Source organism: Endoryza foliicola, from assembly GCF_050589245.1.
GTDB classification, from domain to species: Bacteria; Bacteroidota; Bacteroidia; order Chitinophagales; family Chitinophagaceae; genus Endoryza; species Endoryza foliicola.
In genome coordinates this window covers 631,855-687,174 of sequence record NZ_JBOBEW010000002.1, presented here as the reverse complement: position 1 = coordinate 687,174, position 55,320 = coordinate 631,855, and the positions used below count along the sequence as shown (strand labels likewise).

The following is a 55,320-nucleotide window of genomic DNA, read 5'->3' as shown; positions in this document are numbered from 1 at the left end:
AAGCAGCGCTTCTTTTTGCCTGCTTCCACTTGTGGTTAAACCAATTTTTATTTGGTACTCATTTTTAAGTTCTGCCAGCCTGCTCAAAACTTCCATGTTATCCAGCACCCCGCTTTCCAGTGTGGCAGAGTGTATTTGATAAACCGACAGATAGGGCAATAGTTTTTTTGAATGTTCCCACTGTGCATTAAGTTTTTTAAGGCTGTGCTCCTTTATTTCATGAACTTTTGCATTCGGGTCAAACCCCGCTACATAGGTATAGCCCCATTTTGTTGCTACAGTAATATCGGAAATCTGTTTGCCAGACAACCAGTCTGTCAACATTTCCTCTGCAATACCATAACCGGCAGCTGTATCAAAATAACGAATGCCGGATTGGTAAGCAGTTTCAAGCAATGCAATGCCTTGCTGCTTGAATTGGCTTAACTGAAATGGCTCATCTTCTGCACCGGTTTTTTGTTTAATATTAATGTATTGCGGACGGCCTATTGCTGCTGTACCTAATCCTATTGTTGTCATCTATAAAGTGATATTATATTCTTTTAGTTTATCTCTGTTAATATTAGAACTGAACTTTTTTGCCAGTAGCTGTAATTTTGGATAGATGCTTGTTTGGCAAAAAGGTTTCCGGGGGTCGCTATAATAATAATCCTGGTAATCGTCAGTATTTGGTTTGTACGCTGCAAACCTTAAAACTGTTGTTATAAGCGATTCGTCAAAACTATATTGGAGTGTTTTAATAAGGGGCGAACATTGATGAAACTGCTCTTCCGTAAATGTATATACTGCCGACCTGTATTTCTTCCGCATGGAGTGGTTGGAAGTGCTGGAATGTGTGTGCAGGTGAATTTCAATCAGGTTTTGAAGCGACACAAGAGATTCATCAAAATGAACGATTACTGCTTCGGAGAAATAAGCATTCTCGTTTTCAGAGGCTATCCATCCCTGCTCCACTTTTTGTACGCCAATTACTGAAGCAAAAATGCCTTCGGTACACCAGTGACAGCTGCCACCAAATCCTATTTTTGAGAAAGCTGTCATTCATTAATCTCCTGTTTTTATTAAAAAAATGTTTTAAGACATTATTAGATTTTTCTGTATTGCAAAAAATACGAATCTTATAACTGTAAACTATTGGGAAACCCTTACACCTCTCCAAAATGCCACATGGTCTTTAATTTCTTTGGCGGCATCTGTAGGGTTTTTATAAAACCAGCCTGCGTTGTCGCATATCTCCCCCTTTACTTCAATGGTATAGTAAGAAGCAACCCCTTTCCACGGGCAGGTGGTGTGATGATTGGTTTCTTTAAAATACTCCTTTTTCAGGCTGTCAGGAGGGAAGTAGGTATTCCCTTCCAGGCTTATGGTATTATCGCTTTCTGCGATTACTGTTTTATTGAATATCGCTTTCATGATTAATAAATATTTTTTATAACAAAATTATTGTTGTTGATAGTACAGGTATCGCCGGTTTTTTTCCCTTTCATACATTGATATAATGGCGCTTCAGGAGAAATGGATAATATATCCTTACCATCAAACTGAAAAGCTGATTCTGCTACGGCTACCACTATATACCTGTCATTTACCTGCACCAGGGCGCCGGGTTCTACTACTGCACTTGGTGAAAAATCAATGGCTTCAATTGCTTCAATATGGTCTTCATGAACATGCAAATGTTTATGCCCGATATTACTATCTGTTGTAGCCTGGTGATGATGTGAGTGGTCGTCATTATCACGGGTTTCATGATAGTCAATATGTGTATTATTGATAAAATCAGTTAGATTAACCTTGAACGATTTTACTTTGTTTCGTTCATTCTCAAGTAGTTTATTTTTCAATAAAAGTTTATCCATATCAAAAGTGTTTATTTGGAGGCATTAAGCTATTATGCCTCTATATTTCGCTTTTTAGTATTTTAATCCCGATATTACAAATATATCTCCTTATGATAATAGCTAATTAACAAAAGAACACTCCAATTTGTAAATTCTTCCCAGCCCTACTTATTCTTTAATTTTTTTTAGTGAAACGGCATTTATACAATATCTGAGGCCGGAGGGGGCAGGTCCATCCTGAAATACATGACCCAAATGTGCATCACAGGTATTGCAAAGCGCTTCTATGCGGATCATTCCATAGCTGCCGTCTTTATGATATGCCACTGCGTTTTCCTTTAATGGTTGTGTAAACGAAGGCCAGCCCGTTCCGCTTTGAAATTTCTCCCCACTGTCAAAAAGTTCTGTGTCACAGCAAATACAAGCATACTTGCCGGGCTCAAACAGGTTGCACATTTCTGAACTGTGCGGCCGCTCTGTTCCCTTATTCCTTGTTACAAAAAATTGTTCTTCTGTTAAGAGTTCTTTCCATTCTTCTTCTGTTTTTTCTACCCTTTTATCGGGAGCAGGGTTGCCGTTGTTGGCAATCTTTAATACATCATTCCATTTAAGCATAATATTTATTTATTTAGATTATATAAAATCCCGAAAGGTCGTACTCGGTTGATACTACAGTTCTGAGTTTTTTTTGTTTGCCCGTTTTCATCAAAATCGTATTCCATAACTACATCAAAATTTTGCAAAAAATAGCTCTCCTCTGTGGCAGAGCAATACAGGCAATCATCCTGAAGTGTAAGGTCTACAGCGTATCCTTCTGATGAAACTTTTTTAATGAGTTCTTCTTTTGTCATAATTTGTTATTGTAATAGTTCTTTAATTTTTAATTCAAGTCTAAGTAAAGCATTATTAGGGTCAGAGCCAAATATAGAATAAACGGGGTTTAACTCTTTGTCTGTAAGTATCCAGTGCGGAGTTCCTCCTGCTTCATAATTGATAAAGGTTGTATTGAAATTAAAATCTCTGTAATAAGGAAACCTGATATAATAAGTTTCCTTTGCCTTTATTAATTCCTCATCGGAGTAGTCAAGCCCCTCAAAATTTGTGTGTATGCCGCAAACATTTACCAAATTACCATAATCAACTACTATACTATTGGCAAAAGGCAGGGCCCTTCCTTTACATCCAGGGCACCCCAGGTTAAAAAATAAAATCAGCAGCGGCTTTCCGGCAAATGCGGTTATATCAGGTATATCAGTACCGGTAATCGTTTTCAGCTTCCAACCCTTAATAAGCTCTGCTTTTGTTAATCCTGTCATAGATATATTTCCTGTAATAAAACCCGGTTATTTTTCTAACACTGTTTGAATTGGCTGAATATCCCATTCTCCATTTAGCAGGCGGTGTATATAGCAGTTATCAGCCTGCTTTAAAAGTTCGGCTCTTTGTTCTTCGGTAATATCACCCTCAATTTTTAAATTTACCTTCACCACGGTACGTGTTCCACTGCTGTCTCTTTTTACTTCCTGCTCCAGTGTGGCTTCCACATTGCCTATTTCCCAGTTGTTTTTTCTTGCAATGTACCTAACCGTTCCAACCTTGCACATGGCCAGGCCACTTAATACTAATTCACTTGGACTGAGGCCCAAATCTGTGCCTTTGCTGTTTACGGGTTCATCGCCAACGATGCTGTGCCTGCCATTGGTAATAATGGATTGATAACCCTCGGGTATGTTTTTAATATTTACTGTTGTTGCCATATTCTATATAAAAAAAGGAGGAATAAAAGGTTCTTGCTCTGGTTTAGTATGCCTTTCAAAGACTTTGCCCACCATTACATCATAAAAATCAAATACTTCAAGCTTGCCTCTTTCTTTTGCTTTTTTATGCGCCGGATGTTTGTCCCAGGCTTCAAAGGATACATCATCTTCAAACTCCACTACTACTACAGCTTCACCATCATCTGCTTTATACATTTTGTGGCCTTTATAACCATCTATTCTGGCAATGTGGTTGCTCATTTCAGCATACAGTCTCTTAAACTCATCAGCAAAATCAGGGTTTACCCTGCTTTTAAATACTCCTACAATCATTGTTTTGTGTTTTTAATCTGTTCTACTTGTATTTTCTGAATTTTTATTAAGTCGTGCCCATAAAAGATTAAATAACCCAAGGCAGCAAAGAGGCAGGCCGTTGCAGCAATTAACACAACTTCAGAAACACCCCTGCTGCTCATAAAAGCGCCTGACAAGCCGGAAAAAACATATAAAGCGCTGGAGATATAAAATAATACCGTAGCTCTTGCCAGCTTTTTTAACTGGTTATTTTTTTTATCAAAAATCCGCATTTGCTCCATACAACTCTTATTGGATATCATCTGTGCAATATCTATATTCAAAGCAATAATCTGGTTGGTTGTTGAAACAATCAGTACACCAACTCCTGGAATTATTGTTATAGGAAGATACCAGTCCATTATTTGTTAAATCCTACTTTGCTAAGCCTTTTATCTTTAATGATGCTTGTAACTAACCATACATATTGATTGGTGTCTTTATCAAATCCCAGCATGCTAAAGGAATTTCCAAAGGGGCATGGTGGAAAATCAGGATAACCCAAACGTAATTCATAGCGGTGAGGATTTTCATCAAATTTCGTTTTATATACTTTGGGCAGACCATATTTCTGTTCGGCTTTATTATCGTCAAACACATAGGTTTCAAATTGCACATTAAGTTTTTGAGTAATGTCAGCATCCTCTAATTCCTGATAAATATCAAGTGCATCAATCAGCAAACCTTTGGTTTTTCCATCGGTTGATGAAATTGCAAATAAATATTGTGTATCCAGCTCTGATTCTGCACCCTCAAACTTATAGGCTGCATCAATGGAAAAATCTTTTGGTTGTAACTCAATACCCGATTGGGTAGCTGCCAGTTTATTTTCTTTAATCCTGAAATCATCAGAATAGCCCTTTCCAATTAATTCTTTTACTGCTCCAACCAAGTTGTTTTCTGTTAATTTCATTTTGTGTTATTGTTGTTTTATTGATGATAAAAATATTTCAGTTGTTTCATTTAAAAAGGCGGGGGCGGCCGCTAAAAATTCTTCCATAGTTTCAAACCTGTCCATTGGTAAAATGGCGCCACCCCAATTTTCGGTTTCCCAAATAGTGTTTTTAGCCTGTTTGAAATTAATGGGAATAATTTTTTTTCCGTTTACAAAAAAACTATTGTAAAAATAAGGTTTATCGTATGCTTCCTTATCTGCCTGGGCATAACCTGCATATTGGTCTGTTCCATTTGCGAATTGACAATAAATACCTGTATCAAAATTATTTTCCCATACCCGTATCTCACTTTGTAATCCACTCTGCAAAAGATACTCCTGCAAAATACGGTTTGCTTCGCTGCGTATTGTTTCAAACTGGTGCAGGCTGGGTTTATCAGGTAAAAATAATTTTCCATTATCATCCAGCAATTCAAGATGCCTGAACCTGAGGTTCGGCAAAAATTTATTTGCGTCCAAAGCAAGGTCATTGAGGATTTTTACAAATTTCTGTTTTACAAATTCAATAGAATTATTCTTAACCAGCACCATCTTTTTGTTATCTTTTTCATCATTCACATATACATGAAAATGTAAATGAGCAGGATGATAACTTACCCAAACCGTATCACCTCCGGGTAAAGTAAAACTTCTTGTTTCTAAGTGGTGATTTATTTCGCACCAGCGGAGATTTGTATGGCTATAGTCTGAAACGGGATTAATATACGCCTTGCCAATAGCTCCAAGAATCCGTGCCATATTATGAACACTATGTTCAGATTTAATGAATTTTTCTATTTCCATTACTCAGAAGCAAGAGTTGTAAATAATTATTACCGTAAGATATAAAAAATTAGCTATTGAACATCATAACCTGCTAACACACACAAATCGTATACACCAGGTTTGCCTAAGGCTGATTTTGTTATATCTAATACTTTTTCATCATGAAATTTGAGGCTGCCATCGGCTGCAATCATAAAATGCTTGATGGAGTAACTGTTTAAAGCCCCAATGCAATACAGCATTTTATTATCTGGTGCAACGTACACATCTTTTAAGTCATTCACAGGGTTATCCTTTTTCACCCCTTCATACGGCAATGTTTTCACCACCTTGTTGTTTTCAATTTTAAAAGGTGTAATTACGTTTGAATAAAAACTCACTACGTACAGCATGCTTTTATCAGCATTCATAGCTGTCCAGCAGGCTTCATCTACATCGCCTGTGGCACCGGTAGTATGATTGCTTTGTTTGATGAGTTTTTTATTATCATCCCGCAATACGACCAACCCGTGGTCTGTTTTTGTATCTATCAGATTAAAGTAAGACACAAATAATGTGCTGTTATCATTTCCCCAATTAAAACCAACTGCGCCTATTACACCGTCTTCTTCAAAATAACGGGGATTAATAGCCTTGCCATCTACAAAATCATACACATATACACGGCTGGGTTGTGTTTCTTTCAAAATAGGGTGCTCGGTTAAGAAATGAGGAATGCCCCAAAGTGTAACAGCTATTTTTTTTCCATCGGGGCTAAATGCCACCTGCACCGGGCCACCCCATTTTCTTGTGTATTTATCTACCAGGCCACTGTAAGTGACAGTGCCGGTTTTTGTATCAAACTTATACAGCTGAACGTTACGCACTTCATCGGAAGCATCCGGCTTAGCCAGGTCTTGTTTGAAAAACGCATCATTTGGCAACCTTACAAATTTTTCACCTTCATATAAAGCCGTAGGAATGCCCCACTGGTTGGCAACAGTAACCCAGTATTCCGTTTCGCTACCGGCTACTTTTGTATAGCCAATACTTACCGGCCGCTGGCCCTTACTGTCAAAATTTGATTTCCATTTTAAGCTGCCATCTTTTTTATTCAAATCAAAAACCGATACTGTATTACCGCCTGTATTTACTGTAAGCAGGTAGTTATCTATTATTTGTATTGACCCCTGGTAATCGTAATCGCCAAATACAGGGTCGGTACTTTTTGAACCGCCATTGCTTTGTGTGCCATACACTTTTTCATTACCTAAATTGCCATCAGCATATCGTTCAAAACCTACCACCTGGTTTTCGCCTTCACCATTTGTAGTAGTATAAATATACCCAACAGGTGCTTGGCTGCTGCTGTCTGGTTGATGTGCTGAATGGTTAGTGGCCTTTTCATTACTACCAGAGTTATTACAGGCAGTGAACATTAAGAAAGTTACTGCCAAAAGAGGTAGGGATGATTTAAAACTTAACTGTATCATTTTTAATTTATTTAAGCGTTTGATGTAATTATTGACTATTCAGGTTTCATAAAAGGATACTTGTAATCTATAGGTGGTATAAAGTTTTCTTTAATTGTTCTGGCAGAAACCCAGCGCATCAGATTTATCTTAGAGCCTGCTTTATCATTTGTTCCGCTACCCCTGGCGCCACCAAATGGCTGCTGGCCCACCACTGCTCCTGTAGGCTTATCATTGATATAAAAATTACCGGCCGATTGATTTAGTTTTTTAGTTGCATAATTAATAATATCACGGTCATCTGCAAAAAAAGAACCTGTGAGTGCATAGATGGAAGTGGAATCCACTAAATCCAAAATAGCTTCAAATTCATTATCCCCGTAAACATATAATGTAAGAACAGGGCCAAACAGTTCTTCACACATGGTTATGTATTTTGGATTGTTTGTTTTGATTATAGTGGGTTTAATAAAATAGCCAACATCCTTGCTGTTGTCGCCCCCGGTTAGTAATTCCACATCAGGGTCTGCTTTGGCTGCATTAATATATCCATTTAGTTTATCAAAACTTTTTTCATCAATAACAGCTCCCATAAAATTACCCAAATCTTCCGGCGAGCCTATTTTAATATCGTTTACCTGCTGGGTTAGTTTTTCTTTTACCTGTGGCCACAAACTGGCTGGTACATATGCTCTTGATGCTGCTGAACATTTCTGGCCCTGGTACTCAAAAGCCCCCCTGATTATTGCTGTAACCAATGCATCCACATTGGCGCTGCTGTGTGCCATAATAAAGTCTTTACCACCTGTTTCGCCAACAATTCGGGGGTATGCCTTGTACTTGTGAATATTGTTACCGATTTTTTGCCAAATATTTTGAAATACACCTGTACTGCCGGTAAAGTGGATGCCTGCAAAATCAGGATGCTCAAAAACAACTTCTGCAGCATCAGGCCCGGAGGGATATATTAAGTTGATAACCCCTTCAGGTAATCCTGCTTCCATATAAATTTCCATAAGAACTATGGCGCTGTAAATCTGGTTATTGCTGGGCTTCCACACTACCACATTACCCATCATGGCACAGCTTGTAGGCAGGTTACAGGCTATTGAGGTAAAATTGAATGGGGTAAGAGCAAAAATAAAACCTTCCAAAGGACGGTATTCCATCCTGTTCCAAACCCCATCCGGGGATTCGGGTTGGTCTTTATAGATTTCGGACATGTAATCTACATTAAACCTTAAAAAATCGGCCGATTCACAAATGCTGTCAATTTCTGATTGGTGAATGGTTTTGCCTTGCCCCAATATGGATGCAGCATTAAGCTTTGCCCGGTACTTGCCGGTCATGAGGTCGGCCGCTTTTAAAAAAACAGAGGCTCTTTGTTCCCAAGGCATATCAGCCCACTTTTTACGGGCTGCCAAAGCAGCATCAATAGCCATTGTAACATGCTTCTTTTCGCCCATGTAATAATGGCCAAGCAATTGGCTATGATTGTGTGGAGAATAGATATTGACTTTTTCGCTGCTTTTTACTTCCTGGTTATTGATGTACATGGGAATTTCAACAACCGATGCTTTTAGTTTTTGCAGCGCTGCTTTTAGGTCTTCTCTTTCTTTACTGCCCGGCAGGTAATCTTTTACCGGCTCGTTAACAGGCTTTTTGGGGTTAAATATTGCGTTTGGCATTTAGATTATTTTTGCATACAAAAAACATAAACTTTAAAGGTTTTATATTATAAAACGGAAGTTAAATAATAATTCGCAAGTTGCAGATAATATAGTAAACGTTTTGTTCAAAATGCACCTTGTTATTTGTAAATATTGCCTGTTAATATTTTTGCTGATTACAAAATCATGTTTATTGTGTATCATTTTAGAACAACCAAATGAGAGTAACTTCAAGCACTGTTAAGAACAAACTACCTGACAAACCAAATGAAGACAATATTTGGGTTGATATTGGAGAAAATGTTTTCCTTGTAGTTGATGGCGTTTCAAGAGACAGAGAAGATGGTGTTTATCCTAATCCAAGCCCTTCTGTTGCATTGACAGAAGCCTTTGTTAATTTTTGTAAGCTGCGCTACGACAGCAAAAGCAATCTCAAAACTTTATTTCAAAAAGCTAACAAGGAAATAGAACAAATAAACAAAGGCTATACCGGTTATTTTAAGCCTGGCTTAGTTGCCCTAATAATCCGTATTCAGAAAAGCAGGGCAGAGTGGGTTTCAGTAGGCGACTGCTTTGGCTTATTGTTTAGAAAAACCCATGTGAAAATTTTCAATAACAAGCAGACAGAGCGGCTACGAAAATCCAACCAAAAATTTGACAGTAAAACAATCAGAACAGAGATATGTAACAACCCCAATCATCCGTTAGCATATGGAGTATTAAATGGCAATGCAAACGCTGACTTTTTTATGGAAAGTGGTGAATTTGATATTGAAAGTAACGACACTATTTGCATTTTTTCAGATGGATTAGAAATGTTTGTAAACCCTAAATTATCAAATTACATTTTAGAAAATACAGTTGAAAATATAATACTGTTAGCCGAACAACTTGAAATTGAACAAGGCATTAGAACCGACGATAAGACCATAATTAAAATTCAAATTTGACAAATGAAACGAACGTCCATCACGGCGTTTGCGTAAAATAAGTGTGACGGAATGTTGCTAAAAAATCAGGGAAGGATACATCGGCAGCGGTAGTTTCTAAATTATATCGGGTGTACAATTTGACAATGCACCGTTTCTCTACGTCTTCATTACATTATAGATTCATATCAGGGTTTTCCATATCGCCGGTAAATGAATCTTTTTTGTGCGGCAACGGTGCGGTAATTTTTTTGTAATCCATCTTTTTAATATTCATTAATAATTCCACGGTGTTATCCAGCATTTCCCGGCTGCTTCGTTTTACATATTCGTTCTTTTTAAACTGTAATACGTTTTTGTCCATATCCTCAGCCGTCCACCCACGGCTCCATCCTACAAAACTAAAAGGCGGAATAACAAAACCGAGACTTGTAAAGAAGCTCATCATTTGACCCGACACCTGTTGAATATTATCCTGCCCGCCAGTAATAATAAATGAGGCCACTTTGTTTTTAATAAGGATTTTATCTTTAATGGTTATTTGATTTTGTACTGTATTTAACCGTTCACACATTTTATAATATAGGGAGGAGGCCTGCCCCCACCGGATAGGTGTAGCCAGCAATACAATATCGGCCCACAATACCATGTCGGTATAAATTTGTGTCATTCCATCGGCAGGTTCTGCCTCGGTAATACTGCACGGCCAGTTACATGCCTGGGCATGTTGTGAATAGTAGCCCTCGCAATGCCTGAAATTCAAATTTCTCAATTTCAAAGTCTTTGTAGCGGCATTATGTTTCTCTTTTGCATATTCCAATACATCTTCTAAAGCAGCTTCTGATGTGGAATAACGGGGCAATCCATTATTCATATTGGTAGCAGAAATGCCCAATATGTTCAATGAATCCGGTGTGGTTTGATACTTAAGCTTTACCAAATCTTCCAGTAAGGGAGAATCATGATTGGCTTTTTTAGCAGCAACAAGTTCTTTATCGTTTAGTAAAATATCATTGCCTTCTACTTTTACTTCAAAAACAGATTGTTGGTCGTGGTAGCCCGGCGGAGCAGCCCCAGATTCAATATTATATTCCCAGCCATGCCAGGGGCATGTTACATAGTAGCCATCGTTTTTTTTTCTACACAACCCAGCCCCAATGGGCCGCCACGATGAAGGCAGGCGTTACCAAGTGCTGTAATTTTACCATTGTAATTAAACAGGGCAACTTTTTTATTACCCAACTTTACCACTTTTGATGTGCCGGCCGGCAGCTCACTTAATTCTAATACCTTTTGAAAAGCCATAATAGTTGTTTGCCATTGAATGATTATACGGATGCTATAAATAGCTGCTTAATCTCCGGTGAAAGACAACACCCCATGCCCAAAATAGGCCTGGTATTGTTTACAATAAACTACTACAATATTATTTTTTGCAAGGTCAAGAGTAAGAGGCACAGTAAACTCGTTTACAGCTTTAGAATACTCATATCTTCCAATATCAGTATTCTTAATATCAATCTTCCCTAATGGGTTTGGGCTAAGGGCAACCGTTACATCGGGTGCGCCGGTTTCCACCCAGAAGCCTTTTGCAAACCTTAACAGTAAGCTATTATTATTGCGAATTAATTCTGCGGTGCCTTTAGCTTCAGGCCCATCAATTTTGGCAGTTGCGATAATTTTCAATTTAGCAAGTATTTAGGTTTAGAATGAAGTGGATAACCTGCAATATTCAATACCAACTACACCATTTAAAATAACAGCAAAATAATAAAACCAAGTGCAATAAGAACTCCTGCGAATTTTGGAGTACCATGTGTTGCTTCAGGAATAAGCGTTTCTGCAACCATTGCAATTAAAGCTCCTGCACCAAATAATTCTAAAACTGCAATAAATTCGTGCGATAATTGCTCGGCCAGTAAAAATCCTAAAACAGTTAATACAATAGTACCTACTGACACTAAACCCCAAACTGTATAAATCCATTTTTCACTACGGCCGGCTTCCTTCATGCCAGAAGAGCTTGAAATGGCTTCGGGCAAATTGCCCAATGCAATAGCAAGCAGTAAGGCATAATCAACTCCCTGAGACCATAAGGAAAGGCCAAGCACCAGCGCTTCGGGAATAGCATCCATAGCAGTGCCTACCATTATTGCAAGACCACTGCCCGGCTGCGCCTGTTCTGTTGGTTGTTCCACACATACACCACATCGTTTCCTGTTTTTAGCGCCAAGGTTAGCAATAATTGAATTTACATAACTAAATGCAAATGCACCGGTAAATAAAGCAACTAACCCATAGTACAGGTTAATATTTTTGATTGCATTATGAAATAACTCAACTGTTGCTGTAGCCACCAGTAAACCTGAAGCTACGGCAACAATTTTTGAAATAACAGAGTGCTGAAGGTTTAGTTTTATACCGATTACTGACCCTATTATTATTCCGGTAACAGAGATGAACCCCCAAAAGGCAACTTCAGATAATGACATGATATTAATGTTTATTCCAAGGCAAATGTTAACTGCCCAATAAAAAATATAAAAAGATATTCCCGGGAAGTTACAATTTCTCTGCAATTTTATCCGCATCAATTGAATGATGAGAGCTGTGGTAAACCACTTCTTTATTTTTTAATACAATTACCTGGGGCGATTGGTGTGTTACTTTTAGTGCAGAAGCAATTAAATTAGAAATGCTCCTGTACCGTAACAGGTTCAGATAATTAAAATCTGCTTTGGCCACTATCTGGTGGCTGCCATCTTCCAGTTTTTCTTTTGCAAAAGCACTGATGCCGCAACTAACACTATGCTTAAAAATTACCTGCGGCCTGGTTTCCGAGGCGGCAATAATCTCCTGTACATCTTTTTCAGATGTTATTTCTTTCCATTCTTTCATACTACAATTATTTATTTAAATAGGAATTGAACATCCAAACACTTTTTTCATGTTCGGTAATGTATCCGCTCATTAAAGCATTGGTGCCTTCGTCATTAATTTCTCCGCTTAGCTGCAGCAGTTCTCTTTCTATTTTCAAAATAATAATAAAGCCATCCAGTATATATTGTAAGCCTGCGGCCCCGTTAGCTTCGTTGCTCACCTCCTTGATAGAAGCAATTTTCAGATAATCTGAAAAACTGTTCTTTGGGGCATTGCCAAGCGTCAAAATACGTTCCGCAACTTCATCTATTTTAACCTGCAGGTCGTTATATATTTCTTCAAACTTTAAATGAAGTTCAAAAAAATCTTTTCCCTTTACATTCCAGTGAAAGCCTCTTGTATTTGTGTACAGTAACTGGTAGTTTGCTAAAAGAATATTTAGCCTGCCTGCTATTTCGTCTGCTTTTTTTGTGTCTAATCCAATTTTATTCATAGCGATATTTAAAATTATTGTGGGTTATAGAAAAAAGTTTCCCTTGTAATCTTTCCATCTTTCCATTCCTGTACGGCTATTTCGGTAAGCTTTATTACTTCCCAACCGGGCAGGTTATTTTTAAAATCTAATTCCCACTCTATGGCCGACACATTTTCGCCAACAGACACAAGTTTACCTTTGTAGGTGTTTACCTCGGTCATGTTATCCAGAAATATTTTATAGTTTTCCAGTAACTTTTTTTTGCCACCTTCACTTGGCTTTCCGGTTACCCCTTCCTGAGTTACAATGTTGTCATCGGAATATTTGTCAATAGCTTCCAGTATTTTTCCATTGTGGGCCATACTGATAAGCCCGTTTGCAGCAGTCTTGATTTCTTCGTGTGTCATGATTTTTTGTTTTTATTGTTTAAAGATATATGAATCAGCCTAATAATACTTGTACCAGTAAAAGAAAATTACGAGCTGCAACTTAACTGAGAGCAACCAACTTTATGTTTCGCCCAATCTGGTCTTTTAGCAAACCATTTTTCATTTTCGGGCTGCTCATCATAAGGCTTTTTCAGTAATTGAAATAATTCATCCACCACACTGTAGTCTCCGTTGTCAGCCGCATCAATTGCTAACTGTGCCATATAGTTTCTCAATACATACTTCGGATTTACACTGTTCATCATCTCTTTTCTGTTACTGTTATCTTCTTTGGAAATATATAAGGAGTACATGGTAAACCATTTTTTCCAATCCTTTTCAAACCTGGAAAAATCATCTGCGTAGCTCATTACTGCCAGGGATTTGATATATGCATCTGAAACTATTCCATCGTAAGAGGAAAGGTTTCTGAAAAACAACGTCATATCCATTTCACTCTTATGTAACAGCCTTTCCAATTCCTGAATAAAGCTTTCTGCCTTTTCAATACCAGCGCTTAACCCAAGTTTTGCCAGCTTCATACTCAATCTCATTTCTTCATATCGCACCTCGGCTGCTAACAGTAATTGTTCCATTGCATCTACATCATTTATCAGGGGCACCAAAGCATTTGCAAACTGGTATAAATTCCATAAAGCTATTTGCCCCTGGTTACCAAACCGGTAACGGCCACGGCCAGCATCAGTTGTATTTGGTGTCCAGTTGGGGTCATAATCTTCCAACCAACCGTACGGACCATAGTCAATTGTAAGACCAAGCACGGACATATTATCTGTATTCATCACACCATGTACAAAGCCTACTCTCTCCCAATCTAAAACCATATCCATTGTTCTTTCTGCTACTTCCTTTAGAAATTTCAGGTACGTCTTTTTACCTGGTGAGCCCAAGTGAGGTAAGAACTGCGTTATGGTATAATCCGTTAATTTTTTCAGGTTTTCTAACTCTTTATGTGCGGCTAATATTTGAAAATTTCCAAAACGGATGAAGCTGGGAGCCACCCTGCATACTATTGCCCCTTTTTCGTAAGCCGCATTTCCGTTATACAAAACATCTCTTAACACTTCATCGCCTGAGAGTATTATTGAGAGAGCCCTTGTAGTAGGTACCCCTAAATGGTGCATGGCTTCGCTACATAAGTACTCCCTGATAGAAGACCTTAATACTGCTAATCCATCAGCTGAACGGGAATAGGGAGTTTTGCCTGCGCCCTTTATTTGAAATGCCCATTGCTGGTTGTTATTGTTAACTTCAAAAAGATTAATTGCACGGCCATCGCCCAACTGTCCTGCCCATGAACCAAACTGGTGCCCGCCATAACGCATAGCATAAGGCTGTGTATTTGGGTAGATGGAATTGCCTGAAAAAACTTTTACAAATTCTTCAGAAGCCGCATTCTCCCTGGTGATGCCAGCTTCTTCCAGCATTTCGTCAGACACATGAATTAATGAAGGGCTGGATGAGGCTGTAGGCTTTACGTAAGAAAAGCATGCATCATTTACCTGCCGTACTTTATTATCTGTATTTGTGTCGGCAGGTAATTGCTTGCTGAAAGTGTCGTTTATATTAAGCTTCATTTTTTTCTTCCTCCTGAATAAATATTGACCTGTACTCAGGGTTTCTCATTGCAACCATATTAATATAGCTGCACGAAATTCCTGCTTTCAGGTTATTATCCTGCAGGTATTTAAATGTGTTTGTAACTAAGTTCCTGCCGATTCCCTTCCCTCTTTCACTCATCGGCACCTCACTATGCCAGAGTACATATTTGTTGTTTTTAATGTAATAACTTACAAAGGATGTTACACCATCCTGTGTCCATTCAAACTTTTTTTCTTTTTCATTAATGCGGAACATTTTATTTCTCCTTTTCTAAAATTCATTATACAATATTTTAAACAGCAATTTGCATTTATTTTAACCTGCTTCTCTATTAACATTACTTGAAATAGTTACAATGATTCTGCAATCCTCAACAGGTTTTTTGCCCTGTTTTCTTTTCCTTCCTGGTGAATTGCGTAGATGACATTATTTAATACCCGTTTTATTATGGTGATGTTTGAAGCAGGCAATGCTTTCTTATAAATGTCATAGAACTCCACAGATTTCAGCATTTTTATAAAATCAGCTTCACTATAGGTGGTACCCTGGTGAAAGGGGTCAACAAAAAAGCCAATTTTATCCATTTCGTTGCCGGTAATATCAGCAACATCTTCCTTATCATTAATAAACGCCAGCACAAAATGCCTTGGCGAGTTAATGCCTATTAAAGGAATATTGAGGCGCCTTGCCACTAATAAATATAAAACACACAACATAATAGGGTTGCCCATTTTATTTTCAATCACCTTATTGATATAAGAGTTTTGCACCCCGGAATAGTCTTCTGTATTTCCCGAAAAGCCATACTTATGCAAAATCACTTCATTCATAGCTTCCACTGCTTCGGCGCCGGATTTGTTTTTTATCATTTCTGCCACCTCTTTTTCCATCTTGCTGATAAAATGTTTTACAGCATCAACATCCAGGCCTGGGTAAGCATACCTGGCTATTATTAAAATACCCTCAAGCAGGTCATCTGATTTCAAGTTTTTCCAGCCATCTATTTCCTTTTTGAGTTTTCTTAACCTTACGCTATTGATAAGAGCCTTAAGGCGATGTTTCTGCAGGTCATTGTTACTTTCATCGTATGCTGTTTGCAGCAGGGGCATAATTTCGGCACCTGCTTTTTTCAAATTATCTTTCACTTGTTCATATATAGCTTCACTTGGGTCATCAAGCAAACTAATCATTGCTTTTGCTTCAGCTTCATTTATCTTTTTCATTTATTTATTCCTTTCTTTTTTAAGTTTTTTATTAAAGCCCTTACTGGTGTTTTTTCAGTTTATCTTTAAACACTTTTTCAAATTTTTCCAGCTTGGGTTGTATCACCATCTGGCAATAAGCCTGGTTTTTGTTATTTGCATAATAGTCCTGGTGATAGTCTTCGGCCTTATAGAAAGCAACAAATGGTTCTACGACTGTAACTATTTTGCCATCATACACTTCTTTGTTCAGGGCAGATACTATATCATCAGCCGCCTTTTTTTGTTCTGGTGTACGGTAAAAAATAACACTTCTGTATTGCGTACCTGCATCAGCTCCCTGCCTGTTTAAAGTAGTAGGGTTATGCGTTGCAAAAAAAACTTTCAGTATTTCTTCTAATGATACTTTTGTATTGTCATAAACAATTTGAGCCACTTCAGCATGGCCAGTTTCTCCACTGCTTACATCATGATAGGATGGGTTAGAAACCTTGCCACCGCTATACCCGCTTTCAACGGAAATAACACCTTTCAATTCTTCATAAACAGCTTCTGTACACCAAAAACAACCGCCTCCTAAGGTGACAGTATCAATGTTTGACACTTTTTCTGCTGCTGTTCCGGCAGCTTTATTTACCGGTGCAAATTCAAGAGAGAGGGAATTAACACAGTATCGCTGACCCGTGGCAGTAGGGCCATCATCAAACAAATGCCCCAAATGACCGCCGCATTTTGCACACATTATCTCTGTACGATGCATACCCAGGCTGTTGTCATCTTTCTTTATTATTTTACCTCCGGCAATTTCTTTGTCAAAACTGGGCCAGCCACACTCGCTATTAAACTTCATATCGTCTGTAAAAAGTTCATTACCACAAGCGGCACATTTATACACTCCCTTTTCTTTATTTAAAAGGAGCTTACCCGTAAATGGCCTCTCGGTGCCTTTTTGCCTCAATACATAATATTGCTCTGGCGAAAGTTGCTTCTTCCATTCTGAATCTGTTTTAGCAAAGCTGAAAATATTTTTTACTTCTTCTGCCTTACTTTGTTGCTGTGCATTGTTTTGACCACAGGAGGCCAATGTGCTGGCAAGCAGCACAACGGCAACTACCTGGTTTTTCAATATTATTCTTTTCACAATTAATTTATTTAATAGTTTGTAAATACTCAATTGCCTTTTCAGTGTTTAAATGAAAATCATTAAACACCACATTGTTTTCCTCATCAATAAAAATGAACCATGGCGTACCGCCTGTACGGTAGTTATACATGATGTTGGAAATGTTACGGGTACTTGCATCGCCATTATCCTGGCCGAACGGGATATGCAGATTGTATTTCTTCTGCACTTCCAGCATTTTTTCAAAAGTGTTAGCCTCCTTGCCTTCAAACACAGTTTGCACAGCAAGGAATACAATTTTGTCATTTCCTTCAAGCGCTTTTACCATTTGTTGCAGCGATGGCAGACCAACGCTATGGCAGCCGGGGCACCAGCTTTGAAAGCAATACACCACTTTAAACTTTCCGTCATAATCTGAAAGTTTTATGGGGTTAATTTTTTCACCTTCTCCATTTACCCATAATGGTACATTCCATTCAGGCGCTTTGGCGCCACCAATTCCGTAAGTATTTTTTGTAGATGTCATTGTATCTCCTTTTATTTTTTTTTGTTTTTGTGTACATGCTTCAGTAACAAAAAAGCTAAGAGCAAGCAACACAGCAAAGATTTTTTTATGCTTAATGTGCATGTTCTTTTAATTTTTCCGGAAACATCTTTTTTAATTTGGCTACTTTAGGGTTAATAACCGCATAACAATACCCGGTATAAGGGTTTCGGTTATAATAATCCTGGTGATACATTTCCGCCGCATAAAAAGTATCTAACGGGCTAAGTTCCGTTACTACTTTCTTATTAAGATGAGTTTGAAACCCGTCTATTACAGCTTCCGCAATTTGCTTTTGCTCATCGTTGTGGTAATAAATAACCGAACGGTATTGTGTACCTGCATCAGCACCTTGTTTGTTTAAGGATGTGGGGTCGTGGCTGCTCATAAAAACTATAACCAGGTCTTCGTAACTGATTACGTCCTTATCAAAACTTACCTGTACTACTTCTGCATGGCCAGTATTGCCATTGCATACTGAGCGATAATCGGGATTAGGCATACTGCCGCCGGAATAGCCAGAAACTACTTTCTCTACGCCTTCCAAACGCTGTAAAACAGCTTCAACGCACCAAAAACACCCGCCGCCAAATGTAGCCATTTCAATATTTTTCATTGTTTTAAATTTTTATTCTTGTACTCTGCAGTTACCGTAATAATCCTGATGGTATTCTTCTGCTTTATAAAATGTTTCTAAAGGTTCAACCTCAGTTGTAATTGTTTTGTTTTTTTGTTCTTTTATTTTGCTGTAAACATCTTTCACTGCATCATACTGTTCATCGTTTCTATATAAAATAATTGAGCGGTACTGGGATTTGGGATAGATTTTATTGTCATTTCCAGTTGTCCCATATTTTTTTAAGAAAAGCTCTACCAGTTCTCTATATGAAATTTTCTCTGCATTAAACTCTACATTCACCACTTCTGCATGCCCGGTTTTTCCTCCGCATACATCATGGTAAGTAGGATTTACAGATGTGCCGCCTGCATAACCAGACACAGCATCTATCACCCCGGGGATAGCTTGAAAATAATTTTCAACTCCCCAGAAACATCCTCCACCAAATGTTGCTAATTGTGTATTCATTTCTTTTTTTGTTTTTTAATTAACGGGCCACTGTCAATAGCACTAATGATAATCTTCTGCTTTGTAAAAGGTATCTAATGCAGTGACCTCTGTAGTAATATCAATACCTGCCTGTTCCATTTTTTCTTTAACCTTATTTCTTACCACCAGTTCTTGTTGTTCGTTTCTGAATAAAATAATTGACCGGGTTGGTGATTTTGGATTCCAGTTATTGCTGCTATCTGTAGTACCATACTCTCTTAAAAACATATCTACCAACGTTGCAAAAGATATAACCTCCGGGTCAAACTCTACGTTTACCACCTCTGCATGCCCGGACCTTCCACTGCAGACATCATCATAATCCGGATTAATCCAAATGCCCCCGGCAAAACCAGTTATTACTTTAATAACACCTGGAATTTGAATAAAGTATTCTTTAACCTCACTGTAACACCCTTTGCCAAAAGTTGCAAACTCCGTTTTCAATTATTCAATTTTTTTTATTGTGTAAAGTTCGTTTACCGTAGTGCTCAACGGGTAATTCATAGCACACTACTATTTGTAAATTATTCCTTACCGGTAACTTCCTTATCTAAAGAGAGTGAGTTAATACAATACCGCAGGCCACTTGGCGCAGGGCCATCAGGAAACACATGCCCAAGATGTGAATCACATACATTACACTGCACTTCAATCCGTGTCATGCCCCATGATTTATCTTTGATGTATTTAATAGCATTTTCTTTTGCAGGCTGTGTAAAGCTGGGCCAGCCGGTACCCGAATCAAACTTTTCACCACTATCAAACAGCAGGGTATCGCAACATACACAGTGATACTTTCCGGGGGAGTGACTTTCGCAATACTCTCCTGAAAAGCTGGGTTCTGTGCCGTGTTTACGGGTAATACGGAATTGCCCTGGGGTTAGAAGTTCCTTCCATTCTTCTTCTGTTTTTTCCACCCTTTTATCTGGTACAGGGTTAGCTTTAGAGCTAAAGTTGAGTACATCATTCCAGTTAAGCATAATATCTCCTTTTTTGTTTGCAAAGATATTTTACAGCAGCTACGGAATGATAGCACATAGGTCACGGTTATTTGTAAATTATTCCTGACGCCGGGTAAACACTACTTAATTGAAGGCTCACTTAATTTTACAAGGCAGCAGAAACTCATTTGCGTTTGGAGCGGAATTTGAGTGGGCTTTGTTTTGTGCTTTTCTTAAAGAAATTACTAAACGCCTGTATATCGGTAAACCCAAGGTCGTCTGCAATAGTGCTTACAGGCTCATCTGTATAAAGCAATTGCCTTTTTGCTTCAATAAGCCTTCTGTCATTAATTATCTGAAGTGGCGTTTTATCAATATATTTTGCAAAAATGTTTGAGATGGTTTTAGGGGATTTAAACAACAGCCTGGCGTAATCAGAAACCTTTGTGTACTTTTTATAATGTTGCTCAACAAGATAGCTATATTCCCTGATTATAGCTATACCTGCATCATCTTGTCTTATATTGAAATTTTTTTGCCGGTAAATCCGTGCACACAGAATAAGAAACCTTTTTAAAAGGGCGCCAAGCATTTCCATTTTGTAACTGTCATTTTCTTCCATTTCCATCATCAGTATTTGCCATAGCATAGAAAAATGTTCAATTTTCTTTTGCGGTATGATGATTTTGGGTATAGAGGATGCTCCAAAAAACAGAAGACCTTTACAACCTAAGTCGTTATCGTTTTGTTCAATACAATAAAAATCCCGGTTAAATTGTATAATGTTTAGTTCATCAAAGTTGTATTCTTTTACCTTATGAAATTCGGTAAGGAATAAGATACAATTTTTGCCCAGGCTTATCTTTTGATTATCTATAACAAAATCTGCATTTTTCTTTGTATTCCAGATTACGCTGAGGCTGGTCTTTAATTCTTCCCTAAACATATAAGCCCTTTCGGGTACAATGGACCCAATAAACAGTATTTGATTTTGATTCCCTATATATCGCATTTACACACGAAAATATGGCTTAATTTAATACAACACCTCCGTAAGCAGTCTTAATCCATCCCTAAATAATCCTCAATCGCTCCTTAATTATTTCTCAATCGTAAGACTACTATTTTTAGCTAAACTTATTCACATTTTGAGATTTATTTTAAAAAAATGCAGAATTTATTTTTATGTTTGTCGCCCAACAAAAGAAAGGAACTATGATACAGACGATTAATCCAAACATGATTTTATTAGCCAGGGAAGCCAGAGGCTTCAGCCAATCGGTGCTGGCTGAGAAGCTGAACAGTTACAAGGCCAATATCTCCAGGCTGGAGCATGGCGATACTGCTGTTGATGAGGAAGTATTGGCAGCACTTTCAGAAGCCACCAACTATCCCCCGCATTTCTTTTTGCAAAAAGGCGAGATTATGCCGGTGAACCTGAGCTACCGCAAGCGGAAAAATGTACCCGCCAAACTTATAACACCCATTGAAGCACAAATGAACATCATCCGCCGCCATGTGCAAACGGTAACCCGTGCTATGGAGCAATTAGTTCCTGAACTGCCTTTGTATAAAGTGGATGAAACCAATACCCCGGAGAAAATAGCGGCTCTGGTAAGAAAGAAATGGAATATACCTGCCGGTGCCGTTGAGAACCTTAGTAAAATATTGGAAGAAAAAGGAATCATCATCAGCAGTTTTGATTTTGGAACAGACAGGGTGGACAGCCGCAGTATGCTTACAGATGATAATTACCCTATCATCTTCCTCAACAAAAACCTGCTGGGTGACAGGCAGCGGTTTTCACTGGCTTTTGAATTGGGGCATTTAATCATGCACACCTTTTGTACCGTGCCGCATGACCGGGATATAAGCCATGAAGCCAACCTGTTTGCTGCTGAGTTCTTAATGCCTGCAAAGGATATTCTGAAAGACTTTAAAGACGGTGTTACCCTTTCGCTCTTAGGCGAACTGAAACGCAAATGGAAAGTGAGCATGATTGCATTATTATACCGGGCTGATGATTTAGGGTTGCTTACCACGAATCAAAAAAGATACCTGGTGCAACAGTTTAACGACCAGAAAATAAGAAGAAGGGAACCGCAACAATTAGACGTACCCAAAGAAAATCCGCAACTGATGCAAAGGCTACTGGCTGATTTTATGAGTAAAACAAAGTTGGGCGTAATACAATTGTGTACGGTACTTGCTATTGAACATGAAGATTATTTAGCTTACTACGGCTAAGAAAGGAAATAAACTACTGACCCGGATTTATTAACAGACAAAACGAACCACGATGAGTATTACAGAAAACACAATTGAAGTAAAGCCCTACAGCCTGACAGAACTGGCAAACATTTATGGCATAACCAATCGTACTATGAAAAGCTGGATTGTCAGGCATAATGAGGCAATAGGTGAAAAGGTAGGCAGGTTGTATAATGCCAAACAAGTAGCAATTATCTTTGACAGGTTGGGACTGCCAGGGAAAGCAGTGGAATATTAAAATAATTTTGAGTTATGACAAAAAAAGAAATTGACTTAAAAGGCGGTGTACTTATTATTGGTTCATTGCTGTGGCAAGACTATTTGGATAAACCAGGTGATGATATACGCAAAAATTGGAGAGCAAATTCGTTGTCAATTACTAATAAAATTCAGGTCAGAATACCAATCAGGTATGGCAGGTTTTCAGAAAAGAGCCAGATTTATACAATGGTATTTTCAAATGCTTGCAAACGAAAGTCGGGTACAGCTTTCGTAGTACCTTTTTTATCCCAAATACAAAGTAATAAACAACTAATTAACGAAGCGGAAAAATTATCAGAAGCCGAAGGAATGAAAAAGAAATTCGTAGCAGGCGATGATGTGTGGAGTGTATTAGGCATCTTGATAAACCCAAAACATAATGGGGCAAAAGTTAAAAGAAATCTTGTTGCACTTTGGAATAATTCATTGAATAAAGCATTTGATGAGAAACTTTTTAGGATTGGTAAAGAAAAGCCTTGTTTAAAGAGTAATGGTGTTTTAGATATTCCCTGGCCTTCTACTATTGACCCTCGCAAAAGTGAAGAATTAAGTAGTTATGATTTTATTATTGCTACTGCTACCAAGCCTACAAAGTATCCATTAATAAAAGAATTATCTGGCTGCGTAAAAAATGATACCGGCAGATACTATTTCGTTGAAAATTATAAATCAGGTATTGTTACATTTCAGGATTTACAGGTAATGAGTTCGTAAAGCAACATAGTTTAATCTTTGAAGTAATTAATCACCGCTTTTACAAAGCGGCTTTTTTTTATACCCGTTCCACGCAAAACTTTCATTAGACAGAATCGGACAAAATCATCCGAAACTTACAAATACTTACAACTTCTTTCAACAACTTGCTGAAACTTGCTCAAAGTGGAAAGTGACCCCTTTGCCCCATAGTATGTTTGTGTTGTCAATCGGAATTAACAAACTAAAAAATAAAAAAGATGAGACAACAGGCACTACGAAAAGAAAGAACAACAAGACCCACGATGAGGGTTGTAAAAGGGCTGAAAGACACACAAACCGAATTAGCTCCACTCGTAAACACAGCATGGAATTTTGCTTACAGCAGCCTCTGGAACTGTACCCAATTCTCTCAAAAGGAAATTGATACTGCCAAAGAAAAAATTGAAGAATACCTGCGGCTGGCAAAGCATCCTGAAAAAGCATTTTCCATTTTCTGCCAGCGGGTACTGCTTACCCGGTATTATATCAGTAAGAACAGCAGCCGCTATGTTCCCCTGCCATCCGTATGGCTTGACCGCACAAACGAAAACGGTTTTGCCGGTACAAAAGCCTGGTATGATGAAATCAAATCTGTAAGGGAATCATTGCCCAATTACAAAAACGAATTGAAAGCAATGGCTGAAGCCGTGCTGGAGTTCAGCGAAGAACCAACGATTCAGAATTATCAATACTGGAGAAAATATTTTATAGACAAGCAAACGCCGGGACTTTTGAACCTGTTCCAGGTAGTAGCTATTCAGCAACTGTGCAACAACTAAGCAATGACCCGTACCCCAAAACCATATTACGATGAGCAGGGCCATTTGATAATCCGTCCCTACCGCATGAAGGATTTAGCAGCTATTTACTGTGTAAGTACCAAAACCATGAAGCGGTGGATTGATAGCAAAGCCCCTGCTTACAGTAACAAAACAAAAATGTTCTTTACCATAGAACAGGTAACGGGCATATTCACAGCACTTGGCGTACCACAAAAAATTGCACTTGTAGTACCACTAAAAGAATTAAAACAAGCAGTTTAAAATATTTCCTATGGAAACTAAAACAACAAGCGAAACCACATCCAGCAGCATACTGCTCACGGGGATAGTGTTCTTAGCCAACCTTGACTTTGTAGGGCTATTGGACTATGCCTTAAAAGCTGGAATTGGCGGAGCCATCTGGCTGGGATTTAAACTTACCGCTGATTATTTAGAAAGAAAAAGAAAGAGCAAGTAATGAGTGCTGCTGCAAAAATATTAACCGGCACACTCGTAGGCGCAGGTGTAGTAGCTGTGTATGGCTATGTAAAGAAGCTAAAGAAAACACAGGCTGAACTGGAAATCATTCCTACTGCTAACCTGTACCAGCTAACCTGGAACGCCATCGTTGTCCGTGTTGATGTCCTGTTGAAAAACCCGACAAAGGGGACTTTCTCTATAAAGTTCCCCTTTGTTAAACTTATCAGCAATGGTACAACGGTAGGCAGCAGCCAGGCAGTGAACAAGGATATAAAAATTCCCCCTTATGGTGAAGTGGTTATCAGTAAACTACTGGTAACAATACCGGTCAGCAGTTTCTTTTCCGTGGCAAGTGATGTATTGAAAAACCTGCAGAACAAAAAGCCGGTGAAGCTGACCATCAAAGTGATGACAACGGTAAACCTGGGATGGACAGAACTTCCTTATGAGAGCAATAATGAAGTAACTATTAAAAAGTAAAGTGTGGAAGCAACTAAAAAAAGACATATCAAAAGCGGAAAGGAATATGACCACCTGTTTCCCATAGCAGAGGGCAGCAATTCCACCATCCGCAAAAATGCGAATGTCTATCATACGGTTGATTTTATACCGAGAGTGGTGAACGAAACACTTTATCAAACCAAATCATTAGCTGAACAACTAAAAACAAACAATACCTATGAAACCTGTAAAAATATCTGGCACTTCGTATATGAACACATTAACTACAAAAAAGATGCACCGGGTTATGAGCAAATAAGAAACCCGGCAAGAGCCTGGCACGACCGTTTTAGTGGGGTAGATTGTGACTGTTACTCGGTTTTCATATCCAGTATCCTTTCCAATCTCGGCATAGCCCATACGTTGCGTATTACCAAATATCACCGTGACTACTTTCAGCACATCTACCCCATCGTGCCTTTTCAAAATGGTTATATCACCATTGATTGTGTGACTGACCGCTTTAATTATGAAGTACCATTTAGTGAAAAAAAAGATTATCCTATGGATTTACAATATCTCAGTGGCTTTGATGATGGTTTTGAAATAAATGGTGCCGGTGATGGCATGGCCGAGCTGGGCAAACTTATCCAGCGTAAAATGGGTGGTGGTAAAAAGCCCTCACCATTGAAAGCCAAATCACCAGTACCGGTTAAAAAGTCAATGCCGTTTATGAAAAAGAAAGCGGCGCTGCTTACCAAAGGGAGCAACCTCAATCCTGTGGAAACTCCAACTCCCGTAACTGCCGGAAATCCAAAACCCAAGAAGAAAAAGTTCCTGGGCAAGATGCTGAATGTGGTGAATAAGGCTAACCCTGCTACGGTGCTGCTGCGTAATGGCATTCTTGCCAGCATGAAACTGAATATCCGCAATGCAGCAGGCCGTCTTCGCTGGAGTTACCTTTCACCACAGCAGGCATCGGCAAAAAGTATTGACCCGGTAAAATTTCAAAAGCTGATTGCAGCAAGACAGAAATTAGAAAAGATATTTTTCGGTGCAGGCGGCAATCCGAAAAATCTAAAGAAAGCCATCCTCGGTGGAAAGGGCAACAAAGACAAAGCAGTGAATGGGCTGGATGGATTTGGCATGATTGAACTGGAAGGTGTGGAATACATGAATGCTTACACACCCATAAGCGAACTGTTAGGTACTGAGATTTACTATAATGAAAATGTAAATGGCATGGAAGGATTTGGTGAACTCGGTGAACCCATTACCATGAGCACCATAGCGGCGGCAGCGGGTGTGATAGCAGGTATTGTTGCCATGCTGAAAGATGTGGGCAATATTTTTCAGAAGAAAACAAAAGGATCTGAAGATTTTGACGAAACAAAAAATGAACAGGCAGATAAAGAAAATCCAGTGCCAGTTCCAACCACTGCCACACCGGGAATAGTACCAACGGTTACAGTAAAAGAAAATTCAGAAACTCCGGGAGTAATTGTGAAAACAGCAACACCAGGGTCCGAATCCGGTAATACTGAAGTTGTAAAGTTTAACACTGAGCAACAAATGGTGGAGACTAAATCAGAAACAGTCCCTGTCAATACATCTGAGGCTAATGTAACAACAAACCAAAACACGGATAATCCTGGCAACAACAATGACAATCCTGGTTTTTGGGAAAAGAATAAGAAATGGCTGAAGCCGGTTGCTATTGGTGTGGGAGGCTTAACCATTATCGGGATTGGCTATGCCATGATGAAAGGCGGTAAAACACAAAACAAATCCTCACCACAAGGTGGTGGTTTATCAGGCGCACCCAATTACAAAAAACGAAAGAACCACAAACGAAATAAATCCAAACAACAAAAGAAAAAATCAGTAGCCCTGCTCTGATTCAATCCGTACACTTTTAAAACAAAATTCAATATGGCTAAAGCGAAAAACTCATACAAGAAAAATGCCCGGAAGAAAAATTTCCTGAAAGGCATGAATGAAGAATTGCCTACCAAAGGCAATGTAAAAAACACGGTACTGGAAACCGGCAAGGATTTACTGGTAGCCGTACTCGGCGGCGGGCTGATAGGCTCTGCTATCGGAAGGCCATCACTGGCCATTGGTTTGGTAACAACCGGAACCGGTCACTACACGCAAAACCGTTTGCTCACCTTGCTGGGCATAGGAATGATGGCAGCCAATGGTTTTCAGAAAAGCAAAGCCGTTAATGGCCTGGAAGGTTTGGATGGCGTAAAAGAAAGGCTGATGGCTTACAAAGAAAACTTTTCTGAAAAGCTCTACTTAGACAAAATCATCAAACAAAAATCAGCCGCAGCAGCAACCAACGGTATAGGTGAACTGCAATACTTCAATTACAACAATGACCTGAGTGGTGGATTGAATGCTTTGGAGAGCATAGAGAACCAGCTTATAGAAAGCGGTATGCAGTTTCAGCAAATGACAGGCGCAGCACTTCCTGAAATGGAGGAAGATGACCAGTGGGAAGAAAGGTTGTATTAACCCCGCCCCTAAAGAGGGGTAAAACAAAAACACTTAAACAAACAATTATTTAATAATCACGCCTAACTCCCCTTCAGGGGTTAGGGGGTAAACTCAAATTTTATGTTAGGACTCTTAGAAGGTATTGAAGAATACAATAACCAGGGCGCATTACTCGGACTGGAAGGTGTAGATGACGGCGAACTGCTCGGCGCATTGCGTAAGATGAACCCTGTGCAGCGTTTGCGTATGGTTTCCAAATTATCCAACACCGGCTCGCCCAGCAAAGGCTCAAGGGCGGAAATGGAAAAATTCTTCGGCGAACTGCCGGTGCATATCAAAGAAGCATTGGTAAAAGGCGACCTGCGTTTAGCGGATAGTATAATCTATTCCATCAAGCCGGTTACTTCCAAAACAATCAAGCTGTTTGAAACGCAGGATGATAAAGAAATCGGTTTGCGTAATATCAGCAATTCCAAATTGCCCAAGAACCAGGCATTCCTGGCAAGCGGCATTATCCTGCTGGCCGGTACATCTGCCGATGCAAGCAAAGACAAAGTGATTGCCACTAATTACAAAGGGCTGGAAGAATTTCCTGCCATTGCAAATGGTGAGTTCAACCTGAAAAGCAACAAGAAACAAATTGTACCGGAAACCAGCAATGCTGTTTTTAAAACAGGCAGCAACCGCAATGTACCGCTGGGTTATTACAAACTGGCCAATCCACGCCTCATCCACGATGATGTGCTGATTGAAATGACAGTGGAACTCGGCACAATGGAGGGCATACCGCAGAACACCTATATCTATGCGGCCATGCACGGAACGATTACCACTCCGTAAAAGTAATTAAGAGTTTCAGTTACTACTAACTTGAGGCGAAAGCTGAAAGTTAAAACGGCGGAGAGGGATGGGTAATAACTCTCCGCCGGTAGTAGCTGATTTTTAAAAAAGGAATCTGAATAATCCGTACTAATCCGTACCCTATGCAAACTGTAAAGAAACGATTTGACATTGCTGTAACCGAAGCTGGTAAAACATTCAGCAAAACATTTGAACTGGATAAAAACATTACAGCCGTAAAAGGCATATTGTTTACATCTGATAAAGATGATTTGCTGTACTACAGGGGTTCACAAAAGGTAGAAATCAACAAAGAGGAGATTTTCCCTGAGAACTATGAGAGCAAGTTGCTTTTGTCCGGTATCAATGTTTCACCCAACAACCGCTACTATGATTTAGGCAATCAGCCAGCAGGCAACGGTGCTATCAAAGTAGAATACAAAGACAGCAATGATAGCCGTGCCCTGTTTACTCCTTACCGTGTTTCACTGTATGTAGAATGTGTGTTGCAATGATGAAGGAGCAGGTTATCATACAACCAATAAGTATCAGCAAGAGAGGTCAGCAAAACTTCTTCCAGGTAAAACTGCCCAGGGATACGCATAGAATCATTGGTATTGAAACAGGCTTGTACCTGCTGAATGTACCGGGTTATGTTATACCGGCATCCGAGCAATCAATGCTGATGCGAAGAAATAACCTGATGGGTGTGGTTAAACTTCGGGCAAACGGAAAACCAGATGTATTTTATTCAAAGGAGGTGTTTGAAAGGGACATTAATATCAGTGCTGGTGAAATGAAAATTGTTCCTCCACCGGTAGTTTCAGAAGAAAGAACCCCCTTAAGAAAACTGGATGAGCAACCAGATGGCAACAGCTTTGATTATTTCACTCACTGGACACACGGAGCAAAACGGGAAGAAGACCCTTTGAACATTTGTGGCTGTGCTTTTATCAACGGGCAATATAAAGATGCCATTGGTGAATATTTTTATATGGATGTCAGCTATAAAATAATGCTCTATATCTGGATTGAAAGAAAGACAAATCAGCAGCAATGACAATTAACCTGGCACTGGAATATATAGCAAGGCGGATGAGGGAGCTTGGTTACGGGGATGATTACAGCATCCAGTTCAGGCATTTTGTATTGTCTTCAAAAGCAAAGCTGAAAATACATGCCGGAAGCCAGTTGTTTATCCTGATTGAACCATCAGAGAGCATTGCTGTAAGAAGTGATAGCGGCGTATTTGATGTTACAACCGAAAATGTAAATGAACTGCATTATGAACACCGGGGAGAGATACGGATAAGAAACTATACCGTCATTACCCAACATGCAAGATTTATTCAGGTAATACCAAACGAAAACAAACCATGCCCATAACACACGATAATTACGACCAACTGAAAATTGATAAGCTGCGGCATTACCTGGAAGACATGACAGCAAAAGGACATGCCAAACCTTACGAAGTTTTTGTGGACAGCCTGAAAGTTGTTCCCAAAACGGAAGACCCGAAAGATTTTGAAAACTATGAGTATTACATGAATGATGATACGGAAAAAATCCGAATTGTTATTTATAACTCTAACCTATCACCACGCAATGACCAGTATTGTTTTTATGTAAAACAGCATAAACAGGACAAAGGATTGAACGGCCTCGGTGATATAGAAAACATCATCCAGGAAAAACTGACTGCAAGGGATAAAGAACATGAAGTGAAACGGATGCAGGAGGAACTGACGGAGACCAAACAAAAGCTGGAAGAAGCGGAAGAATATATTGATGAACTGGAAGAAAAATTGGAGTTGTCTGCTAACGATAAGCACAAATTAAAAAATATTGACCTGGTAGAACTCGGTTCTGCCGTGCTGGGCAGGTTGGCTGAAAAGAATGCTGATGTGTTAAGCGGTTTAGGTTTATCAGGTATCGGTAATAAGGAACAAAAACAATTAGATACTCCGCAACCACAAGGTGAAGTCAGTTTTCAAAAGAAAACTGATACCGCAGCAGTAACAGAAGAAGAACAGCAATACATTGCCACCTTAAAGCAACTACAGAACTGCTTTGATGAACCACAAATGGTTGCGGTGATTGGCATACTCAATCAACTGATGGTCGACCCGTCACAGGTGGAGCCTGTGGCGGATTTACTTAACGCAAAAACTTAATAACTATGAAAAAATATCAGTACGACATTTCCATTGAAGCCAAAACAGAAGCAGAGGCCGATGCAAAGATGACAGCACTCATAACATTGGCTTCAAAACTCAGTCAGAAAGAATTGACTAAGCTGGCACATACCATTATGAATGACCCGATAAAAACAGCTTTGGCAAAAAAGTATCTCGGCGTTTAAGCCCCCTAACCCCCTAAAGGGGGAATAAGAAATCCAATATCCTATGAACCAGGAAACTCCCATCCACCAACAGGACGAATTTACCCTTGAGGAAAAAATCAAGTATGGCATACTCGGCGTGATTGTGCTGGGTGGGAGTTTCTTTATTGGCAGAAAGCTGGTACGCCGGGCTAAGTCCTATTCGGAAGAAAAGAAAACTTATGAGGAAGGTAATGAAGCGACTTATGCCAAACAACTGAAAATGGCTTTTGACAATGATATGTGGTTTGGCTGGGGAACTGACGAAGAAGCTATTCGCAAAGTGTTAAGGGCAATACCAAGCAAGGAGTATTTCAGAAAAGTTATTAATTCCTATCAAAAACTGTATGCAAGAAGTCTGATGAAGGACATGCAGGATGAACTGACATCCGCTGAGTACAATGAGATGCTGGCTATCCTTTCGGTAAAACCGGAAAGAGGAAAAACATTGCAGCAGCCCAAACTGACCAGTGAACAGATACTATCCTGGGCAAAAAGGTTAAGGTCGGCGTTTAATGAGAACACCTGGGGATTTTTGCCGTATGGAACGGATGAAGATGCAATAAAAGCAGTGTTCCAGGAAATACCTACACAGTCGGCATTTGCACAAGTGGCGGCAGCATACAAAAAGGAGTATAATGATGACCTGATGGCCGACTTAAAAGATGAACTCACTGTGTTTGAGTATGCTGATATGATGGGCATCCTTACCAAAAAACCGAAGATGTAAACTATGAAAACGAATCAACACAATAAAAAGCAGAAAAGGAAGCGGATTGTGATTACGACCCTGGCGGTGGGAGCAGCAGGTATCCTGGGTTATTTTGGCTGGCAGTATTACAAAAAGAAAAAAGGGAAGAACAGCGATGAGCCCGATGTATCATTCAAAAAGAAAGAACCGGAGGATATTAAACCGGTTTATGTTGATACACCTGCTTATACCCCGGCGATAAAACCCAAAATTAAACCAAGACCAAAGCCGCAAGTAATTTATGATAACCCTTTCCTGGAAGTACCACCGGTGAGCAAGGACGGTTTTCCACTCAAGCGGGGAAGCAAGGGTGAAAAGGTAAGGGCATTACAGGAAGTATTGATTGCAAAACATGGTAAACAAATATTGCCCCGCTATGGCGCTGACGGTGATTTTGGACCAGAAATGTCCGCTGCACTAAAGAAACTGAAACTTCCTGCAACGATTGAACAGAGCACCTACAATGTACTGATGCAGGGACAGAAAATAAGCAGTGGAAATGGAAGCGGCAGTCTCGCTCAACAATTTATTGCAGCAGCAACCAAAAAAGATTTTAACCAGACCATTCAGTTACTCAAGCGGCTTAAATCAAAAGATGATTATAAAGAAGTAAGCGGTGAATTTAAAAACTACCGTATTGGCGGCGGAGTTCGGCAGACACTTGTTAATGCACTGCTCAATACATTCAGCAAAGAAGACCAGAAGCAGACTATCCGTTTTGAGTTCCTGCGGATGGGGCTGCAGTTTGATGGCAAGAAATGGAGTTTAGACGGATTTGACGGGGTGAGTATCGTAACCATTGAACCCGCAACTGTTTGGGTGAATGCTAACCAGGCAATAAAAGTTCCCGCTAAAATGGTACTCGGCAATGAAGTAACCAAACGGCTTGACTACACTCTCTTTGAAAACAACGGCAAGCATTTTTTAGTGCAAACAAAATCAGTAACACAACTATAAAACTCAATTTATGAAAAGACATATCCGCTACATCGTTGTACACAGTACCGCAACATTTGACCCAAAGGTTTCCCAGTTCTATGGCCACTATCATTATGTGGTGGAAAGAACCGGCGAAATAAAAAAAGTACATGGCGATACCGCTATCATAAAGAATGTGGAGAAGGTGGATAATGAAGCCATCCATATCGCCTATGCAGGCGGCAGAAATAAAACCGGTACACTTGGCGACACCAAAACACCCAACCAGGAAGAAGCCCTCTTTAATAAAATTGTGGCACTCTCCATTAAATATCCAGGTGCTGCTATTGTGGGGCATGATGAACTGGAACCGGGTTCCATCTCACCTGGCTTCAGTGTGAAGGAATGGATAAAAAATTATGAGCCAGACCTTAACCTTTCCAAAGCCAGTTAACCAATTAATCCATTTTAAATCCAACCCTATGTTACAATCTATATTAAAAACCATGACTGAAAGAGGCTATAAAATTTACAGCCGCCCTTTTGAACTCAATATTGTGGGCATTCGTGCCAACAGCACCGTGCCTAATAGTTTTGACGACACCCTCAATATCTTTTATAAAAACTCATCCGGTGACTGGCAGCACCACCGCTGCCCGGCAACAACTGACCCTGGCACGTTCTGGCTGCGTAACCTGATGAACCCCCAGGGTACGGCTATATTGAAGCAGGGACAGTATATCGGCTCACACGGTATCGGTATGCACCGGGGCAAATACTTAGCCCTTACGCAGAAAAGGCCTTTGACTGTAATCCGGGATTATGACCGTGATGCTATACTTGACTTTAATAATGGCAAAGAACAGACCGGCATATTCGGTATCAATATTCACCGGGCATCCATTAACGGTACAACAAAGTTTGTGGAGAAGCATTCCGCCGGTTGCCAGGTGTTTGCCAATATCAATGACTTCAACCTGATGATGCAGTTGGCGCAGCGCCATAAACAGCTTTATGGTAATGATTTTACCTACACACTGATTGATGAGAGGGCTTTAGTCCGTGAAGCAAAAAAAAATTAATGTTTGACCTGGTGGGGCTGGGTATTGCCACAGCCCTGGGCTTCGCTACTTATCAGCTTGTAAAAGACCCGTAATGAGAAAGTTTATAGCAGAATTATTTAAAGATAAAAACGGCTGCTACAGTTTAAGGGAACTGGCAATCGCATTGCTTCTCCTGGCACTGATAGCAAGCTGGATAGCACAGCAGTTTTTCAATAAAGCTGTTCCTGAATTTATGTTTTACTCTTTTGCAAGCCTGATTGGTGCCGGTTGCTTTGGTTACTCTATTGAACGCAAATCAAATATTGACAATAACAATCCTACAATCTGATATGAAAAACTTAAAAACAATACTTACCCTTTTAATTGGTGCCGTTATCGGCTTTTCCTTTTGCCAGTTCTTTCACCGAAACTGCCCCGATGTTTATCCTCCGGTTAAGATTGCTGACAGCAAGGCTTCAGAACTGGAAAAGAAAGCACAGGATACAGAAGCAAAGTACCTGCAAAAGATAGATTCTGTCCAGCAGCGTACACAAGCCCTGAACGAATCCCTTAAAAAAACAAAAAACGCATTGGATAAAACCAAAAGAAAAAACATTGAGTTGCAAACACAGGTATATGATTTAATTGACAGGCAGAGAGTTTATAAAGAGGTGCTTGATACAGCCAGCTTTATTACCGGGTGTGATTCGCTGCAAAACAGGGTTGAAGAACTAATTACCGAAACAAATCTACAGGACAGCATACAAACCGCAATCACAGACAATCTGCATGAGCAGCTTCTGCAAAAAGATTCTGTTATCCTGCTGAAAGATTCGCTGTACCAGCAACTGAACAAATCATTTGAGCAGAGCATCGAACAGCAGAAACTGCTGGAGCAACAGGCAAAATTCTACAAGAAAAAATATAAACGACAACGGCTCGGCAGCAAATTAAAAAACCTGGGGCTGCTTATTATATCCGGGTTTGCTGCCTCCCAACTTATTCACTAATCCAAAATGTTTACATGGCTGCGAAAGAAAAGACAATTGTAGCTACTGCCACATTTGTTACATCCCTTTTATCCTACCTCTATGCAAAGGAAGCGGATAAAGACTCAGTGGCCTATGTGATGGTGGGCGGTTTTATCGGTTCCCTTCTTGGAGAAGGTATAGCAGAGGCTATAAAAAAGAACAGTTCGGACAATAAAAATAATTCAGATGCCAATAGAAATATATAACAACGGGCCTTCACTGAAAATTGTAAACGGAGGCAGTGTAATCCTGGTAAGCAAAATTCAAATTAAGACTATTGAAACCATCCGTAATGATGTGATACGGCTGGACATTGGTGAAGGGGCATTGAAAAACATTTATGTCAGGTTCGCTGATGTAACAACTCCGGCAGGTCTGGCTGATGCAGGCCAGTTAAGAGATGCTATTAACGCCATGCTGTTAAGCAATGTGGCAGGTGGGGCAACTGAAATAAAACAGGACACCGAAATAGGTATTTTGAACGGTATCCTTGGTGCGCTGAACGACCTGAAAGGAATTATGAATACCGGCGGAGGTGGGGGTATTAAGCAGCCTGTCCGCATAGATGAATCCACACCTAATGTGGTTTATTACGGATATGCTGCCATCGGCTCTGCCATTGATGCGCCAGTTTGGGCAATCCAGCGTGTTACAAGAGCCAATGATATTATTGTGTATGAGTGGGCTGACGGAAATGAAAACTATGATAATGTTTGGGAAAATCGCTACATGCTGGACTACTCCGGTATCGGTATTATCAGGGAATAACCATCCATTAAGAAACCATGAAATACCAAACCATACCTGAAATTGTGCTTGGCGAAACTCCGGAAGTTAATGTTCCGGAGTTAGCTGTTTCTTATACAAGGAGCAGGCAGAAAGATTTTGGTAAAATCACTTCATCAAAAGATGCGGCTGATTTTATCAGAAATACTTTCAATGAAGGTGAAGTAGAATTGCAGGAACAGTTCATCGTTCTTTATCTCAACCAGGCAAATGAAATCATCGGTTATTATAAACACTCTAAAGGGGCTATTAATGCAACAGTAGCCGACATTCGCATTATTCTTGCCACTGCTTTAAAAAGTTTAGCAGTGTCAATGGTAATTGCACATAATCATCCGTCCGGCAACCTAAAACCTTCAAGAGCAGATGAACAATTAACAGCAAAGATTAAAGAAAGTGCTGCCATGATGGAAGTGCGGTTGCTTGACCATGTGATTGTAACAAGGGACAGTTATTATTCTTTTGCCGATGATGGTTTATTAGGATTGGATGGCTTAAATAATAAAGAGGAACAGTTTGTTGCTGCGATTGAATTTGATTTAGCTACTAAGAAGTCACACAATAAAATATCCGTAGAAAAGCTGGCTGCTTCATTTGGTATCATTGATAAAAATGACGTAAAAGAACTGACAGAGCTTGCCATTGTAAACCGGGCAAGATTGCTGGGGCATAGCGGGGGGACAGTGAAGCAAAGATTTGACCAGATAGTTGAACTCTATCAAAGCCAGGTAAATCTATCACACCGCACTTCACAAAGTATTTTACTGCAGCAATATTCTACACCTGCGCCCATTGGTTATTTAGCAGGTGTGTTTTGTGAGATTGATAAACTTCAGTTCAATGGAGGCTTTGCTTTTGAACCATCAGCAGGCAATGGCTTATTGACTATTGCTGCCAAACCTGAAAGAGTATATGTAAATGAACTGGATAGTTTTCGTAACCGCAACCTGAAAACGCAAGGTTTTGCAAACGTCTGGCAAAGAGATGCCACAAAACCTTTCTTTGATGTGCAACGCACATTTATGGCAGTAATGACAAACCCACCATTTGGCAAAATGGAAACGGAAGTTATGTTTGATACTTTTCCGATTAAACCCTTAGAGCATGTGATGGCTTTAAGGGCCTTAGACTGCATGGTTGATACTGGTAAGGCAGCCATCATCATTGGTGGCCATACTACCTGGGATGACAAAGGCAGAATCACAGCAGGTAAAAACAGGATTTTCTTTAACTACCTATACAGTCGCTATCATGTGGCTGATGTAATCAATATTGATGGCGCAAAACTTTATTCAAGACAGGGAACATCTTTTGATGTCCGCCTGATTTTGATTAATGGCAGAAAACAAACAGCATCTGGTGCAGCACCTGTTTACAATCCCGATAAAGACCATGAAGTAAAAGCCTTTGATGAGCTTTTTCAAAGAGTGATGGAAAGCCTCTCCCTTACCCTCTCCAAAGGAGAAGGAATAAAAACAGAACCTATGAAAAAAAATATTTCTTCATTAGAACAGGAAGCACAGAATTTAATGAAGCTGTTTAAAGCCCCTCCTTCGGAGGGGTTGGGGGAGGCTCTCGGAGCGCCTTACGAACCAGCATCCGAAAGTTGTGTCGTATTAAATACACAAGTGCCCGACAGTATGGCTTTTGAAACAAGACAGGCTGTACTAAGTATAAAAGAAGAAGTTGGCGGAGATATTGACAACTTTGTTCGCCACCGCTTAAAATATCCTAATAAAGCTGCGCTGTGTAAAGTTTTATCTGCTGAACAGATTGATGCGGTGGCAATGACTATTTATAATATTGAAGCAAGAAGCCAGGGCATGATTATCGGCGACCAGACGGGTATTGGGAAAGGACGGGTTGCTGCTGCTATGATACGCTATGCAGTGAACCAGGGTGTCAAGCCGGTATTTCTTACAGAAAAAGCAAACCTGTTCTCTGACATTTACCGTGATTTATCAGCCATTGGTTCAGGACATTTAAAGCCACTGATTGTAAACAGCAAGGAATCCAAGACAGATATAAAAGATGAGGATGGTGAAGTTATATACCAGGCACCGTCTCCCACCGAGCAGCAAAGTATTATCAGTTCGAGAACCGTATCTGCGCAATATGATTTTGTACTGGCTACCTATTCGCAGTTTAATTCTCCAGAAAAGAAACCCGAAAAACCAAACTTTCTCCGGGCTATTGCTGATGATAATATTTTTATCATGGATGAAGCACATAATTCCAGTGGCTCATCCAATACGGGTGAATTTCTGCAAGGTGTTGTTTCAAAAACCAAAGGTGTTGTATTCCTGTCAGCCACATTTGCGAAGCGACCCGACAACATGCCCATCTATGCTATGAAAACTTCCATTGCCGATTGCAATATGAGCAGGGATGATTTGGTGGAAGCTATTACAAGAGGCGGCGTGGCATTGCAGGAAGTGTTATCCTCACAATTGGTTGCTGAGGGACAAATGGTGCGCAGGGAAAGAAGTTTTGAAGGAGTGGAAGTAAATTATTTGTCTTTAGATACTAAGTCAGAAGAACACCGTGCCATTGCAGATAACATTACTGATATACTCCGTGATATTATTGCCTTCCAAACAAACTTCGTGGATGCACAGGTAGAGGAACTGGATAAAATTGCAGTAGCTGAAGGCAAAGAAGTTGCACTGCGTGAAGGTACTTCACAAGCTGGCGTTGATAATCAACCTTATTTTTCCAAAGTGTTCCAGGTAATTAACCAGATGCTTTTTTCTTTAAAGGCGGAAGCAGTCGCTGACCAGGCAATTAAAAGATTAAAGGAGGGAAAAAAGCCGGTGATTGCCTTCGCTTCTACAATGGGCAGCTTTATTGAATCAATGGAAAATGAACAGGGCGTTCCGGTTGGTGATGGCGATACTATCAATGCTGATTTTAGTGAAGTTCTTAAAAGAGGGTTAGATGGTATTTTACGTTATTCCGAAAAAGATGTGGACGGCAATGCTATTCACAAAAAATTTGAATTAAGTGAACTGCCGCCGGAAGCTCAAACCGAATACCACCGAATACTGGGAAAGATAAATAACGTCTCAACGGGTATTACTATTTCCCCGATTGATATTATCATCAAGAAAATAAAAGACGCCGGCTACAGTGTCGCCGAAGTAACAGGCCGTAAGTATGAACTGCAACTCAACTGGAAGGGCAGTAAGGCTTTGATACTGGCAAGAAAACGTATCAATACCAATGATGCTTTCCGGCAGTTCAATAATAATGAAGTGGATGTGCTGATGATTAACCAGTCCGGCAGTACCGGCGCATCTGCACATGCCATACCTACGGCTAAAGTTTCCAAAGAGCAGGTAAAGCAAAGGGTAATGATTGTGCTGCAGGCAGAGCTGGACATTAATACGGAAGTGCAAAAAAGAGGCCGCGTCAACCGAACCGGGCAAATCTTAAAACCGATTTATGACTATGTAACGTCCGCCATCCCGGCTGAAAAAAGGTTGATGATGATGTTACAGAAAAAACTGAAGTCATTAGATGCAAACACTACCTCCAATCAAAAGCAATCCACGAAGATTTTAGATGTGCCAGATTTCTTAAATAAATACGGCGACAAGATTGTGAAGGACTACCTAATGGAGAATAAGGATGTAAATGAATTACTGGACGACCCATTGCATTTGAAAGATTCCAAGGCTGATAGCGGCAGTAGTGAATCGCAAACATTGGAAGATGCGGCACATAAAGTTTCTGGCCGGGTAGCTGTTTTATCTACTAAAATGCAGCAGGATTTTTATAATGAGATTGCGGAACGCTATAATGATTATGTAGAGTACCTGAAACAAACCGGTGATTATGATTTGGAAGTGGAAGCCATGAACCTGGAAGCTGAAACGGTTTCTTCTAAGGTAATAAAAATGGGCAAAGGCAGTGACAGCGCCTTTGGCGATGACAGTACGCTGGAGACCGTCCGTGCCAATGTGTTGAAAAAGCCTTTTTCCAAAACAGAACTGGAAAATCTTATCAATGAATCATTAAAAGGTAATGACCCTCATAAACTACAGGATAAACTGGTGGAAGATTATGAAGCATCTGTGGCGGAAAGATTGAAAGAGGAAGAAGCTGAAACCGAAGCCAAGTATGATGAGCTGATAAAAAATGTCCCCGGTGAAAAGAAGATTCAGAAGATATTGGAAAAGCAGGGCGAGGGAGCATGGCGGCAGGCTGTCGCAGAAAGAGAAAAAGAATTGACTGGCGCAAAAGAACTGCAATTACAAAATCTCAAAAAGACCTTTGATAACCGAAAGCAGTATATAGAAAAAGCCTTCCGGTTTTTCTATATCAGCCGTAATATCCGTTATCCCATTGAAACTTACAATGGCGGTAATGAGTTGGTGCCAGCCGTGTTTTTAGGATTTGTAATTGATAAGAAAAAGAAGAACCCTTATGCTCCTTCAGCAATCAAACTGCGTATTGCTATTGCCAACAGTTCTAAATACCTGGCCATCCCGGCATCTTACTCAGAAGATATAATGACAATCATTGGTGCAAGTGCAGATATATCTCAGCCCAGCATGAATGTTTTACTGCATGAGTGGGAGAAATACACTAAGGAAAACAACACTGACCGACGTATCCGCCACATCATCACCGGTAACCTGCTGCAAGCCTTTTCTGATTTTAAGGGCAAGTTGGTAAGTTATACAACAATTAAGCAAGAAACCAAAAAGGGAATCCTGATGCCGGAGAACTGGAACTCTGGTGAACAGGTGCAGGATAAAGTAGTAGTGCCAATACTGAAAGCTGCACCGATTGTAAAATCATTGGTGCAGAACTCTCAAATCATTACCAATAATGGCTTATCATTTTTCAGGACAGGTAATCACTTCAAACTGATAATATCAGCGTCCAGGGCAAGGGGCGGCGATATTTATTTAGATAAGAATATCCTTGAGCTGGTGGAGAAAACCAATTTTGAAAAAGTATCTGACAAAATGGTGGCCATGTTGCCAGAGAAGAATATTGATAAACTGCTGGAGATTTTACAGACTACTCATGGATGTTCTATAACTATTCATTCATCTGACCTAAAAAATATCAAGTCTGATACAGGAAGATACAGCAACCGGAAAAAAATAAAACTACCGCCCGATGATGAGGAAGAAGAACTTCCGGACAATGTAGCCATCCTTGAACTGGAAGCAGAAGCCCTGGCACTTGAACTTGAATTATTAGCAGCATAAAAACAATCCATCCTATGATAACAATAGATAACTACTTTAATAAGGTCAATTCATTAGATTTAAAATCATTACCGGAAGCATTAAGAAAAGGCCATGAATTTATTTTAAAGGCAACCAGTAATGGGTCAAGCTGGGTGTCGTATCATTCCAGTGAGCCGATTAAGAAAACGGTGGATATGTACCTGGCAAAACTGAACGAGTTTGTCAGCAATACTTCAAAAGCCCAAAAGAAACAGGCGAAGAAAGAGGGCGAAAGAAAACAGCATGATGAAGTCATCAAAGAAACTATGCGGAGGCAAGGTATTACAAAGCCTACCAAGTCTAAAAAAAGTGATGAAGATATGCCTGCTGAAGATGGTCCGCAGTTGGTGGAAAGGATTCCAGAAGAGCTTCGGTTTATCCGCCGCTTTGTAAACCTGAATGGCAAGACAAAAACAAAGGATGATTTACTCCGCTTTATCAACGGCCTTCAAAAAGCAATTTTGGAAAAACGCATCCGTAAAACTTCTCCGTATGCCGTGCAGGTAAAATATATCCAGGATAGTCTTGTTAAGACTTTCAATACCATGAAGGCTAAAATAAAGCTGGAAGTAAATGCGAAAACATTAAAAGAGTTTACTGATTTATTAGGTGGAGAAAAAATATATCCTTCTATACAGTTATTGAAGAAGTACATCAACCTGAATGGTAAAGCCGGGATGAAAGAAAAAGCCATTAAACTGGTAAAACAAATGGAAACAGCGGCTAAAAAGCGAAAAGTGAGGAAGGGTGATATGTATGAAGCCCCTTTGCAGCAGGCATATAAAAAACCTGCGGGAATTTATTAGTGATAAAAAGCAAAAGACATTACTCATAGAGCAAAGAGAGCTTAATGGTATTGAAGGAGTTTTGGGCTGTGCCTGCAATCCGTTAAACGGTTTTGAAGAAATGCCGGCCATTATGAACAGCATGGATTTTGCCAATATGCAATTTGAAACCATCGGTCTTAAAGGGAAATGGTTTGACCTCATCGGCGACCCATCCTCCAACTTTACCGCAATGGTATTTGGCAAACCCAAAATGGGTAAGTCATATCTCTGCATTGACTTCGCCGGTTACCTGGCAAGGAATCATGGAAAAGTGCTGTATGTGGCAAAAGAAGAAGGGTTGGATATGACATTGCAAAAGAAACTGAATGATAAAGATGTGGCACACCCGAATTTATTTGTTGCGGCTGTATTGCCGGAAGGCTTATCCCCTTATGATTTTATTTTCCTGGATAGCGTAAACCGGCTTGGCTTATTACCTGAAGACCTGAACCGGCTGAAAGCCTTTAACCCAACCAAATCTTTCATTTACATTTTTCAATCTACAAAATTTGGGAATTTTAAAGGCTCTCAAAGTTTCCAGCATGATGTGGATGTGGTGATTGAAGTGCCGGAGAAAGGAAAGGCTGTGCAAATGGGAAGGTTTAATCAGGGAGGGGAAATAGATATTTTTAACGACTAACAATCATAAAAATCCGGTTCCTCTCAACCGGATTTTTCAATTAATAAATCCATATCCAATGAAAACTAAGCAAAACAAGCTGGGCGTTTGTGCGGTTGATATAAACCCCTGTATCATTCCATTAAACCCCGAAATCCTTCACTCCTTCCCCGGTTGTGAACATTACTCAGAAACCGAGGCTAATAATATTATCAAAACCCTAGAAAAACTGAGTACTGTCTGCCACCAGATCATTAAGGCGAAAGAAATAGATATAATTGATAATCAACAAGTTGTATATTTGAATCCAACAAAACGAACTAAATCAAAAGCCGCATGAATACAAGTATTGATTTATTTTCAAAATGGGCTAAAAAGCCTTCGCTTGCTATTGTAAAATCAGGTGAACGTAAAGCCATTGTTTATACCAGGGTTTCCAGCAAAGAACAATTTGATACTAACCTCTCTTTAGAGTGGCAGCGTAAAACCATTGAAGAATACGCAACCCGTCAAAATTTTGAATTGTTGGAATATTTTGGTGGTGTATATGAAAGTGCAAAAACGGATGGGCGTAAAGAGTTCCAGCGTATGCTGGATTATGCCCGCAAGAATAAAAAGGTAACACACATTTTCGTGTACCTGCTCGACCGCTTTTCCCGTACCGGTGGTGGTGCGATTAAACTGGCTAAAGACTTGCGGGAAAAATATGGCATCACCATCATTGCGGTTACCCAGCCCATTGATACCAGCAACCCAGGTGGCGTATTCCAACAGAATATCCAGTTCCTTTTTAGCGAATACGATAACCAGTTAAGAAGACAAAGGGCAATGGCGGGTATCAGAGAAAAATTACAGCGGGGTATCTGGTGCGTGAAACCGCCAATGGGTTATGATATTGTTTATGATAAAACAGGTTTCAGTGACGAAAGAAGCAAAGGGGAAAGAAAGATTATAGTGAATGATACCGGAAAGAAACTTCGCAGAGCTTTTGAATGGAAAGCACAAGGCATGAAAAACGAAGAAATCCTCAGCCGTCTTAAAGCATTAGGGCTAAAAATTTATAAGCAAAAAATAAGTGCCATCTTCTCCAATCCCTTTTACTGTGGTATAATCTCCAATAAAATGCTGGAAGGTAAATTGATTGTGGGTAAACATGAGAAACTTGTTTCGCAGGAACTATTTTTAAAAGTAAATAATGTCCGTGCTGAAGCCAAAGGTAAATATGGCATCCTTCATCAAAAGCATCATGAAAACGTTCCTCTAAAGGTTTTCATGAAATGTTCCGATTGTAGTAGCCCCTATACCGGCTATATCGTAAAGAGCCGGAACCGCTGGTATTATAAATGCCGTTCTAAAGGTTGCTGCAATAACAAGAGCGCTGAAAAAGCCAATACCCATTTCATTAATTATCTTACAAAGTACGCCATTGTCCCACACTTGGTGCAGCCTTTTTTATTTGCCATGAAACACGAAGTTGCCAAACTGGAAACAGCAAAAGTGGACGAAGAAAAACTCTTAAAAAATAACCTGAATGAAGTGCAGAAAAAGATAGATACAATAGAGGAACAATACTTCATTCTGAAGTCCATGCCTGACGAAACTTATCAAAAGTTTCAGGCTAAGCTCACCGAAGAAAAGGCGCAAATCCTCCGAAATATTGACCAGGCTGGTTCAAGTATTTCGAACACAACTGAAGCACTGGAAAAAGCATTGCAATTTTCCCTGAAACTCCCGTCCCTGTGGGGTTCTGCAGATGTCAATCAAAAAGAAATTATCCAAAATCTAATCTTTCCTGATGGCGTAATCTACGACAGGAAAAAAGAAGCATTTCGAACAGAAAAAGTTAATGAAGTATTTCGCTGTATTGCAGTACTAAACAGCAGTTCAGGTGAAAATGAAACAGGACAAACCAGTAATGAAACCAATTTGTCCTGTTCTGTCGGGTGGACTGGATTCGAACCAGCGACCCCTTGCACCCCATACAAGTGCGCTACCGGGCTGCGCCACCACCCGAATCTAGGGGGTGCAAATGTAGTAAAAAATTATTGGAACAAGTACGTAAAACAGAAAAACCAATAAGATTTTTATGCGAATTCCTTAAAAGCTTTTCCAATATAATTCGCTAGATCAGAGGCAATTAGACTTTCCTGAGATTGGCTTTCAAGTGCCAAATCGGCTGCTTTTCCGTGAAGATACACTCCTAAAATTGCAGCTTCAAAGGGTTGATATGAGGGCTGACTTAGCAGACCTAACAAGATTCCGGTTAAAGCATCACCCGAACCGCCCTTTGCCAATCCGGGGTTTCCGGTTGTATTTATATAGGTATTCCCCTCTGGGCTTGCAATCATACTATAGCGGCCTTTCAAAACAACAATACATCCACTGATTCTCGCCAATTCTTTTAATTGAGCCCATGGGGTAGGAGCACTTATTCCTAACGCAACAACCAATCGCTCAAACTCTTTGGGATGAGGAGTAAGTATCGCTTCTTTAGAAACCATTTTTAAGAGTTCAGGTTTTGAGCTGATAATATTCAATGCGTCGGCATCCAGTATCATTCGATTCCACTGAAACGATAAAAGTTCCATCAATAAATTCTTGCTATTATCTGCCATACCTAATCCGGGGCCTATTGCAATTGCACTATAACGCTCGTTTTTACTGAGAACTTCCGAGGGAAGCATAACTTCTGGAAGGATAGTATTGGGAACGGTCTTCATCAAAGGACTCCACCAATCTGTTTTACCTGTACCTGTTCGTACACAGCTATTCGCAGCAATTACCCCTGCACCCGGCATCGATTCACTTCCGGCGACTAAAAGCGCATGCCCATAGTGACCTTTGTGGCTAAACGCAGTTCTAGGTTTATAAATCTCTTTTGCAAGTTGAGCATCTACGAATCGATACTTGCAAACAATGGTTTCAAGAAAACTTGTTTCCAATCCAATATCGAGAATTGCCAATTGGCCAATTTTCGATTCAGCGCTTGCGTGGAGAAAAGCCAGTTTGTGACAACCAAAAGAAAGGGTATGATGAGCTCTGATGCTCAAGTTTGATTGATTGATTGTATCTGCATACATCCCGGAAGGAAGATCGATACTCACAACAACCGCATTACTGACATTTATTTGTTGAACAATCTCAGCTGCAAGATCATCAAGTGGCCGGTTCAGTCCAATACCGAACAACGCATCTATTACACAAACATCTTTCGGTATCTTTGGAATTGCTTCCTGCGAAGAGATATAGTGAAGATTAATTTTCTGATCGTGAGAATGTTGAAGTGCTTCTTGAAAGTCGGGGCTTCCTATCTTTCCATATTCAAGAATAAATACATCAACAGAAAGACCCATTTCAGAGAGGCCATTTGCTATTAACAGGCCATCACCGCCATTGTTACCCTTACCACAGAAAATATAAAACTGATCTAACGAGCTTAGGTTCGCCGATATCCAATCCACGCAAGTTTTTGCCGCCTTCTTCATCAAATCGAATGAACGAATTTGCTGTGAAGAAACAGTAAATGCATCCCATGCTTGTATCTGATTCGATTCAAGAATAACCATGTTGTGTAATTTAGTTCATTCTTGAGATTTAGAGCTTACTTCTTCTTTTTCGTAGCCGCTGTTTTGGTCTTAGTGGTTGTTTTCTTAACAGTGGTTTTCTTTGATACTGTTACATTTTTCTTCGATGTTGACGCCTTTCTCGCTCTTGCTTTTACTGCCTTTTTTGCCCCTGTCTTTCTTTTAACAGGTGCTACTGTAGGCGTATTTTCATCGTCTTCGCTGTCAAGTTTTTGAAGGTATTGACCAAAAATATCCGACATCTTTTTTACAGAGTAAATAGACTTTGAGTCATTATTACAAAGTGCGATGATGGTAACATTTTCATCTAACAACCTACAGAAGGAAGTTCTGTTGCCATGCCACCAACCGTTGTGATAAATTATTTTCTTGCCATTCTTTAGCAAGTTCATTCTCCACCCCAAACCATAATTATGCTCGCCAGCTTTTTCGAAACTATAAGGCATGTACGCTGCTTCTAAAGCTGCGGGCATTAAAATTTTATTGGTAGAAAGTGCACGATCGAATTTGTACAAATCTTGTACAGTACTGTAGATATTTTTATCGCCATAAACCAAATCCAAGTAGTCGAATGCATATTGACGGCCGCTGTAGTAGTAACTTGGCATCGCAGTAGCACTATCTTGTGGCGTAAATACGTATGAATTACTCATTCCAAGTGGAATGAAAATATTTTCCATCACATAGTCAGGAAAGGTTTGCCCTGAAACTTTTTCAACGATCAACGCCAAAAGAGCATAGTTTGTATTGGAATAGTTAAACCTTGTGTTCCAAGAAGCAATATCAATTTCACGATAGTGGTTCACAATAAAATCAAAAACATCTTTATTGGTTATTCGACGTTTTTTATCCCAGCCCAATTGCTCCATATAATGAACATAATTTGGTAAACCACTTCTGTGGTTTAACAAAGAGCGAATGGTAATCTTAGGAAGAGGAAAACCTGGTAGCACCGCAGAAACGGATTGGTCGATCCCAATTTTTCCTTCCTGCCATAATTTTAGGACAGCCGTTGCTGTTATTGTTTTACTAACAGAAGCTAAATGGAAGGCCGAAGTAGAAGTGATCGTATCTGTTTTCCGTTTGTAATAGATAAAACCTTTGTAATATTCAAATAGAATTTGACCATCCTTTGCCACTAGCAATGAGCCATTGAAGTTTCCTTTGGAAGTAAGTTTATCAGCAAAAGCTTTGATCTCATTTTGATAGCGTTGTAATACGGCAGGATCGAACGTTACATTGGTATCTTTCGCAGCAGACAAGGATACAACTGGGTTGGCAGGAACTGGGTCTTTAACAGCACCTCCGGCACAAGACAACAAAAGGAACAGTGCTACAGCACTTAAAATAGTGGCTTTCAACAGGAACTTAGTTGAGCGGTTTAACAATAAGATTTATGCAAATATAAATAATACGAATGATTGTAAGCGCGAACACATCTTCGTTTTTTCAATTCATTTTTTAGGCTCATCTTTGCAGCACAGAAAATTGTAAAGCAAACAACAATGACCGACAAGAAAAGTACCAGTTATCCCAAAGAAAAGATTAACATTCTCTTTCTAGAAAATATCAGTGATGCCGCCGTTCGAAATTTCAAAGAAGGTGGCTATGCGAACGTTCGTAAACTTAGTGGTGCCCTTTCTGAAGACGAACTGATCAAGGAAGTGAAAGATGTTCATTTATTGGGAATTCGTTCTAAAACCCAAATTACTGCAAAGGTTTTAGATGCTGCTACCAAACTTCAAGCCATTGGGTGTTTTTGCATTGGGGTAAATCAGGTTGACTTAAAGACCGCAACCAAGAAAGGAGTAACAGTTTTCAATGCTCCCTATAGTAATACGCGTTCAGTAGCTGAGTTGGTTATTGGATTGTCGATCATGCTTATACGAAGGATACCTGATAAAAATAAAGCAGCTCATGAAGGTATTTGGATGAAAGATGCAAAAGGAAGTTATGAATTGCGCGGAAAAACATTAGGGATTATTGGCTACGGTAACATTGGGTCTCAAGTAAGCGTGATGGCAGAATCCTTGGGCATGAAAGTAATGTTCTATGATACAGTTACCAAACTTCCTTTAGGCAATGCTATTCCAAAAAAGTCACTAAAAGAAGTACTTAACGCTGCTGATATAATTACGCTTCATGTACCGGAAACAGCTGCTACCAAAAACATGATCAATAAAACAACCTTAAAGCAGTTCAAGAAAGGTGCAATCTTATTGAACTATGCAAGGGGAGAGGTGGTTGATTTAGATGCCCTTCGTAAGTCTATTCTTGAGGGAACAATTTCCGGAGCTGCAGTTGACACATATCCTTGGGAACCAGAGAAGAACGGAGACCGATTTCAAACTCCACTTCAAGACCTTCCAAATGTGATTCTGACTCCACATATCGGTGGATCAACTGAGGAAGCCCAACATAACATTGGTGAAGATGTAAGCAACAAATTGTATCAATTCTTGGAAACCGGGATGACAACGGGTTCTCATACGGTACCTCCAATTGCCTTGCCTTTGTTGGAAGGCACACACCGAATCTTACATATTCATAAGAATGTACCCGGTGTTTTGTCTGAAATAAACACACAATTGTCGTCTCATAAAATCAACATCCTCTCACAATACCTAAAAACTAATGATGAAATCGGTTATGTGGTGTTGGATGTAGATAAAAAGCTTTCAACTGCCGCTTTTAACTTGCTAAAGTCGGTAAAAGAGACTATTAAAGTACGCTTACTTTACTAATATAATATTGATAATCAAATCTTTAAGTAAAAGAGAGAAATAAATTTATACAATTTTCAGTAATTATTGAAAATTGTATAAATTTGTGGTGTAATCATTTACTATGAAGATTGTAATAGCGGGTGCCGGGTTTGCAGGATTGCGATTGGCCCGCCGACTTAATAATCGTTCCGGTGTAGAAGTACTTCTGATAGATCGTTATAACTATCATCAATTTCAGCCTCTTTTTTATCAAGTAGCTACAGCAGGCTTAGATGCTAGCAATATCTCTTTCCCGCTTAGAAAGGTTTTTCATAACAGCAAAAATGTCCGAATTCGAATTGGAGAAATTCTGGGTGTGAATTTGGCTCAGAAAGAACTGGAGACAGAGTTTGGAAAAGTTTCCTATGACAAACTCATTATTGCCACAGGAGCGGATACGAACTTCTTCAATAATAGCAAAATCGAAAGCTTTGGCTTTGCCATGAAATCTACCGTAGAAGCTTTGCAGATTAGACATCGCTTGATCCAAAACTTCGAAGAAGCCGTGATGGCAAAAGACGAAACTCAATTAACAGAGCTTTTGAATATTGTTGTTGTAGGGGGTGGCGCAACCGGTGTTGAATTGAGTGGAGCCATTTCGGAAATGAAGACTTATGTGCTTCCTAAGGACTATCCTGAAATTGATTTTTCGAAGATGAATATCTACTTACTGGAAGGCTCAGACAAAACATTGTCTTCAATGAGTGCAAAATCATCTAAACACAGTCAGGAATACCTAGCGGAACTGGGCGTTAAAGTTCTGACGAATACCTTGGTTACTGATTACGATGGGCATACAGTTGAGTTAAAAGACGGCCGACAAATACCCTCTAGACTGGTTATCTGGGCAGCAGGCATCAAGGGAAACGTTCCTGAAGGCATTGAACCCGGTTTAATAGGAAGGGGGAACAGAATTAAAGTTGATGCTTACAATAGGGTGCTGAATCAAAAAGATGTCTACGCCATTGGTGATATCGCTTACATGGAAACGACTGAATATCCTTCCGGTCACCCACAAGTGGCACCGGTTGCCATACAACAAGCGGATGCCATATTTAAGGCAATCGTAAAAGGAGAGGAGCAGCCCTTTCAGTATAAAAATAAGGGAGCAATGGCTACGGTGGGTAGGAATTTAGCTGTGGTTGATTTCCCCGGCAACAAAGGACATATCAAAGGTTTTTTCGCATGGTTGATTTGGATGGGCTTGCATTTAATGCTCATTCTAGGCATCAAAAACCGCTTATTTGTTTTCTTGAATTGGCTGTATAGTTATATTACTTACGATCAATCTTTGAGACTGGTATTCAAGGAGTTTAATAAGTCTACTTCAATTAAAATAAAAGACATTATGAGGGCTTAGCGCCTTGAATTTTGAAGAACTTTACGGGCCCGGCTTTGATATGCCGGGCCTTCGTATTGAAACTGGGTTTCTAAGGCTGTAACCAATTCTGATCGGATCTCCGGATAGATTTTACAAAGATTATCAAGTATTGTAATGGCACTTGCTTTCACTGCATCTGCAGCTTTTAAATCTAAAATTGACTTGAAGCAGTAATCCATCAATTCACCCTGATATTTCTCCGGTAGGGTTACGAATTGAAATAGACGGGTAATGTTACGGGGAATGGCGGGATGCTGCGATTCATCATGTAACAACTTCATTAGCTTTCCGAAATACGGGCGGATTAATTGGGGATTTTCTTCGGCAATTAAACTAAGTGGCCAAGCCGCGCGCTGAACTATTTTTGGCTCGCCATTAAAAAACGCCCTCATAAAATCTTTCATTTGATCTGGGTGATCCAATACGGCTTGTTTTATTTTATTTGCCTGCAATTTTGAATGCTCTGCCAGAATCAACTGTTCAAAATCTATTTTCATAACAAGAAGGTTAGCAGTAAATTTAGCTCAATAATGAGTTTATGAAACTTCTATATCTTGTTTTTTTGATAGGTGCTTTGGGAACTGTGGCATGTACACAAAAAAAATCGGCTGTTGTATTCCAAACAGATTTCGGGCTAAAAGACGGTGCTGTAAGCGCTATGAAAGGCGTTGCAACCAGTGTTGACCCGGATCTAAGTTTGTATGATAACACCCATGAAATACCTGCCTACAACATTTGGGAAGCGGCCTACCGATTAGATCAATCCATTCAGTATTGGCCAAAAGGAACTGTATTTGTATCTGTAGTTGACCCGGGTGTTGGAACCGATCGCCGTAGCGTAGTGGCATTAACTAAATCGGGGCAATATGTGGTTACACCCGATAATGGAACGCTTACGCTAATTGAAAAATCGATGGGAATAGCGAGCATTCGTTTAATTGATGAAGCCAAAAATCGCAGGCAAAACAGCGGAGCATCGTATACATTTCATGGCCGTGATGTTTATGCTTATACAGCTGCTCGATTGGCCTCCAAAACCATATCTTTTGAAGAAGTGGGCCCTTTATTCGAAGAAAGCATTGTTCGGCTTCCGTACAAAGCACCAAACTATTCGAACGGTATTTTGGAAGGAACCATTCCGGTATTAGACGTTCAATACGGAAATATTTGGACGAATATTCCTGCAAAAATGATTTTAGATCATGGTATTCAATATGGCGATTCAGTTTCGTATTCCATTTTCTTTAAAGACAGTTTGGTGCATCAGAACTCCGCAAAATTGGTGCATACTTTTGGTGAAGTTCCTGATCAAATGCCCTTGGTTTATTTCAACAGTTTAATGGAATTTTCGATTGCACTTAATATGGGTGATTATTCAAAGGCTTTTGGAATTGGCTCCGGAAATGATTGGCATATTCAATTGAAAGTCAAATAATTCACGGGAATAATTCTTATAATTTATATTATGTTAAATAGATTATTAAAAGAATAATTGCATTTAAAAAGGCATCCTCTTGGATGCCTTTTTACAGAGAACAAATCTCCTATTTCGTTGATTAGTGCTTCTTATCTACCCCGTTGTATTTATCGGTGTATTCTTGAGCCTTCTCTTTTTTATCGAGTGTTTCGTAGATAATAATCATTGTATCAAAACATTCTTTAAGAATGGTTTTATCATCCATTTTCAACTTCGCTTGTGAATCCAATGCTTTTTCTACTTTTTCAAAATAAGGCAACGCCTCTTCAAATTTCTTAGCCGTTTCTTTTCTCAATTCGTCTTTTTTCTTCAATTCCTCAGGCTTCAACTTTTGACCGTTCTGTGGACGGATGGTCTTATTTACGTTGTTGATGTCTACGCCTTCATTGTAAATCAACTGACCAATTACCATGTTTGCGTTTGCAAAATCAGGCTTCAATTCAACCGCTTTCTTAAAATAAACCAATGCTTTGGCAATGAGTTCTTTTGAATTACCTGGTCTTTTTGAAACTTCAGGATCATACCCTGCTTGGTACAAATCCACTCCATAGTTGAACACGAAGTTTACATTGTCTGGATTTCTGGCAATGATTTCCTCATATTTTTTGTACAAGTCTTCTTTGCTGCCTTTTTCACGAACATTTTCTAAGTCAAATGCATCCCAGAAAGAGTCTGTTGGATATACAGAACGACCTAAATTCAAGTACTTTTCAGTATTTGCTTTATCATCCTTGCGGCTATAGAAATCAGTCAGCCATTTATAGATATCAAGAAATCCTTCGCTTTTGATTTTCTTTTCAGCGATCATTCCATAATATTTGGCGGCAACATCCGGCTTTTGTGCTTTTTCTGCACAAATTCCTGTGTACAATACTGTAGTTGTATCAAACATTGCAGGAATCAATTTCGAATCGAGCAAATATGTAAATACATCTACGCACTTTCCGAAATTGGTCAGGGCATCGTTGAAATTATTAGCATTGTAAAAAGTAGCTCCATCTGCACTGTAGTCTTTGTAGAGATCAAATAATGGATAGTTGTTGTCTAACATCATCGACATATAGCGCTTGGTGGTATCTTTTACATTTTGAGCCTCAAGGCTTCTGTATTGCTTAACAGCTTCAAACGCGATGTCTTTAGCATCAGGTTGTGAACCTTTTAAAGCAGCATCTTTAGAAATCGCTAAATAGATTTTTCCTTTAACGTAGATGGCTTCTGCGTTGAGTTTGTTTTTATCAATAGCCAGGAAATTCTCGATTTCCGTTTTTGCCTCAGCCAGCTTCTTGTCCTCTAGGTATTTCTTAGCCTTGTCCAATTTTTGTGCTTGCAATCCAATAGTTACCAGTAACATGGAAGCAATGAAGAGTGATTTTTTCATGTGTTACTTTTTATATAAAAAAACATTATGACGGATTTGATTCATCAGACGGTGAAGGATCAGGATTCGTTGCATTGTCCTCGCTTGCGTCAGCGGTCGGCTCTTCCGGCACACCTTCAACCTTTGCAGTTTCCTGTGCAGGATCCTGGAACTCCTCCATTTTAGTGATAGCCGCTATTTCGTCTTCATCATCAAGTCTTATTAACTTAACCCCTTGCGTAGCTCTACCCTGTTCGCTAATACCGATCACCGGCATCCGAATGGTAACCCCACTTCGGCAAGTGATCATTAGATCTTCTTTTTCATTCACCTCCAAAATTCCTACCAAAGATCCTGTTTTATCGGTAACACTGATGGTTTTAACGCCTTTGCCTCCTCTGTTCGTGACACGGTATTCATCAATTTGGGTGCGCTTTCCATAGCCTTTTTCACTAACAACCAAGATGGTATGAGATGCTTTTTCTGATTCATTTACACAAACCATGCCTACTACCTCGTCGTTTTCGTCATCCACCTCAATGCCGGCAACACCAATTGCCCCCCTTCCGGTAGCGCGTACTTTCTCTTCGTTGAATCGGATGGCTCTTCCGCTCTTTACGGCCATCATTACTTCAGATGTACCATCGGTTAATTTTGCCTCCAGTAATTCGTCGCCTTCAACAATGGTAATGGCATTTACACCTGTTTGACGTGGTCTGCTGAATTCTTCCAGCGCAGTTTTCTTAATAATTCCTTTCTTAGTACAAAGTACGATATTATGTGTTTTTACAAACTCTTCGTCTTTTAGGTCTTTTACGTCTAAGATGGCTCTTACTTTGTCATCCGGCGGTAACTGAATGATATTCTGAATGGCTCTGCCCTTGCTGGTTTTATCGCCTTCAGGAATTTCATAAACGTTTAGCCAATAGCAACGTCCTTTTTCAGTAAAGAACATCATGGTATGGTGGGTAGACGCCACGAACAGATGCTCAATGAAATCTTCTTCTCTTGTTTTTCCACCTATTGCACCACGACCTCCTCTCCTTTGTTGTCTGTATTCACTTGCAGGCGTGCGTTTAATGTATCCCAGATGAGAGATTGTGATAACAACATCTTCTTCTTTGATCAAATCTTTGATGCGAACTTCATTATCAAGGTAAGTGATCTCAGTTTTACGAACGTCACCAAACTTGTCTTTCACTTCCAACAATTCACCCTTAATAACATCGTAGCGCATTCCTTCGTTTGACAAGAGCTCATTCAGGTGCGCGATCAACTTCATCAATTCATCAAATTCTTCTTTTATTTTATCGCGCTCCATTCCGGTCAAACGTTGCAATCTCAATTCTAAAATTGCTTTGGCTTGAATTTCATCGAGTCCCCAACCGGCGTTGATCAAATTATCTTTAGCTGCTTCAGGGTTCGCTGAGGCACGAATCATCGCAATAACTTCATCAAGGTGATCCAATGCGATCAAATAACCTTTCAGAATATGAGCGCGCTTCTCAGCCTCGCGAAGTTCATATTTTGTGCGTTTAACAACCACTTCATGTCTGAACTCAACGAATTCAGAAATCATATCTTTCAAGTTCAGCGTGCGTGGACGACCTTTTACAATCGCCACGTTGTTGATACCATAAGAAGTTTGAAGCTCTGTGTGCTTATAAAGTTGGTTGATAATAACATTGGCAATCGCATCACGCTTTAAATCTAAAACAATACGAGTACCTTCTTTTTTATTAGACTCGTTGTTAACGTGGGCGATTCCTTCGATAATTTTATCGTTTACCAATTGACCGATACGATCGCAGAGGTTGTCTCTGTTAACTTGATAAGGAACTTCTGTAATGATAACTTGCTCTCTCCCACTCGACTTAGTATCAACTGTTAGTTTACCTCTTAGTACTACACGTCCTCTTCCAAAGTGCGCTGCTGCTTTCACGCCTTCCATCCCGAAGATGATGCCTCCTGTTGGGAAATCAGGGGCTTTAACGTGTTGCATCAGTTCTTCAATAGTAATTTCGCGGTTATCAATAAAAGCAACACATCCATCAATAACTTCAGTGAGGTTGTGTGGAAGAATATTGGTGGCCATACCTACGGCAATACCACTGGAACCATTAACTAAAAGTTGCGGAATTCGTGTAGGAAGTACTGTAGGCTCTTCCAAAGAATCATCGAAATTCAATTGAAAATCTACTGTTTCTTTGTCGATATCCATTAGCATGCTTTCAGCAAACTTTTGAAGACGGGCTTCGGTATAACGCATGGCGGCAGGCCCGTCACCATCTTGGCTTCCGTAGTTACCCTGACCGTCTACCAGCGTATAGCGCATGCTCCATTCTTGAGCCATGCGCACCATAGAATCGTATACTGCGCCGTCTCCATGGGGGTGATACTTACCCAGTACCTCTCCTACGATACGTGCCGACTTTTTGTAAGGCTTGTTTGAATTGATGCCTAACTCATTCATTGCGAACAAGATACGGCGGTGAACCGGTTTTAAACCGTCTCTCACATCAGGTAAGGCACGACCAACAATTACCGACATGGAATAGTCGATATAGGCCGTTTTCATTTGCTCTTCAATATTTACCGGAATGATCCGATTTTGATCGTTGGTTTCTTCCGGTTTGAATTGCTCTTCCATAGACTGTTTCAGCTTCTTTTTTTCATTAAAAATCTCCACCTCGGAGAAGCACGCAAATCTATCATTTTCAATCGATAAAACGAGTTTGAATGCTCCCTAAATTACCCTCATTTATCCACGAGATATGAACAGAAATTAAATACCCAAAAACGCTTGCATTTT

The 55,320-nt window shown here is 39.7% G+C and carries 67 protein-coding genes, 1 tRNA gene and 1 pseudogene (1 of these 69 only partly in view); 32 read left to right on the top strand and 37 right to left on the bottom strand.

From position 1 onward, the window contains the following. The 14 genes from ACQ2HE_RS07255 to pruA form a co-directional block, all read right to left on the bottom strand. Positions 1-519, bottom strand: the 5' portion of a protein-coding gene (locus ACQ2HE_RS07255; protein WP_407520910.1) for an aldo/keto reductase. Its footprint begins 438 nt before the window's first position; only the first 519 of its 957 coding nucleotides appear in the window; it begins with the start codon at positions 517-519; its stop codon lies off the left edge, out of view. Beyond that, positions 520-1,041: a peptide-methionine (S)-S-oxide reductase gene (locus tag ACQ2HE_RS07250; RefSeq protein ID WP_407520908.1), complete on the bottom strand. Its 522-nt coding sequence runs from the start codon at positions 1,039-1,041 to the stop codon at positions 520-522. Between the two features lie 90 nt (positions 1,042-1,131). Continuing rightward, complete coding sequence (locus tag ACQ2HE_RS07245) at positions 1,132-1,413, bottom strand: DUF427 domain-containing protein (RefSeq protein WP_407520906.1); 282 nt, start codon at positions 1,411-1,413, stop codon at positions 1,132-1,134. 2 nt (positions 1,414-1,415) lie between these two features. Beyond that, on the bottom strand, positions 1,416-1,859 hold the full coding sequence (locus ACQ2HE_RS07240) for a GreA/GreB family elongation factor (RefSeq protein ID WP_407520904.1): 444 nt from the start codon (positions 1,857-1,859) through the stop codon (positions 1,416-1,418). A gap of 150 nt (positions 1,860-2,009) precedes the next feature. Beyond that, the gene (gene msrB, locus ACQ2HE_RS07235; protein WP_407520902.1) at positions 2,010-2,456 is read right to left on the bottom strand and encodes a peptide-methionine (R)-S-oxide reductase MsrB; all 447 of its coding nucleotides are present in this window, start codon (positions 2,454-2,456) and stop codon (positions 2,010-2,012) included. 5 nt (positions 2,457-2,461) lie between these two features. Then, positions 2,462-2,692 carry a hypothetical protein gene (locus tag ACQ2HE_RS07230; protein WP_430897037.1) on the bottom strand — a complete coding sequence of 77 codons (231 nt, stop codon included), beginning with the start codon at positions 2,690-2,692 and terminating at the stop codon, positions 2,462-2,464. A gap of 6 nt (positions 2,693-2,698) precedes the next feature. Then, on the bottom strand, positions 2,699-3,157 hold the full coding sequence (locus tag ACQ2HE_RS07225) for a TlpA family protein disulfide reductase (RefSeq protein ID WP_407520898.1): 459 nt from the start codon (positions 3,155-3,157) through the stop codon (positions 2,699-2,701). A 27-nt stretch (positions 3,158-3,184) separates the two neighbouring features. Next, complete coding sequence (locus tag ACQ2HE_RS07220) at positions 3,185-3,598, bottom strand: OsmC family protein (protein ID WP_407520896.1); 414 nt, start codon at positions 3,596-3,598, stop codon at positions 3,185-3,187. Positions 3,599-3,601: 3 nt separating this feature from the next. Then, on the bottom strand, positions 3,602-3,931 hold the full coding sequence (locus tag ACQ2HE_RS07215) for an antibiotic biosynthesis monooxygenase family protein (RefSeq protein ID WP_430897039.1): 330 nt from the start codon (positions 3,929-3,931) through the stop codon (positions 3,602-3,604). Then, a complete protein-coding gene (locus ACQ2HE_RS07210; protein WP_407520892.1) occupies positions 3,928-4,314 on the bottom strand; it encodes a hypothetical protein in 387 nt (128 codons plus the stop codon). The genes ACQ2HE_RS07215 and ACQ2HE_RS07210 overlap by 4 nt, the downstream gene beginning before the upstream one ends. Then, the gene (locus ACQ2HE_RS07205; protein WP_407520890.1) at positions 4,314-4,865 is read right to left on the bottom strand and encodes a hypothetical protein; all 552 of its coding nucleotides are present in this window, start codon (positions 4,863-4,865) and stop codon (positions 4,314-4,316) included. Before ACQ2HE_RS07205 ends, ACQ2HE_RS07210 begins: the two co-directional genes overlap by 1 nt. A gap of 6 nt (positions 4,866-4,871) precedes the next feature. After that, complete coding sequence (locus ACQ2HE_RS07200) at positions 4,872-5,690, bottom strand: hypothetical protein (protein WP_430897042.1); 819 nt, start codon at positions 5,688-5,690, stop codon at positions 4,872-4,874. A gap of 53 nt (positions 5,691-5,743) precedes the next feature. After that, entirely contained in the window at positions 5,744-7,144 is a 1,401-nt protein-coding gene (locus ACQ2HE_RS07195) for a hypothetical protein (RefSeq protein ID WP_430897044.1), read from the bottom strand. Positions 7,145-7,179: 35 nt separating this feature from the next. Next, positions 7,180-8,811, bottom strand: a complete 1,632-nt coding sequence (pruA, locus tag ACQ2HE_RS07190) for an L-glutamate gamma-semialdehyde dehydrogenase (protein ID WP_407520884.1) — start codon at positions 8,809-8,811, stop codon at positions 7,180-7,182. A gap of 200 nt (positions 8,812-9,011) precedes the next feature. On the opposite strand from pruA, the gene ACQ2HE_RS07185 reads away from it, so the two are divergent. After that, positions 9,012-9,743: a hypothetical protein gene (locus ACQ2HE_RS07185; RefSeq protein ID WP_407520882.1), complete on the top strand. Its 732-nt coding sequence runs from the start codon at positions 9,012-9,014 to the stop codon at positions 9,741-9,743. A gap of 154 nt (positions 9,744-9,897) precedes the next feature. Here the strand turns inward: ACQ2HE_RS07185 and ACQ2HE_RS07180 are convergent, their stop codons facing one another. From ACQ2HE_RS07180 to ACQ2HE_RS07100, 17 genes are all read right to left on the bottom strand, one after another. Next, positions 9,898-10,869 carry an NAD(P)H-dependent oxidoreductase gene (locus ACQ2HE_RS07180; RefSeq protein WP_430897046.1) on the bottom strand — a complete coding sequence of 324 codons (972 nt, stop codon included), beginning with the start codon at positions 10,867-10,869 and terminating at the stop codon, positions 9,898-9,900. Beyond that, the gene (locus ACQ2HE_RS07175) at positions 10,836-11,027 is read right to left on the bottom strand and encodes a Rieske (2Fe-2S) protein (RefSeq protein ID WP_430897048.1); all 192 of its coding nucleotides are present in this window, start codon (positions 11,025-11,027) and stop codon (positions 10,836-10,838) included. The genes ACQ2HE_RS07180 and ACQ2HE_RS07175 overlap by 34 nt, the downstream gene beginning before the upstream one ends. 48 nt (positions 11,028-11,075) lie before the next feature. Next, on the bottom strand, positions 11,076-11,408 hold the full coding sequence (locus ACQ2HE_RS07170; RefSeq protein ID WP_407520878.1) for a DM13 domain-containing protein: 333 nt from the start codon (positions 11,406-11,408) through the stop codon (positions 11,076-11,078). Between the two features lie 65 nt (positions 11,409-11,473). Further along, entirely contained in the window at positions 11,474-12,214 is a 741-nt protein-coding gene (locus ACQ2HE_RS07165; RefSeq protein ID WP_407520876.1) for a ZIP family metal transporter, read from the bottom strand. Between the two features lie 70 nt (positions 12,215-12,284). Beyond that, positions 12,285-12,620, bottom strand: coding sequence for a bacillithiol system redox-active protein YtxJ (gene ytxJ, locus ACQ2HE_RS07160; RefSeq protein WP_407520874.1), 336 nt, complete (start codon positions 12,618-12,620; stop codon positions 12,285-12,287). Positions 12,621-12,627: 7 nt separating this feature from the next. Further along, positions 12,628-13,095, bottom strand: coding sequence for a Dps family protein (locus ACQ2HE_RS07155; protein WP_407520872.1), 468 nt, complete (start codon positions 13,093-13,095; stop codon positions 12,628-12,630). Positions 13,096-13,109: 14 nt separating this feature from the next. Then, positions 13,110-13,484 carry a SnoaL-like domain-containing protein gene (locus tag ACQ2HE_RS07150; protein WP_407520870.1) on the bottom strand — a complete coding sequence of 125 codons (375 nt, stop codon included), beginning with the start codon at positions 13,482-13,484 and terminating at the stop codon, positions 13,110-13,112. Between the two features lie 68 nt (positions 13,485-13,552). Further along, a complete protein-coding gene (locus ACQ2HE_RS07145; protein ID WP_407520868.1) occupies positions 13,553-15,103 on the bottom strand; it encodes a protein adenylyltransferase SelO in 1,551 nt (516 codons plus the stop codon). After that, positions 15,093-15,383, bottom strand: a complete 291-nt coding sequence (locus ACQ2HE_RS07140) for a GNAT family N-acetyltransferase (RefSeq protein ID WP_407520866.1) — start codon at positions 15,381-15,383, stop codon at positions 15,093-15,095. Before ACQ2HE_RS07140 ends, ACQ2HE_RS07145 begins: the two co-directional genes overlap by 11 nt. 95 nt (positions 15,384-15,478) lie before the next feature. Continuing rightward, the gene (locus ACQ2HE_RS07135; protein WP_407520864.1) at positions 15,479-16,351 is read right to left on the bottom strand and encodes a transglutaminase family protein; all 873 of its coding nucleotides are present in this window, start codon (positions 16,349-16,351) and stop codon (positions 15,479-15,481) included. 40 nt (positions 16,352-16,391) lie between these two features. Further along, positions 16,392-17,471 carry a bifunctional methionine sulfoxide reductase B/A protein gene (locus ACQ2HE_RS07130; protein WP_407520862.1) on the bottom strand — a complete coding sequence of 360 codons (1,080 nt, stop codon included), beginning with the start codon at positions 17,469-17,471 and terminating at the stop codon, positions 16,392-16,394. Between the two features lie 7 nt (positions 17,472-17,478). Continuing rightward, entirely contained in the window at positions 17,479-18,081 is a 603-nt protein-coding gene (locus ACQ2HE_RS07125) for a peroxiredoxin family protein (RefSeq protein ID WP_430897052.1), read from the bottom strand. Then, entirely contained in the window at positions 18,071-18,613 is a 543-nt protein-coding gene (msrA, locus tag ACQ2HE_RS07120; RefSeq protein ID WP_407520858.1) for a peptide-methionine (S)-S-oxide reductase MsrA, read from the bottom strand. Before msrA (ACQ2HE_RS07120) ends, ACQ2HE_RS07125 begins: the two co-directional genes overlap by 11 nt. 12 nt (positions 18,614-18,625) lie before the next feature. Next, positions 18,626-19,084 (bottom strand): peptide-methionine (S)-S-oxide reductase MsrA, encoded by a 459-nt coding sequence (gene msrA, locus ACQ2HE_RS07115; protein WP_407520856.1) that lies wholly within the window; start codon positions 19,082-19,084, stop codon positions 18,626-18,628. Between the two features lie 42 nt (positions 19,085-19,126). Continuing rightward, complete coding sequence (msrA, locus tag ACQ2HE_RS07110; RefSeq protein WP_407520854.1) at positions 19,127-19,552, bottom strand: peptide-methionine (S)-S-oxide reductase MsrA; 426 nt, start codon at positions 19,550-19,552, stop codon at positions 19,127-19,129. A gap of 80 nt (positions 19,553-19,632) precedes the next feature. Next, the gene (gene msrB / locus ACQ2HE_RS07105) at positions 19,633-20,088 is read right to left on the bottom strand and encodes a peptide-methionine (R)-S-oxide reductase MsrB (RefSeq protein WP_407520852.1); all 456 of its coding nucleotides are present in this window, start codon (positions 20,086-20,088) and stop codon (positions 19,633-19,635) included. Positions 20,089-20,233: 145 nt separating this feature from the next. Beyond that, complete coding sequence (locus ACQ2HE_RS07100) at positions 20,234-20,995, bottom strand: helix-turn-helix domain-containing protein (protein WP_407520850.1); 762 nt, start codon at positions 20,993-20,995, stop codon at positions 20,234-20,236. Between the two features lie 269 nt (positions 20,996-21,264). Here ACQ2HE_RS07100 and ACQ2HE_RS07095 point away from each other — a divergent pair, with 269 nt between their 5' ends. The 28 genes and pseudogenes from ACQ2HE_RS07095 to ACQ2HE_RS06960 form a co-directional block, all read left to right on the top strand. Next, positions 21,265-22,296 (top strand): helix-turn-helix domain-containing protein, encoded by a 1,032-nt coding sequence (locus ACQ2HE_RS07095; protein ID WP_407520848.1) that lies wholly within the window; start codon positions 21,265-21,267, stop codon positions 22,294-22,296. A gap of 52 nt (positions 22,297-22,348) precedes the next feature. After that, the gene (locus ACQ2HE_RS07090; RefSeq protein ID WP_407520846.1) at positions 22,349-22,558 is read left to right on the top strand and encodes a hypothetical protein; all 210 of its coding nucleotides are present in this window, start codon (positions 22,349-22,351) and stop codon (positions 22,556-22,558) included. Between the two features lie 14 nt (positions 22,559-22,572). Beyond that, positions 22,573-23,295: a hypothetical protein gene (locus tag ACQ2HE_RS07085; protein ID WP_407520844.1), complete on the top strand. Its 723-nt coding sequence runs from the start codon at positions 22,573-22,575 to the stop codon at positions 23,293-23,295. A 239-nt stretch (positions 23,296-23,534) separates the two neighbouring features. Continuing rightward, entirely contained in the window at positions 23,535-24,095 is a 561-nt protein-coding gene (locus ACQ2HE_RS07080; protein ID WP_407520842.1) for a hypothetical protein, read from the top strand. A 3-nt stretch (positions 24,096-24,098) separates the two neighbouring features. Further along, the gene (locus ACQ2HE_RS07075) at positions 24,099-24,359 is read left to right on the top strand and encodes a hypothetical protein (protein WP_407520840.1); all 261 of its coding nucleotides are present in this window, start codon (positions 24,099-24,101) and stop codon (positions 24,357-24,359) included. A 10-nt stretch (positions 24,360-24,369) separates the two neighbouring features. Next, positions 24,370-24,555 carry a hypothetical protein gene (locus tag ACQ2HE_RS07070; RefSeq protein WP_407520839.1) on the top strand — a complete coding sequence of 62 codons (186 nt, stop codon included), beginning with the start codon at positions 24,370-24,372 and terminating at the stop codon, positions 24,553-24,555. Then, positions 24,555-25,037 carry a hypothetical protein gene (locus ACQ2HE_RS07065; RefSeq protein ID WP_407520837.1) on the top strand — a complete coding sequence of 161 codons (483 nt, stop codon included), beginning with the start codon at positions 24,555-24,557 and terminating at the stop codon, positions 25,035-25,037. The genes ACQ2HE_RS07070 and ACQ2HE_RS07065 overlap by 1 nt, the downstream gene beginning before the upstream one ends. Positions 25,038-25,040: 3 nt before the next feature. Further along, positions 25,041-26,897, top strand: coding sequence for a hypothetical protein (locus tag ACQ2HE_RS07060; protein ID WP_407520835.1), 1,857 nt, complete (start codon positions 25,041-25,043; stop codon positions 26,895-26,897). Between the two features lie 33 nt (positions 26,898-26,930). Beyond that, on the top strand, positions 26,931-27,518 hold the full coding sequence (locus tag ACQ2HE_RS07055) for a hypothetical protein (RefSeq protein WP_407520833.1): 588 nt from the start codon (positions 26,931-26,933) through the stop codon (positions 27,516-27,518). 102 nt (positions 27,519-27,620) lie between these two features. Continuing rightward, complete coding sequence (locus ACQ2HE_RS07050; protein WP_407520831.1) at positions 27,621-28,340, top strand: hypothetical protein; 720 nt, start codon at positions 27,621-27,623, stop codon at positions 28,338-28,340. Positions 28,341-28,483: 143 nt separating this feature from the next. Continuing rightward, positions 28,484-28,855 carry a hypothetical protein gene (locus tag ACQ2HE_RS07045; RefSeq protein ID WP_407520829.1) on the top strand — a complete coding sequence of 124 codons (372 nt, stop codon included), beginning with the start codon at positions 28,484-28,486 and terminating at the stop codon, positions 28,853-28,855. Next, the gene (locus tag ACQ2HE_RS07040; RefSeq protein WP_407520827.1) at positions 28,852-29,400 is read left to right on the top strand and encodes a hypothetical protein; all 549 of its coding nucleotides are present in this window, start codon (positions 28,852-28,854) and stop codon (positions 29,398-29,400) included. Before ACQ2HE_RS07045 ends, ACQ2HE_RS07040 begins: the two co-directional genes overlap by 4 nt. After that, a complete protein-coding gene (locus ACQ2HE_RS07035) occupies positions 29,397-29,726 on the top strand; it encodes a hypothetical protein (RefSeq protein WP_407520825.1) in 330 nt (109 codons plus the stop codon). Before ACQ2HE_RS07040 ends, ACQ2HE_RS07035 begins: the two co-directional genes overlap by 4 nt. Then, positions 29,717-30,517 (top strand): hypothetical protein, encoded by an 801-nt coding sequence (locus tag ACQ2HE_RS07030; protein WP_407520823.1) that lies wholly within the window; start codon positions 29,717-29,719, stop codon positions 30,515-30,517. The genes ACQ2HE_RS07035 and ACQ2HE_RS07030 overlap by 10 nt, the downstream gene beginning before the upstream one ends. A gap of 5 nt (positions 30,518-30,522) precedes the next feature. Then, positions 30,523-30,705 carry a hypothetical protein gene (locus tag ACQ2HE_RS07025; protein ID WP_407520821.1) on the top strand — a complete coding sequence of 61 codons (183 nt, stop codon included), beginning with the start codon at positions 30,523-30,525 and terminating at the stop codon, positions 30,703-30,705. A 43-nt stretch (positions 30,706-30,748) separates the two neighbouring features. Beyond that, complete coding sequence (locus ACQ2HE_RS07020; protein ID WP_407520819.1) at positions 30,749-31,453, top strand: hypothetical protein; 705 nt, start codon at positions 30,749-30,751, stop codon at positions 31,451-31,453. Positions 31,454-31,456: 3 nt separating this feature from the next. Further along, positions 31,457-32,431 carry a peptidoglycan-binding domain-containing protein gene (locus ACQ2HE_RS07015; RefSeq protein ID WP_407520817.1) on the top strand — a complete coding sequence of 325 codons (975 nt, stop codon included), beginning with the start codon at positions 31,457-31,459 and terminating at the stop codon, positions 32,429-32,431. Positions 32,432-32,441: 10 nt separating this feature from the next. Beyond that, on the top strand, positions 32,442-32,846 hold the full coding sequence (locus tag ACQ2HE_RS07010) for an N-acetylmuramoyl-L-alanine amidase (RefSeq protein ID WP_407520815.1): 405 nt from the start codon (positions 32,442-32,444) through the stop codon (positions 32,844-32,846). A 28-nt stretch (positions 32,847-32,874) separates the two neighbouring features. Next, positions 32,875-33,474, top strand: a complete 600-nt coding sequence (locus tag ACQ2HE_RS07005; protein ID WP_407520813.1) for a hypothetical protein — start codon at positions 32,875-32,877, stop codon at positions 33,472-33,474. 73 nt (positions 33,475-33,547) lie between these two features. Further along, complete coding sequence (locus ACQ2HE_RS07000) at positions 33,548-33,784, top strand: hypothetical protein (RefSeq protein ID WP_407520811.1); 237 nt, start codon at positions 33,548-33,550, stop codon at positions 33,782-33,784. Between the two features lies 1 nt (position 33,785). Then, complete coding sequence (locus ACQ2HE_RS06995; RefSeq protein ID WP_407520809.1) at positions 33,786-34,445, top strand: coiled-coil domain-containing protein; 660 nt, start codon at positions 33,786-33,788, stop codon at positions 34,443-34,445. Positions 34,446-34,459: 14 nt separating this feature from the next. Next, positions 34,460-34,672: a hypothetical protein gene (locus ACQ2HE_RS06990; protein ID WP_407520807.1), complete on the top strand. Its 213-nt coding sequence runs from the start codon at positions 34,460-34,462 to the stop codon at positions 34,670-34,672. Further along, positions 34,653-35,234: a hypothetical protein gene (locus tag ACQ2HE_RS06985; RefSeq protein ID WP_407520805.1), complete on the top strand. Its 582-nt coding sequence runs from the start codon at positions 34,653-34,655 to the stop codon at positions 35,232-35,234. Before ACQ2HE_RS06990 ends, ACQ2HE_RS06985 begins: the two co-directional genes overlap by 20 nt. Before the next feature lie 17 nt (positions 35,235-35,251). After that, positions 35,252-40,477, top strand: coding sequence for a JAB domain-containing protein (locus ACQ2HE_RS06980; protein ID WP_407520803.1), 5,226 nt, complete (start codon positions 35,252-35,254; stop codon positions 40,475-40,477). 14 nt (positions 40,478-40,491) lie between these two features. Next, positions 40,492-41,304, top strand: coding sequence for a hypothetical protein (locus tag ACQ2HE_RS06975; protein WP_430902430.1), 813 nt, complete (start codon positions 40,492-40,494; stop codon positions 41,302-41,304). Next, the gene (locus tag ACQ2HE_RS06970; protein ID WP_430902429.1) at positions 41,255-41,965 is read left to right on the top strand and encodes a P-loop NTPase family protein; all 711 of its coding nucleotides are present in this window, start codon (positions 41,255-41,257) and stop codon (positions 41,963-41,965) included. The genes ACQ2HE_RS06975 and ACQ2HE_RS06970 overlap by 50 nt, the downstream gene beginning before the upstream one ends. 58 nt (positions 41,966-42,023) lie before the next feature. Beyond that, entirely contained in the window at positions 42,024-42,284 is a 261-nt protein-coding gene (locus ACQ2HE_RS06965) for a hypothetical protein (protein ID WP_407520799.1), read from the top strand. Next, positions 42,281-43,141 (top strand): annotated as a pseudogene (locus ACQ2HE_RS06960) (recombinase family protein); the annotation flags it as partial. The gene ACQ2HE_RS06965 and the pseudogene ACQ2HE_RS06960, both read left to right, overlap by 4 nt. Positions 43,142-43,883: 742 nt before the next feature. Here the strand turns inward: ACQ2HE_RS06960 and ACQ2HE_RS06955 are convergent. The 3 genes from ACQ2HE_RS06955 to ACQ2HE_RS06945 form a co-directional block, all read right to left on the bottom strand. Then, positions 43,884-43,957 (bottom strand) — tRNA-Pro (locus tag ACQ2HE_RS06955). A 71-nt stretch (positions 43,958-44,028) separates the two neighbouring features. Beyond that, complete coding sequence (locus tag ACQ2HE_RS06950) at positions 44,029-45,510, bottom strand: NAD(P)H-hydrate dehydratase (RefSeq protein WP_430897062.1); 1,482 nt, start codon at positions 45,508-45,510, stop codon at positions 44,029-44,031. 35 nt (positions 45,511-45,545) lie between these two features. Continuing rightward, the gene (locus ACQ2HE_RS06945; protein WP_430897064.1) at positions 45,546-46,889 is read right to left on the bottom strand and encodes a serine hydrolase domain-containing protein; all 1,344 of its coding nucleotides are present in this window, start codon (positions 46,887-46,889) and stop codon (positions 45,546-45,548) included. A gap of 144 nt (positions 46,890-47,033) precedes the next feature. Here ACQ2HE_RS06945 and serA point away from each other — a divergent pair, with 144 nt between their 5' ends. After that, on the top strand, positions 47,034-48,272 hold the full coding sequence (serA, locus tag ACQ2HE_RS06940; protein ID WP_430897066.1) for a phosphoglycerate dehydrogenase: 1,239 nt from the start codon (positions 47,034-47,036) through the stop codon (positions 48,270-48,272). 103 nt (positions 48,273-48,375) lie between these two features. After that, a complete protein-coding gene (locus tag ACQ2HE_RS06935) occupies positions 48,376-49,653 on the top strand; it encodes an NAD(P)/FAD-dependent oxidoreductase (protein WP_430897068.1) in 1,278 nt (425 codons plus the stop codon). On the opposite strand, the gene ACQ2HE_RS06930 is transcribed toward ACQ2HE_RS06935, so the two are convergent. After that, the gene (locus ACQ2HE_RS06930) at positions 49,650-50,171 is read right to left on the bottom strand and encodes a hypothetical protein (protein ID WP_430897070.1); all 522 of its coding nucleotides are present in this window, start codon (positions 50,169-50,171) and stop codon (positions 49,650-49,652) included. The genes ACQ2HE_RS06935 and ACQ2HE_RS06930 overlap by 4 nt on opposite strands. Positions 50,172-50,212: 41 nt before the next feature. Between ACQ2HE_RS06930 and ACQ2HE_RS06925 the strand changes: the two genes are divergently transcribed. Then, on the top strand, positions 50,213-51,109 hold the full coding sequence (locus ACQ2HE_RS06925; RefSeq protein WP_430897072.1) for an SAM hydrolase/SAM-dependent halogenase family protein: 897 nt from the start codon (positions 50,213-50,215) through the stop codon (positions 51,107-51,109). 121 nt (positions 51,110-51,230) lie between these two features. On the opposite strand, the gene ACQ2HE_RS06920 is transcribed toward ACQ2HE_RS06925, so the two are convergent. After that, positions 51,231-52,529, bottom strand: a complete 1,299-nt coding sequence (locus ACQ2HE_RS06920) for a tetratricopeptide repeat protein (RefSeq protein ID WP_430902428.1) — start codon at positions 52,527-52,529, stop codon at positions 51,231-51,233. 25 nt (positions 52,530-52,554) lie between these two features. Beyond that, positions 52,555-55,158 (bottom strand): DNA gyrase subunit A, encoded by a 2,604-nt coding sequence (gene gyrA, locus ACQ2HE_RS06915; RefSeq protein ID WP_430897076.1) that lies wholly within the window; start codon positions 55,156-55,158, stop codon positions 52,555-52,557. Between the last annotated feature and the right edge of the window lie 162 nt (positions 55,159-55,320).

What these genes read in the sequence shown, in the direction of transcription:
- ACQ2HE_RS07165 (WP_407520876.1), bottom strand. Translation starts at nt 12,214, where the DNA reads ATGTCATTATCTGAAGTTGCCTTTTGGGGGTTCATCTCTGTTACCGGA.
- ACQ2HE_RS07070 (WP_407520839.1), top strand. Translation starts at nt 24,370, where the DNA reads ATGGAAACTAAAACAACAAGCGAAACCACATCCAGCAGCATACTGCTC.
- ACQ2HE_RS07155 (WP_407520872.1), bottom strand. Translation starts at nt 13,095, where the DNA reads ATGAATAAAATTGGATTAGACACAAAAAAAGCAGACGAAATAGCAGGC.
- ACQ2HE_RS06925 (WP_430897072.1), top strand. Translation starts at nt 50,213, where the DNA reads ATGAAACTTCTATATCTTGTTTTTTTGATAGGTGCTTTGGGAACTGTG.
- msrB (WP_407520902.1), bottom strand. Translation starts at nt 2,456, where the DNA reads ATGCTTAAATGGAATGATGTATTAAAGATTGCCAACAACGGCAACCCT.
- ACQ2HE_RS06985 (WP_407520805.1), top strand. Translation starts at nt 34,653, where the DNA reads ATGCCAATAGAAATATATAACAACGGGCCTTCACTGAAAATTGTAAAC.
- ACQ2HE_RS07080 (WP_407520842.1), top strand. Translation starts at nt 23,535, where the DNA reads ATGAGACAACAGGCACTACGAAAAGAAAGAACAACAAGACCCACGATG.
- ACQ2HE_RS07065 (WP_407520837.1), top strand. Translation starts at nt 24,555, where the DNA reads ATGAGTGCTGCTGCAAAAATATTAACCGGCACACTCGTAGGCGCAGGT.
- ACQ2HE_RS07210 (WP_407520892.1), bottom strand. Translation starts at nt 4,314, where the DNA reads ATGGACTGGTATCTTCCTATAACAATAATTCCAGGAGTTGGTGTACTG.
- ACQ2HE_RS07240 (WP_407520904.1), bottom strand. Translation starts at nt 1,859, where the DNA reads ATGGATAAACTTTTATTGAAAAATAAACTACTTGAGAATGAACGAAAC.
- ACQ2HE_RS06930 (WP_430897070.1), bottom strand. Translation starts at nt 50,171, where the DNA reads ATGAAAATAGATTTTGAACAGTTGATTCTGGCAGAGCATTCAAAATTG.
- ACQ2HE_RS07030 (WP_407520823.1), top strand. Translation starts at nt 29,717, where the DNA reads ATGCCCATAACACACGATAATTACGACCAACTGAAAATTGATAAGCTG.
- ACQ2HE_RS07125 (WP_430897052.1), bottom strand. Translation starts at nt 18,081, where the DNA reads ATGCACATTAAGCATAAAAAAATCTTTGCTGTGTTGCTTGCTCTTAGC.
- gyrA (WP_430897076.1), bottom strand. Translation starts at nt 55,158, where the DNA reads ATGGAAGAGCAATTCAAACCGGAAGAAACCAACGATCAAAATCGGATC.
- ACQ2HE_RS07095 (WP_407520848.1), top strand. Translation starts at nt 21,265, where the DNA reads ATGATACAGACGATTAATCCAAACATGATTTTATTAGCCAGGGAAGCC.
- ACQ2HE_RS07220 (WP_407520896.1), bottom strand. Translation starts at nt 3,598, where the DNA reads ATGGCAACAACAGTAAATATTAAAAACATACCCGAGGGTTATCAATCC.
- ACQ2HE_RS07245 (WP_407520906.1), bottom strand. Translation starts at nt 1,413, where the DNA reads ATGAAAGCGATATTCAATAAAACAGTAATCGCAGAAAGCGATAATACC.
- serA (WP_430897066.1), top strand. Translation starts at nt 47,034, where the DNA reads ATGACCGACAAGAAAAGTACCAGTTATCCCAAAGAAAAGATTAACATT.
- ACQ2HE_RS07205 (WP_407520890.1), bottom strand. Translation starts at nt 4,865, where the DNA reads ATGAAATTAACAGAAAACAACTTGGTTGGAGCAGTAAAAGAATTAATT.
- ACQ2HE_RS07135 (WP_407520864.1), bottom strand. Translation starts at nt 16,351, where the DNA reads ATGAAAAAGATAAATGAAGCTGAAGCAAAAGCAATGATTAGTTTGCTT.
- ACQ2HE_RS07140 (WP_407520866.1), bottom strand. Translation starts at nt 15,383, where the DNA reads ATGTTCCGCATTAATGAAAAAGAAAAAAAGTTTGAATGGACACAGGAT.
- ACQ2HE_RS06965 (WP_407520799.1), top strand. Translation starts at nt 42,024, where the DNA reads ATGAAAACTAAGCAAAACAAGCTGGGCGTTTGTGCGGTTGATATAAAC.
- msrA (WP_407520858.1), bottom strand. Translation starts at nt 18,613, where the DNA reads ATGAAAAATATTGAAATGGCTACATTTGGCGGCGGGTGTTTTTGGTGC.
- ACQ2HE_RS07035 (WP_407520825.1), top strand. Translation starts at nt 29,397, where the DNA reads ATGACAATTAACCTGGCACTGGAATATATAGCAAGGCGGATGAGGGAG.
- ACQ2HE_RS07200 (WP_430897042.1), bottom strand. Translation starts at nt 5,690, where the DNA reads ATGGAAATAGAAAAATTCATTAAATCTGAACATAGTGTTCATAATATG.
- msrA (WP_407520856.1), bottom strand. Translation starts at nt 19,084, where the DNA reads ATGAATACACAATTAGCAACATTTGGTGGAGGATGTTTCTGGGGAGTT.
- ACQ2HE_RS07225 (WP_407520898.1), bottom strand. Translation starts at nt 3,157, where the DNA reads ATGACAGGATTAACAAAAGCAGAGCTTATTAAGGGTTGGAAGCTGAAA.
- ytxJ (WP_407520874.1), bottom strand. Translation starts at nt 12,620, where the DNA reads ATGAAAGAATGGAAAGAAATAACATCTGAAAAAGATGTACAGGAGATT.
- ACQ2HE_RS06920 (WP_430902428.1), bottom strand. Translation starts at nt 52,529, where the DNA reads ATGAAAAAATCACTCTTCATTGCTTCCATGTTACTGGTAACTATTGGA.
- ACQ2HE_RS07025 (WP_407520821.1), top strand. Translation starts at nt 30,523, where the DNA reads ATGAAAAAATATCAGTACGACATTTCCATTGAAGCCAAAACAGAAGCA.
- ACQ2HE_RS07150 (WP_407520870.1), bottom strand. Translation starts at nt 13,484, where the DNA reads ATGACACACGAAGAAATCAAGACTGCTGCAAACGGGCTTATCAGTATG.
- msrB (WP_407520852.1), bottom strand. Translation starts at nt 20,088, where the DNA reads ATGCTTAACTGGAATGATGTACTCAACTTTAGCTCTAAAGCTAACCCT.
- ACQ2HE_RS06975 (WP_430902430.1), top strand. Translation starts at nt 40,492, where the DNA reads ATGATAACAATAGATAACTACTTTAATAAGGTCAATTCATTAGATTTA.
- ACQ2HE_RS06990 (WP_407520807.1), top strand. Translation starts at nt 34,460, where the DNA reads ATGGCTGCGAAAGAAAAGACAATTGTAGCTACTGCCACATTTGTTACA.
- ACQ2HE_RS07145 (WP_407520868.1), bottom strand. Translation starts at nt 15,103, where the DNA reads ATGAAGCTTAATATAAACGACACTTTCAGCAAGCAATTACCTGCCGAC.
- ACQ2HE_RS07005 (WP_407520813.1), top strand. Translation starts at nt 32,875, where the DNA reads ATGTTACAATCTATATTAAAAACCATGACTGAAAGAGGCTATAAAATT.
- ACQ2HE_RS07045 (WP_407520829.1), top strand. Translation starts at nt 28,484, where the DNA reads ATGCAAACTGTAAAGAAACGATTTGACATTGCTGTAACCGAAGCTGGT.
- ACQ2HE_RS06935 (WP_430897068.1), top strand. Translation starts at nt 48,376, where the DNA reads ATGAAGATTGTAATAGCGGGTGCCGGGTTTGCAGGATTGCGATTGGCC.
- ACQ2HE_RS07185 (WP_407520882.1), top strand. Translation starts at nt 9,012, where the DNA reads ATGAGAGTAACTTCAAGCACTGTTAAGAACAAACTACCTGACAAACCA.
- ACQ2HE_RS06950 (WP_430897062.1), bottom strand. Translation starts at nt 45,510, where the DNA reads ATGGTTATTCTTGAATCGAATCAGATACAAGCATGGGATGCATTTACT.
- ACQ2HE_RS07010 (WP_407520815.1), top strand. Translation starts at nt 32,442, where the DNA reads ATGAAAAGACATATCCGCTACATCGTTGTACACAGTACCGCAACATTT.
- ACQ2HE_RS07250 (WP_407520908.1), bottom strand. Translation starts at nt 1,041, where the DNA reads ATGACAGCTTTCTCAAAAATAGGATTTGGTGGCAGCTGTCACTGGTGT.
- ACQ2HE_RS07040 (WP_407520827.1), top strand. Translation starts at nt 28,852, where the DNA reads ATGATGAAGGAGCAGGTTATCATACAACCAATAAGTATCAGCAAGAGA.
- ACQ2HE_RS07085 (WP_407520844.1), top strand. Translation starts at nt 22,573, where the DNA reads ATGACAAAAAAAGAAATTGACTTAAAAGGCGGTGTACTTATTATTGGT.
- ACQ2HE_RS07020 (WP_407520819.1), top strand. Translation starts at nt 30,749, where the DNA reads ATGAACCAGGAAACTCCCATCCACCAACAGGACGAATTTACCCTTGAG.
- ACQ2HE_RS07050 (WP_407520831.1), top strand. Translation starts at nt 27,621, where the DNA reads ATGTTAGGACTCTTAGAAGGTATTGAAGAATACAATAACCAGGGCGCA.
- ACQ2HE_RS07015 (WP_407520817.1), top strand. Translation starts at nt 31,457, where the DNA reads ATGAAAACGAATCAACACAATAAAAAGCAGAAAAGGAAGCGGATTGTG.
- ACQ2HE_RS07175 (WP_430897048.1), bottom strand. Translation starts at nt 11,027, where the DNA reads ATGGCTTTTCAAAAGGTATTAGAATTAAGTGAGCTGCCGGCCGGCACA.
- ACQ2HE_RS07090 (WP_407520846.1), top strand. Translation starts at nt 22,349, where the DNA reads ATGAGTATTACAGAAAACACAATTGAAGTAAAGCCCTACAGCCTGACA.
- ACQ2HE_RS06970 (WP_430902429.1), top strand. Translation starts at nt 41,255, where the DNA reads ATGAAGCCCCTTTGCAGCAGGCATATAAAAAACCTGCGGGAATTTATT.
- ACQ2HE_RS07195 (WP_430897044.1), bottom strand. Translation starts at nt 7,144, where the DNA reads ATGATACAGTTAAGTTTTAAATCATCCCTACCTCTTTTGGCAGTAACT.
- ACQ2HE_RS07215 (WP_430897039.1), bottom strand. Translation starts at nt 3,931, where the DNA reads ATGATTGTAGGAGTATTTAAAAGCAGGGTAAACCCTGATTTTGCTGAT.
- ACQ2HE_RS06980 (WP_407520803.1), top strand. Translation starts at nt 35,252, where the DNA reads ATGAAATACCAAACCATACCTGAAATTGTGCTTGGCGAAACTCCGGAA.
- ACQ2HE_RS07055 (WP_407520833.1), top strand. Translation starts at nt 26,931, where the DNA reads ATGGCTAAAGCGAAAAACTCATACAAGAAAAATGCCCGGAAGAAAAAT.
- ACQ2HE_RS07230 (WP_430897037.1), bottom strand. Translation starts at nt 2,692, where the DNA reads ATGACAAAAGAAGAACTCATTAAAAAAGTTTCATCAGAAGGATACGCT.
- ACQ2HE_RS07100 (WP_407520850.1), bottom strand. Translation starts at nt 20,995, where the DNA reads ATGTTTAGGGAAGAATTAAAGACCAGCCTCAGCGTAATCTGGAATACA.
- ACQ2HE_RS07075 (WP_407520840.1), top strand. Translation starts at nt 24,099, where the DNA reads ATGACCCGTACCCCAAAACCATATTACGATGAGCAGGGCCATTTGATA.
- ACQ2HE_RS06995 (WP_407520809.1), top strand. Translation starts at nt 33,786, where the DNA reads ATGAAAAACTTAAAAACAATACTTACCCTTTTAATTGGTGCCGTTATC.
- ACQ2HE_RS07000 (WP_407520811.1), top strand. Translation starts at nt 33,548, where the DNA reads ATGAGAAAGTTTATAGCAGAATTATTTAAAGATAAAAACGGCTGCTAC.
- pruA (WP_407520884.1), bottom strand. Translation starts at nt 8,811, where the DNA reads ATGCCAAACGCAATATTTAACCCCAAAAAGCCTGTTAACGAGCCGGTA.